Origin of the sequence: Pseudomonas sp. HY13-MNA-CIBAN-0226 (assembly GCF_040310305.1) — a bacterium.
Lineage (GTDB): Bacteria > Pseudomonadota > Gammaproteobacteria > Pseudomonadales > Pseudomonadaceae > Aquipseudomonas > Aquipseudomonas gregormendelii.
In genome coordinates, this window is record NZ_JBEOPS010000015.1 from 1 (window position 1) to 56,981 (window position 56,981).

Below are 56,981 nucleotides of genomic sequence, written 5' to 3' on the forward strand. Positions count from 1 at the left end.
CGGCCTTCCTGGCGGGCTGCCACAGGGGATTTGTGTGCGTCACAGATCCAGTGTGGGAGCCAGCCTGCTGGCGATGACGGCCTTCCTGGCGAGCTGCCACAGGGGATTTGTGTGCGCCACAGATCCAGTGTGGGAGCCAGCCTGCTGGCGATGACGGCCTTCCTGGCGGGCTGCCACAGGGGATTTGTGTGCGTCACAGATCCAGTGTGGGAGCCAGCCTGCTGGCGATGAAGGCCTTCCTGGCGACACAACTTTCGGATTTTGCTAAACCCATGAAACAGAGAAAAGCCCAATGGCCCTGGCACGTTTTAACCGTGCTGGTGCTGATCGGCCTGGCCGGCGCCTTGTACTACGCCACCTCGCTGATGTCCTACGAATGGCGCTGGAACCGTGTGCCGCAGTACTTCGCCTACCACGCCGAAGAGTCCCAGCGTGCTGCTGACATTTCCACCGTCAGCGAGCTGGTACGCAAGGGTGACAAGGCTGAAGTCACCCTGCGCAACGACGCTGGCGACGAGCAGCACCTGATCGTCGATGACAACAGCCTGCAAGTCGCCCAGGGCGATGACGTGGCAGAAGGCGATGTCGTGGGCGTGACTCGCCATTGGGCGGCAGGACCGCTGTTGTGGGGCTTGTGGACGACGTTGTGGCTGTCGGTGGTCTCGGGTGTGCTCGGCCTGCTGATTGGCCTGGCAACCGGCCTGTGCCGGCTGTCCAGCAACCCGACCTTGCGCGATCTCTCGACCATTTATGTCGAGTTGGTGCGCGGCACGCCGCTGCTGGTGCAGATCTTCATCTTCTACTTCTTCATCGGCACCGTGATGAACCTGTCCCGGGAATTTGCCGGGATCGCCGCGCTGTCACTGTTCACCGGCGCCTATGTCGCGGAAATCATCCGCTCTGGCGTGCAGTCGATCGCCCGCGGCCAGAACGAAGCCGCGCGATCTCTGGGGCTGAGCGCTGGCCAGTCGATGCGTCATGTGGTCCTGCCGCAGGCATTCAAGCGCGTGCTGCCGCCACTGGCCGGGCAGTTCATCAGCCTGGTCAAGGACACTTCGCTGGTCTCGGTCATCGCGATTACCGAACTGCTCAAAAGCGGCCGGGAAGTCATCACTACCTCGTTCTCGCCGTTCGAAATCCTGTTCTGCGTCGCCGGCCTGTACCTGTTGATCAACCTGCCGCTGTCGAAAATCGCCAGCCGCCTAGAGCGGAGGCTCGCGCAAAGTGATTGAAGTCCGCGATCTGGTAAAAGTCTTCGATACCCGTGGCCAGGTGGTGCGCGCGGTGGATAACGTCACCACGCAAGTGGCCAGGGGTGAAGTGCTGGTGGTGATCGGTCCGTCCGGCTCCGGCAAGTCGACGTTCCTGCGCTGTCTCAACGGCCTGGAAGAATTCGATTCCGGCTCAGTGAGCATCGACGGCCTGGAGCTGGCCGACCCGAAAACCGACGTGAATGCCTACCGCCGTGAAGTCGGCATGGTGTTCCAGCATTTCAACCTGTTCCCGCACATGACCGTACTGGAAAACCTCTGCCTGGCGCAAAAAGTCGTGCGCAAGCGCGGCAAAAAGGAGCGCGAGGCCAAGGCCCTGGCGTTGCTGGAGAAGGTCGGTATCGCGCAGAAAGCCAACGAGTTTCCATCACGCCTGTCCGGCGGTCAGCAACAGCGTGTGGCCATTGCCCGGGCGCTGGCGATGGAGCCGAAGGTGATGCTGTTCGATGAACCGACCTCGGCGCTTGATCCGGAAATGGTCGGTGAAGTGCTGGATGTGATGAAGACCCTGGCCGTGGAAGGCATGACGATGGTCTGCGTTACCCATGAAATGGGCTTTGCGCGGGAAGTGGCGGATCGGGTGTTGTTCTTCGATCACGGCAAGCTGTTGGAAGATGCTTCGCCGGCCGAGTTTTTCGCTGCGCCGAAGGATCCTCGGGCACAGGCGTTCCTGCGCCAGGTTCTCTGATCGCGGCGGCCATCCGGCCGCCATCGCGGGCAAGCCCGCTCCCACAGTATGTTCAGTGTTCATGCAATTTGCGTAACACCGTTGAACCCTGTGGGAGCTTGCCCGCGATAGCATCACCTTGGTCCTGTGTGAACCGAGGCGTTCGCATCAACTCAGACCTTGAACCGTCCCACCAGCGTCTGCAAATGAGTACCAAGCCGTGCCAGTTCGACACTCGACGCCGCCGTCTCTTCACTGGCGGCCGAGGTCTGCTCGGACACATCGCGCACATTCAACACGCTGCGATTGATTTCTTCGGCCACCGCGCTTTGTTGCTCGGCCGCTGCGGCAATCTGCTGGTTCATCGACTGGATCGCTGACACTGTGCGGGTAATGCTTTCCAGCGAACCACCGGCGCGGCGGGTCAGTTCGACGTGCTTTCGGTGAGGCTGCGGCTGTTGTCCATTATTGTCGCCACCTGCTGGGTGCCGGCTTGCAGGCCAACGATCAGCTCTTCGATTTCTTCGGTCGACTTCTGGGTGCGCTGGGCGAGGCTGCGGACTTCGTCGGCAACCACGGCAAAACCGCGGCCTGCTTCACCGGCACGGGCGGCTTCGATGGCGGCGTTTAGCGCCAGCAGGTTGGTTTGCTGGGCTACCGACTTGATCACGTCGAGCACGCTGCCGATCTTGTCGCTCTCGCGCTTGAGATGGCCCATGGCCTCGGTCGAGTGGCCCACTTCGAGCGCCAGGCGCTCGATCTGGGCGATGGCTTCACCCACCACCTTGTCCCCTTCACGGGCCTGCTGGTCGGCGGCCACAGCGGCCTCCGAGGCTTCTTCCGCATTGCGTGCGACTTCTTGCACGGTAGCGGTCATCTCGTTCATGGCGGTTGCCACCTGATCGGTCTCGACCTTCTGGCTGTTGACCCCGGCGCTGGTCTGCTCAGTGACTGCCGATAACTCCTCGGCGGCGCTGGCGATTTGCGTGACGCCATCACTGATGCCGCCAATCAACTCGCGCAAGCCCTGGGTCATGCTCTGGATAGCACGCTGCAACTGGCCCAGTTCGTCCTGGCGGCGAGACACCAGATTGTGGGTCAGGTCGCCGGCTGCAATGCGTTCGGCAACTTTGAGGGTCTGGCTCAGGGGAATGACAATCTGGCGGGTGATGGCCCAAGCCGCCAGCAGACCGAAAGCCAGGGCGAGCAGGGTGGCCAGCAACAGCATGTTCTTGGCGTGCGCGGCATCGGTGTCGCGAACAATGGTCTGCGAGGCCGTCAGCTTCTTGCTGAGGTCGATCAGGATGTCGCCCTGAGCGGTCATGCGCGTGAGCGCCGTAGCGTTTGCGACCTGGGAGTCGCGGAACTGGCTGACAGCCGCGCGGTAAGCCTTCAGCGACCCGGTAGCCTGTTGCAGGTTGGCAAGGTGCTGCTCAGGCAGTTTTGCCGCGAGGCTGTCGAGGCTTTTCAGGGCGGTGTCGATGGCGTCCAGTGCCGGTTGCTGGGCTTCGGCCTTGCCGCTGTAGGTGTAGCCGCGAACCTGGTAGCGCGCTTGCTGGAGCAGCTTGCTCAGTTCGATCACCTGGCTGTAGTCGGCAACGCTTTCGCCTTGCAGCATGGATTTTTCGACCGTGCTGACTTGCGCTACGGCGTTGTCAGCGTTTACCCCCAGTTTGCTCCGGGCGTCTTCACGAGCAGCGGTTGCCTGGGTCATGTCGGCAAAGGCGCGCTTGTATTCAGCGACGGCGACCAGTTGCTGGTCGACCATGGCTGCATCGGCAGGCTGTTCGATCAGGGTGCGTGCGGTTTTCAGGCCGGTATCCAGTTGGCCGAGCAAATCGTTGACTGTCCCGGGACCCTGTTCGCCGCGATGCATGTCGTAGTCTTGGCGGGCGATGCGCAGGTCTTTGCTCAGCTCGATCAGGCCGGAGATGAAACCGAGCTTGTCGCCCCGGCTCATGACGCCGCTGAGGCCCGTCCAGCCAGTGAAGGTGATCAGGCAGGTCAGCAGCAGCACCAATCCGAAACCGACTCCCAGTTTGCGATTGACGCTGACGTTCCCCAGTTTATCAGCTAGCGATTGGTACATGCTGCAACTCCCTCGAACCACACGTAGGTTTTATGGGAGTTGTATCGGCAGCTTCTCCGGAACCTGTAGGAGCTGCCGAAGGCTGCGATCTTTTGATTTTGATCTTGATCTTGAGTTCTGGCGTCCTTACAAACGCCAGGATCAAAAGATCGCAGCCTGCGGCAGCTCCTACCGGGGGGCGTGGTGTTTAGAAGAGTCGGGCCAGCAGGGCGGTGACCGCGGTTTCGACCCGCAGGATGCGCTCGCCCAGTTGTACCGGTTGCAGCCCGGCTTTGGCCAGCAGGTCGATCTCGTAGGGGATCCAGCCGCCTTCCGGACCAATGGCCAGAGTCACCGGCTCGTTCAGGCCGCGAGGGCAGGGTGGGTAGTTGCCGGGATGGCCGACCAGGCCCAGAGTCCCTTCGGTGATCGCGGGAAGCCGGTCTTCGACGAACGGCTTGAAGCGCTTCTCGATAATAATTTCCGGCAACACGCTGTCCCTGGCCTGTTCAAGGCCGAGGATCAATTGTTCGCGAATGGCGTCTGGTTCCAGGAACGGCGTTTGCCAGAAGCTCTTCTCGACGCGATAGCTGTTCACCAGGATGATTCGCGGCACTCCCATGGCCGCAACGGTCTGAAACACCCGGCGCAGCATTTTCGGGCGTGGCAGGGCCAACACCATGGTCAGCGGCAGCTTGCTCGGAGGGGGCTGATCAAGGGTGACGCGCAATTCGGCTTCGGTGGTGTCCAGGTGCAGCAACTCGGCAGACCCCATCAGACCGCCAATCCTGCCGACCCGCAGGCTGTCACCGACTTGCGAACGGTGGACTTCCTGCATGTGGGTCAGGCGGCGATCACGCAGGATCACCCGATCGGCCGCAATGAAATCGGCCTCTTCGAGAAGCAGCAGGTTCACGGCTGGGTCGCTGGCGGCTGGTCGTTGGAGTCGTCAGCCGGCTGGTCGTCCGGGTGCTCGCCACGCTTGCTGATCAGGCTGCCGAACAGGATGCCGATTTCAAACAGCAGCCACATTGGTACGGCCAGCAGGGTCTGCGAGAAAATGTCCGGCGGCGTCAGGATCATGCCGACCACGAAGCAGCCAATGATCACGTACGGGCGGATTTTCCTCAGGTACTTGACGTCGACTACACCGATCCACACCAGCAATACCACGGCTACCGGGATTTCGAACGCCACGCCGAAGGCGAAGAACAGCGTCATGACGAAGTCGAGGTAGCTGGTGATGTCGGTCATCATTTCCACACCGGCCGGCGTAGCGGCAGCGAAGAATTTGAAGATCAACGGGAACACCAGGTAGTAGGCGAACGCCATGCCGGTATAGAACAGCAGGATGCTGGACATCAGCAGTGGCACGGCGATGCGCTTCTCGTGCTTGTACAGGCCTGGTGCGATGAAACCCCAAATCTGATGCAGGATCACCGGAATCGCCAGGAACAGCGAAACCATCATCGTCAGCTTCAGTGGCGTCAGGAAGGGCGACGACACATCGGTAGCGATCATTGTCGCGCCTTCCGGCAAATACTGGCGCAGCGGCGTGGAGACGAAGGTATAGATTTGCTGGGTGAAGGCGAACAACCCGGCGAAGACGATGAAGATCGCCGCTACGCAGCGCAGCAGGCGGGTGCGCAACTCGGTGAGGTGCGAAACCAGCGGCATGTGCTGGTCATTTTCAGGAAGATCGCTCATGGGGCTCGCGGCGGCAGTGTTGGGTCATGAGGGGCAGGCGCAACAGGCGCAGCCGCAGGTGTTGCAGATTCGGCCAGAGGCTGCGCCGCAGGAGCAGCGACAGGCGCAGGTTCAGCGCCGATTGTCGGCTCGATGTTCGGCACCGGGGCATGAATGGTCGGCTCCGCGACAGGCTGCACCGGAGTCGGCTCCTGCTGGGTGGGCGTGAAGATCTTCCGCGCCTCCTGCTCCAGGGACAGGATATGCTCGTTGTGCAGCTGCCGGCGAATTTCGTCGGCGCCGATCTCACGTTCAACTTCCTGTTTGATCGCGTTGAAGCTGCGCTTCAGACGACCGACCCACAGGCCGGCAGTGCGCGCAGCACCCGGCAGGCGTTCGGGGCCCAGCACCAGCAGGGCGACGAGGCCGACGAGCAGCAGTTCAGAGAAGCTGATACCAAACATTAGTCAGTGCTCACACGTCTTTGCGAATCGGCTCTTCGACTTTTTGTGCCTGCACGTCGATGGTGTGCGGCGGGTTGACCGGGGTGGCCTGTGGCTGCACAGGTGGTACCGGTTGCGCCGGGGTCACGCTTGGATCAGCGGGCTTTTCGTCATCGTTCATGGCTTTGCGGAAGCCCTTGATCGATTCGCCGACGTCGGTGCCGAGGTTCTTCAGTTTCTTGGTGCCGAATACCAGCACGACAACGACCAGGATGACGACCCAGTGTTTCCAGTCAAAAATGCCCATGTTGCTGCTCCTCTCTAATAGTTGTTCAGGCGGACGGGCGCGAGGCTTTCTCGGCGTGTCCGGACAGACCGAAGCGACGGTCGAGTTCATCGAGTACAGCCTGTGGATGCTGCCCCAGTTGGGCGAGCATGACCATGCTGTGGAACCACAAGTCGGCAGTCTCGTAGATCACATCGCTGCAGTCGCCGCTGATGGCAGCGTCCTTGGCGGCAATGATGGTTTCGACGGATTCTTCGCCAACTTTTTCCAGAATCTTGTTCAGGCCCTTGTGGTACAGGCTGGCAACATACGAGCTGTCGGCAGCGGCGCCTTTGCGCTCTTCCAGCACTTCGGCCAGGCGGGTCAGGGTGTCACTCATGGGTGTGTCCTGCGGAGTAAATGGCGTGCGGGTCTTTAAGTACCGGGTCGACGGTTTTCCAGTCGCCGTTCTCGAAGACTCGATAGAAGCAGCTCTGGCGGCCGGTATGGCAGGCGATGTCGCCGATCTGCTCGACCATCAGAATGATCACGTCGGCGTCACAGTCAAGGCGCATCTCATGCAGGGTCTGCACATGCCCGGACTCCTCACCCTTGCGCCACAGTTTGCCTCGGGAACGTGACCAGTAGATGGCACGATTCTCCGTGGCAGTCAGTTGCAGCGCTTCACGGTTCATCCAGGCCATCATCAGGACGCGCCCGGTCTTGTGATCCTGGGCAATCGCGGGCACCAGGCCATCGGCGTCCCACTTGATTTCGTCCAGCCAGTTTTTCATCTTCGACTCCGACAGCGGGCTCCGCACTTCATTAGCGGAGTCCAACGTTGAAACAGTGTGCCAGCGGATCACACAACTGGCTATCGGCGAACGACCAGATACAAACCGACCGCCATCATGATTCCGGCTGGCCAATAGGCCAGGTCGTTCAGCGGGCCGCCGATCGCGAGTACTGCGCCGCCCGCCAGGTGAGCGGTGCCGAGCAGGCGCAGGAACCAGTCGTCACGTCGGCGGTGCCAGGGTGGCGGCGGGTCGTAGGCGTGAGGCTGGGACATGCGTTCGAGCAGGTCGCGGGCCATGTTGGCCAGGTGCGGTAGCTGTTCAAACTGGCTCTGCACGTTGCCCAGCAACGCTTTGGGGCTGACGCGCTCGCGCATCCAGCGTTCGAGGAACGGTTGCGCGGTGTTCCACAGATCGAGGTCCGGGTACAGCTGGCGGCCCAGGCCTTCGATGTTCAGCAGGGTTTTTTGCAACAGGACAAGCTGCGGCTGTACTTCCATGTTGAAGCGTCGAGCGGTCTGGAACAGGCGCATCAGCACCTGGCCGAATGAAATATCTTTTAACGGTTTTTCGAAGATCGGTTCGCATACAGTGCGGATCGCCGCTTCGAATTCGTTGAGTTTGGTTTCCGCCGGCACCCAGCCCGAATCGATATGCAGCTGGGCCACTCGCCGATAGTCGCGTTTGAAGAAAGCGAACAGGTTGCGGGCCAGATAGTCCTGGTCTTCCGGGGTCAGGCTGCCAACGATGCCGCAGTCGATCGCAATGTACTGCGGGCTCCACGGGTTGACGGTGCTGACGAAGATGTTGCCCGGGTGCATGTCGGCATGGAAAAAGCTGTCACGGAACACCTGGGTAAAGAAGATTTCGACGCCGCGTTCGGCGAGCATCTTCATGTCGGTGCGCTGGTCGGCCAGGGTCGCGAGGTCGGTCACCTGAACCCCGTAGATGCGCTCCATCACCAGCACTTTGGGCCGGCACCAATCCCAATAGACTTGCGGCACGTAGAGCAGTGGCGAGCCTTCGAAGTTGCGCTTGAGCTGGCTGGCGTTGGCGGCTTCGCGCAGCAGGTCGAGTTCGTCGTAGATGGTTTTCTCGTAGTCCTGGACCACGTCCACCGGATGCAGCAGGCGCGCATCGGCCGAGAGTTTTTCTGCCGCGCGAGCCAGGATGAACAGCCATGCCAGGTCCTGGGCGATGATCGGCTTGAGGCCGGGGCGGATCACCTTGACCACGACTTCTTCACCGGTCTTGAGCTGCGCGGCATGCACCTGCGCTACCGAAGCCGAAGCGAGCGGTTGGACGTCGAATCGGCTGAACACTTCGCTGATCTTCTTGCCCAGCTGCTCTTCGATGAGTTTGATCGACACTTGCGAATCGAACGGCGGGACACGGTCCTGCAGCAGCATCAATTCATCGGCGATGTCTTCCGGCAGCAGGTCGCGGCGGGTGGACAGGATCTGCCCGAACTTGATGAAGATTGGTCCCAGGTCCTGCAGGGCCAGGCGCAGTCGGGCGCCGCGGCTCAGCTCAAGCGTTTTGCGCGGGAACCAGCGCCACGGCAATGCATACCGCAGCGCCAGCAGGAACCAGGGCAGCGGCAGGGCGAACAGCAGGTCATCGAGACGGTAGCGAATCACAACGCGCTGGATGCGCAACAAACGGCGGACGGCAAGCAGCTTCATGCGTTATCGCTTGGGTCGAGAGATCGGGAAAGGCGCTCGAAACGCGCCTCAAGACGTTCCAGATCAAGTTTGATCTGGTCCAGTTCACTGAAACGGGCTTCGGCTTCGCGCTGACCGACGAGGGTGCGCGATTCTTCGGCCAGGTATTCGCCCAGGTTTTGGCCGAGGCTGACAAATCCTTGCTGGTACCAGCGCGCGCGACTGCGCAAATGACCGCCGACCAGTTGTGTTGCCACAGGGCCCAGCCAGCGCGAGAGTTCGTACTCCCAGTCCAGCTCGAGGTCCTGGAGGATCGCCGCCAGTTCCAGCAGCACGCCGCTGTCGCCGTCGAGCTCGACTTCCGGGCCGTGCAGCACGGCAGTCTTGTCCTTGCTCATGGCCAGTTTCAGCAGGCTTGAGGCCGGGGCACGCAAGGTGCAGTCGGCGCCGGCCTCCCACTGGGAGGCGAGCATCAGGCCTTCGTCGCTGGGCAGAATGAACAGCTGGAATGCCGGGTTGCGGCAATCGACGGCGATCACCCTGCCACTCAAATGCGCCAGGCGCGGCAAGGCCGTGCTGTCGAGGCGCAGCACCCGGTTAAGACCGAGCTCAACGCTGGCGAGCAGGCCGGCCAGCAACATCAGGGTTTGATGCCGCGGTGCAGGGCAACGATACCTGCGGTCATGTTGTGATAGGTCACGCGGTCGAAACCGGCCTCGACCATCATCGACTTCAGGGTTTCCTGGTTCGGGTGCATGCGGATCGATTCGGCCAGGTAGCGATAGCTTTCCGAGTCGTTGGTGATCAGCTTGCCCATCAACGGCATGAAGGCGAACGAGTAGGCGTCGTAGGCTTTGGACATCAGTGCGTTGGTCGGTTTGGAGAATTCCAGCACCAGCAGGCGACCACCCGGCTTGAGTACGCGCAGCATCGAACGCAGGGCGTCTTCCTTGTGCGTCACGTTGCGCAGGCCGAAGGCGATGGTCACGCAATCAAAATGGTTGTCCGGGAAGGGCAGCTTTTCCGCATCGGCCTGGACGAATTCGACGTTGCCGGCAACACCGAGGTCCAGCAGGCGGTCACGACCGACCTTGAGCATGGATTCGTTGATGTCGGCCAACACGACCTGGCCAGTAGGGCCTACCAGGTGCGAGAATTTTTTCGTCAGGTCGCCGGTGCCGCCAGCGATGTCCAGCACCCGGTTACCGGTGCGAACACCCGACAGTTCGATCGCAAAACGCTTCCACAAACGGTGCATGCCGCCCGACAGGAGGTCGTTCATCAGGTCGTACTTGGCGGCTACCGAGTGGAAGACCTCAGCGACTTTCTCCGCTTTTTGGCTTTCCGGAACGTTTTTGAAACCGAAGTGAGTGGTGGGTTCGGCATCGCTGCCTTTGCGCTGATCAGTCATATCGCTGTCACCAGAAGAGAATGCGGGACATTCTAATCCCGGTGGCCTGCTTTGTCTTGGAGTGGCTAAAGGTAAGATAGGCAATCACCGGGACGTTTTGCCGCAGCGGCGGTCAAGATGCTTCAGGAAGCATTCATAAAGCAGGAGTCATTTGATGGCCCGTATTAGTTTTGAACGTGCCCACGCGCTGGGCAAGGAAGCGGCTCGCGAGAAGGCCGACCAGCTGGCGCAGAAACTGTCCGATCAGTACGGCCTGGAGCCGCAGTGGGCGGGCGATACCCTGAATCTCAAGCGCTCGGGGGTGAAGGGCGCGGTGCATGTGGCCGAGGATTCTATCAAGGTCGACGTGGAGTTGGGCCTGATGATGTCGGCCATGAGCGGTATGATCAAAGCCGAGATTGAAAAGGCGCTGGACAAGGCCCTGGCCTGAAGATCAAAAGATCGCAGCCTTCGGCAGCTCCTACAGAGTCCACATTCCTCTGTAGGAACTGCCGAAGGCTGCGATCTTTTCATTCAGGCACCACCGTTTCATGTCAGTTGTTAGGGTGCCGTTTCTAATTATTCTCACTACTTTGTGCCTGAGCCCGACTCTTTCGCGGGCAGTTCCTCAAACCTTCTGCGCGTGAGGTGCACCATGGCCAAAGTTATTTTGAAGAAAAAAATCGACGCTTCGACATCTGCTCTGGGCGACGTCAAATCTTATGCCCGCAAGATCTGGCTGGCAGGCCTGGGGGCCTACACCAAGGTCGGCCAAGAAGGCAGCGAATACTTTCAGGAGTTGATCAAGGAAGGTCAAACTGTTGAAAAAAAAGGCAAAAAGGTAGTTGCGGAAAAACTTGAAGCCGCCAACTCCGAGATCGATGAAGCAAAGAGTGAAGTCAGTAGTTTTAAAGGCAAAGTCGAACTGCAACTCGACAAGGTCGAGAAGGCTTTTGACTCGCGCGTTGCAAGTGCCTTGAATCGTATCGGCATTCCGTCTAAACATGACGTTGAGACACTCTCTGCTAAGCTCGATGAGCTGACGGCATTGCTCGAACGCGTCGCGCGTAAATCTTAAGGAGAACGGGATGGCTGGTAAAAAGAACACCGAAAAAGAAGGCAGCTCGTGGATCGGGAAAGTTGAAGACTACTCCCGCAAAATCTGGCTGGCCGGTTTAGGCGTGTACTCGAAGATCGACACTGACGGCAGCAAGCTCTTCGATACCTTGGTAAAAGACGGCGAGAAAGCCGAGAAGCTCGCCAAGAATGCAGTCGGCGATAAAGTCGATGCGGCAAAAGACTCCGCCACTTCGGCCAAGTCGCGCATCAGCGGCGTGAAAGATCGTGCACTGGGCAAGTGGGATGAGCTCGAAGGTGCTTTTGACAAGCGCCTGAACAGCGCTATTTCGCGTCTGGGCGTGCCGAGCCGTAATGAAGTCAAGGCACTGCATAGCAAGGTCGATACCCTGACCAAGCAGATCGAAAAACTCACCGGCGCCAAGGTTGCGCCAGTGGCGACTAAAACCGCAGCGGCCAAACCGGCTGCCAAGCCACTGGCCAAAGCTGTCGCCAAGCCGGTAGCCAAGACTGCAGCGAAAGCCGCGTCTGCCGCCAAGTCGGTGGCCAAGACTGCCGCAGCGAAACCTGCTGCAGCGAAGTCAGCCGTCAAATCTGCTGCTGCAAAAGCCACCGCCAAGCCGGCAGCCAAACCTGCTGCAAAAAGCACAGCGGCCAAACCCGCTGCCAAGCCAGCGGCAAAACCTGCCGCAGCGAAGAAGCCTGCAGTGAAGAAGCCGGCGGCGCCGAAAGCCGCTGCAGCAAAACCAGCCGCAACGGCTGCCGCCAAGCCGACCCCGGCCAGCACGTCGAACTCGGCCGCCGCGCCGACCCCGGCTGCAACCCCGACTGCCGCGCCAGCACCATCGACGCCAACCAGTCAGTCCTGATTCCAGGACTCAATAAAAACGCCCGGCCTGCAAAGGTCGGGCGTTTTTTATGCACAACATGACCTCCTGAATCTACGTAGGAGCTGCCGAAGGCTGCGATCTTTTGATCTTTAAAAATCAAAAGATCGCAGCCTCGTTTCACTCGGCAGCTCCTACGGCAGCTCCTACGGCGTTGTACGGCGTTGTGCGGTGATTTTTTACTGATGTTCTTCCAGGTACTGCATCGCCAGGTGCTCGGTCGCCACCTTGATCGGCGGCAACAAGTGCGGCGCCACCAGCATCATGACCTGGTAAACCACCAACCGGACCTCGCCCTCGCGATCGAGGATCCGCTGGTAGTCCAGTGAAAACAGCAAGGTCATGGTGATCTGCTCTACCAATTGCCCAAGTGCCTGGGTATCGCTGACCAGCTGTCCCTGAGCCTTCAAGCGCGCCAACAGCGAGGCCAGCGTGCGCTTCAACGCGTTGAGCAGGTTGCGGATCCCCTTGGCCAGTTTGGGCAGGCGGCCTGCCAGATTGGACAGGTCCTGAAACAGGAAGCGGTAATGCGCCAGTCGCTCGACAATCAGGTGCAGGAACAGCCAGTAATCTTCCGGTGCCAATTGCGCGTCCGGCGGCGGGTCGAGCAGCGGCGACAGTTCGCTTTGAAAGCGCTCGAACAAACCCAGTATCAGCGGCTCCTTGCCGTGAAAGTGGTAGTAGAGGTTGCCCGGGCTGATGCCCATTTCGTTGGCCACTTCCATGGTCGAAACGTTCGGTTCGCCCTTCTGGTTGAACAACTGCAAGGCACATTCGAGAATCCGGTCGCGGGTCTTCATCCAGTCTTCTTAATGGTTCGTTGAACGTCAGCGCACTCGCACATAGGTGCCGGGTGCAGCCTCCATCGGTGGATAGTTCTGATTGCCGAGGGCCATGTGGGTTTCTTTCTGCGCCCCTGAGCGTGCCTGGACCCAACTCAGCCATTGGGTCCACCAGCTGCCGTCGACCTGCTTGGCGTCATAAAACCAGGCCCGTGGGTCGAGGCTCAGTTTGGCGCCTTCGATGAAATTGGCTTTTGGGTTGCTCGGCGGGTTGAGGATGCTCTGCACGTGGCCGCTGTTGGACAGCACGAAACGCCTGTCGCCGCCAAGCAGCAAGGTGGAGCGGTACACCGCATCCCACGGCGTGATGTGATCGTTTATGCCGGCCACGCTGAAGCTGTCGACCGTGACCTTCTGCAGGTCGATTGGCGTGCCGCACACCTCCAGCCCGCCGGGGTGAGTCAGCGGATTGTGTTTGAAGAAGTCCAGCAGATCGCCATGCAGCGCCGCTGGCAGACGGGTGTTGTCGTTGTTCCAATAGAGAATGTCGAAGGCCGGCGGTTCTTTGCCCAGCAGGTAATTGTTGACGAAGTAACTCCAGATCAGGTCGTTGGGACGCATCCAGGCGAACACCTTGGCCATGTCGCGGCCGTCCAGCACACCTTTCTGGTAAGAGCGACGCTTGGCAGCTTCCAGTGTCTGCTCATCGGCGAACAGGGTGGCGGGGGAGTCCATCTGACTGTCCAGCAGGCTGACCAGGTAGGTAGCGCTGGAGACCCGGCGCAGCTGGCGCTTGGCCTGCAGGTGACCTTGCAGCGCGGCAATGGTCAGGCCCCCGGCGCAGGCGCCCATGAGGTTGACCTCCCGCGCGCCGGTGATCGCCCGGCAAACGTTCATCGCTTCCTCGACAGCTTCAACGTAGGTCGAAAGACCCCATTCACGGTGACGTACATCGGGGTTGCGCCAGCTGATCATGAAGGTCTGCAGGCCGTTTTTCAGGGCGAACTGGACGAAGCTGTTGGCGGGGCTCAGGTCAAAGATGTAGTACTTGTTAATCTGCGGCGGCACCACCAGCAAGGGTTTCGAATACTGTTTCTCGCTCATCGGCCGGTACTGGATCAACTCCAGCAATTCATTGCGAAACACCACGGAGCCTGTGGTTGTCGCGACGGTTTTCCCGACTTCGAAGGCCTGTTTGGTGACTTGCCGGGGCAGGCCGTCGTTGTGCAGCAAGTCATCGACCAGATGGCTGATTCCGCGCACCAGGCTGTTGCCACCCGAGTTGAAGATTTCCTTGATTGCCAGCGGGTTGAGCAAAGAGTTGGAAGGTGCCACGGCGTCGTTGAGCAAGGCGAACGCGAAGTGCGCGCGGGCTCGATCGTCGGGGCTCAAATTGCTCTCGTCGATCCAGCTTTTGACTTGCTTCTGCCAGCTGAGATAGGCCTGCAGGCTGCGGCGGTAAAATGGATTGAGACTCCAAGCGGGGTCGGCAAACCGATTGTCCTGCGGGTTGGTCGGGTGCAGGGTTTCGCCCAACAGCACGCGACCCAACTGGCCGCCGAACTTCAACGCGTGCCGGGCACTGTGCAGCGGATTGCGCAAGCCGTGAGCGGCCACACTGCGCAAGGTCGACAGCATATCGCGGCCACGCAAGCCGGTAATCGCACTTTGTGCGTTGATGAACGCGGCGGGAGTGGGCAGGGAATCCCGCACTGGTTTTTCGCGCATGACTCAACACTCCTTCGTCTTCAGGCCAAAAACAAACTCACTGGACCAGAACACCATAGCCGCACTAACGGGTTGTTGCGCGGTACGGCGTCCTGCCGATTCCTTTTTGTGACCAAACGTCGGTGCCGGTTAACCGCCCAATGGCGCCGGATGCGGGTGCATCACTGCGCGCTGGCGTTCCTCTTCGAGGAATTTCATGATGATCGGCGCCACCGCTTCGGCCCTGGTGATCAGGAACAAATGACCGTCATCGATGATGTGCAGCTGAGCGTTGGGAATCCGCCAGGCCAGCAGGCGCATGTTGACCAGGGGGATCAATGGGTCGTCATCACCTGCCAGAACCAGGGTCGGCTGGTGAATTTTGTGCAGCCAGTGAATGCTGGTCCAGCCAAGGCCGGCGAACAGCTGCCAGTAATAGCCAAGCTTGCCCGCTGAACGGACTTTCGCCGCGTGGCTGGCCGCCAGGGTCGAATCGCGGCGGAACGAGCCGCCGTAAATCATCGGTGCGATACGGATCACATGGGACGGCTGGATGTAGCGCCTGGGGCTGGCCATCATCCACAGCACTTTGGGTTTACCCGGGACCATCACCGCACCGGCCGCAGTCGCAGCCAGGACGAGTTTCTTGCAGCGTTCGGGGTAGTCGTAGGCAAACTGTTGGGCCAGGGCGCCGCCCCAGGACACGCCGATCACGTTGACCCGGCCGTAGTCGAGGTAGTCGAGCATGCGTGCCGTGAGTTTCGCCAGGCCCGGAAAGCGGTAGGGCCGACTTGGCGTCGACGAGCCACCCACTCCCGGAACATCGAAGGCGATGACTTCCAGGTCCGGGTCCAGCGCCGCGACAAACGGAAATACCAGCTCCAGGTTGGCGCCGATGCCGTTGAAAATAAGCAAGGGCGTCAAATGAGGCTTGCCGGGGCGTACGGCGGTCCGGAGGGTCTGGCCATCCAGGTCGACGGTACGAAAAATGAACGGTTGCGGCATGCGTCAGGCCCTGTGGGTGAATTCATCCCCGAACCCCGTAGGAGCTGCCGAAGGCTGCGATCTTTGATCTTGATTTTGAAAACCAGGATCAAAAGATCGCAGCCTGCGGCAGCTCCTGCAGACCGAGGTGTATCGGTTACCGCTCGTGTACGTAAGTCCCCGGTGCAGCTTCGCCGGCGGTGAAGGTCTTGTTGCCCAGGCTGGTCGGCGATTTCTTCAGCTTGCCTGAACGCTCCGCCTGCCAGGCCTGCCAGTGCAGCCACCAGGAGTCAGTGTGCTTGGTGGAATTCTCCTGCCACTGCTCGGCGTTCACCGCCATTTCGCTGCTGGTCATGTAACGTGACTTTGGATTGCCAGGCGGGTTCAGAATGCTTTGGATGTGGCCGCTGCTCGACAGCACGAACTCGACGTTACCGCCGAACAGTTGCGCCGACTTGTAGCAGGACTTCCACGGCGTGATGTGGTCGTTGGTGCCGGCCAGGGAAAAGATGTCGGCCGTGACCTGCTTCAGATCGATGGCGGTGCCGCACACTTCCAGTGCATTCGGGCGGATCAGTGGGTTGTTTTTGAACATCTCGATCAGGTCGCCGTGGAAGGCGGCGGGCAATCTCGTGGTGTCGTTGTTCCAGAACAGGATGTCGAACACCGGCGGCTCGTTGCCCAGCAGGTAGTTATTGACCCAGTAGTTCCAGATCAGGTCGTTGGGGCGCATCCAGGCGAAGACTTTCGCCATGTCGCGGCCTTCCAGTACACCGGCCTGATAGGAGTGGCGCTTGGCGGCTTCGAGGGTTTGCTCGTCGACGAACAGCGCCACGTCGCTGTCCAGCGTCGTGTCCAGGACGCTGACCAGGAGCGTCAGGGCATTGACCTTCTTCTCGCCGATCGCGGCATAGTGGCCCAGCAGCGCAGTGCAGGTGATCCCGCCGGAGCAGGCGCCGAGCATGTTCACGTCCTTGCTGCCGGTGATAGCGGTGACGACGTCGACTGCTTCCTTGAGCGCTTCGATATAGGTCGACAGGCCCCACTCGCGCTGCTCCTTGGTCGGGTTGCGCCAGCTGACAATGAAGGTCTGCACGTTGTTGCGCAGGCAGAACCGCGCCAGGCTCTTGTCCGGACTGAGGTCGAATACATAGAACTTGTTGATTTGCGGTGGCACTACCAGCAGCGGGCGCTCGTGCACCTGCTCGGTGATAGGCCGGTACTGGATCAGCTCCAGTACGTCGTTGCGAAACACTACCGCGCCTTCGGTCACGCCCAGGCTCTTGCCCACTTCGAACGCACCCATGTTGACCTGGCTGGGCATGCCGCCGTTGTGTACCAGGTCCTTGGCCAGATGCGAGAGGCCGTCGAGCAGGCTTTTGCCCCCGGTTTCGAAAAAGCGTTTGACCGCCGCCGGGTTGGCTGCACTGTTGGTCGGGGCCATTGCCTCGGTCATGAGGTTGATGACGAAGTGCCCGCGGGCGACATCCTTGGGCGAAAGGCTGCTGTCGTCGATCCAGTCGTGGAGTTCCTTGCGCCACGCCAGGTAGGTTTGCAGATAACGTTTGTAGAGCGGGTTCTGGCTCCAGGCCGGGTCGGCGAAGCGGCGATCATCACCGGCAGGCTGGAGTTCGGATTTACCGAACAGGACATTCTTGAGTTCGAGGCCGAAATGGGCAACGTGCTTGACGCTGTGAATCGGTTGTTTGATGGCTTGGGTCAGCACCATTCGAGCTGAGCCCAGAAGATCCTTTCTACGCAGTCCAACGACAGGATTCAGCCCCAAGGTATTTTCCGAGGCCTGAGATTTCAGGTCATCGTTATTCTTGTTACTCATCTACGACGCTCCATTGTCCTGAGACGAGTACCTGAGTCCAGCTGTGTAGTCACACAGCAAATGCCAGGTACTACTACTCGGGTGACCGATAGTTCTGCACCACTGCTTTTATGCAGAGAGCACTGCAGGGAACTTGCCAGCTCCATTGGTTACCCGAGTTTAATTTTTTTCGCAAGCGGGCTAATCGTCGGCCCTGGAGCGGAGCATTCAAACAGATGAAATTAGAAAATGCCTTCTAATGAGCAAGAGGTGCGGACTAGAGCATCAGCCTGACGACGGATTGGTTCGGGTCGCGGGTTTTTCCGGCAGCCTTGAGCTCTGCAAGATAATCGTTCCAGAGGTCTTCCTGGCGCACGCCCAGCTGATACAGATATTCCCAGGTGAACAGGCCGCTGTCGTGGCCGTCATCGAAGGTCAATTTCAGTGCGTACTGACCGGCCGGTTCGACCTTGCTCAGGCCGACGCCGATCTTGCCAAATTGCAGGATGGGTTTGCCGTGGCCCTGGACCTCGGCGGAAGGGGAGTGCACGCGCAGGAATTCCGCGGGCAGGTGATGTTCCTCGCCGGACGCGTATTTCAGCGACAGGGTTTTCGAGGCTTTGTGCAGCTTGATGTCGGTGGGGAGTTGGGTCATGAAAGGTCGTCCGTCGGGTGACGCACCCTGTAGGAGCTGCCGCAGGCTGCGATCTTTTGATTTTTGACTCTACCAAAATCAAGATCAAAAGATCGCAGCCTGCGGCAGCTCCTACGGGGCGGCAGGTGACCTACAGGATATAACGGGACAGGTCTTCGTTCTGCGCCAATTCGCCCAGGTGGCTGTTGACGTATTCGGCGTCAATCATGATCACCTTGTCGTCGTGGGCGCTGGCGAGGTCGCCGGCACTGAACGACACTTCTTCAAGCAGGCGCTCCAGTAGCGTGTGCAAGCGACGGGCCCCGATGTTCTCGGTCTTTTCATTCACCTGCCAGGCGATCTCGGCGATGCGCTTGATCCCGTCCGGCTGGAACTCGATACCCAGGCCTTCGGTTTTCAACAGTGCGCAATATTGCTCGGTCAGGGACGCATGTGGCTCGCTGAGGATGCGCTCGAAGTCTTCTGGCGTCAGTGCCTTGAGCTCAACGCGGATCGGCAGGCGACCTTGCAGTTCCGGCACCAGGTCGCTCGGCTTGCTCAGGTGGAACGCACCCGAGGCGATGAACAGGATGTGATCGGTCTTGACCATGCCCAGCTTGGTATTGACGGTGCAGCCTTCGATCAGCGGCAGCAAGTCGCGCTGCACGCCTTCGCGAGAGACATCGACGCCGCCGGAGTTGCCGCGTTTGGCGACCTTGTCGATTTCGTCGATGAACACGATACCGTGCTGCTCAACCGCTTCCAGGGCCTTGGCCTTGAGCTCTTCGTCGTTGACCAGGCGCCCGGCCTCTTCGTCGCGCACCAGTTTCAGCGCTTCCTTGACCTTGAGCTTGCGCGCTTTTTTCTTGCCCTTGCCCATGTTGGCAAACAGGCTCTGCAGCTGGTTGGTCATCTCTTCCATGCCCGGCGGCGCGGAGATATCGACGCCGGCCGTTTCGGCGACTTCGATTTCAATCTCCTTGTCATCCAGCTGGCCTTCACGCAGGCGCTTGCGGAACAGCTGGCGGGTATTGGAGTCGGCAGGCGGAGCCGCTTCGTCACTGTTGAAGCCCGCGCGTGCCGGTGGCAGCAGGGCGTCAAGAATGCGCTCTTCGGCGGCGTCTTCGGCGCGGTGGCGAACCTTGGTCATTTCCTGTTCGCGCAGCAGTTTCATCGCGGCGTCAGCCAGGTCACGAATGATCGATTCGACATCGCGACCGACATAACCGACTTCGGTGAACTTGGTCGCTTCAACCTTGATGAACGGCGCGTTGGCGAGCTTGGCCAGGCGACGGGCGATTTCGGTCTTGCCGACACCGGTCGGGCCGATCATCAAAATGTTCTTGGGGGTTACTTCAACGCGCAGCTCTTCGGGCAGCTGCATCCGGCGCCAGCGATTACGCAGGGCGATGGCGACGGCGCGTTTGGCATCGTCCTGGCCGATGATATGGCGATTGAGTTCGTGGACGATTTCACGGGGAGTCATGGACATAATAATTGGCGGACCTCAAGCAAGAATGAGCCGTGGCACAAAGGCCGAAACAGGCTTATTCGGCGCAGTCCTGCTCCTCAATGGTCTGGGTGTGGTTGGTGAATACGCAGATGTCGCCAGCGATGCCGAGTGCGGTTTCGACGATTTCCCGGGCAGACAGGTCGGTCTTCTTCAGCAGCGCGCTTGCGGCGGCCTGGGCGTAACCGCCACCGGAACCCATGGCGATCAGGCCTTCTTCAGGCTCGACCACGTCGCCGTTGCCGGTGATGATCAGCGAAGCATCTTTGTTGGCCACTGCCAGCATGGCTTCGAGACGACTCAGAGTACGGTCGGTACGCCATTCTTTGGCGAGTTCGACAGCAGCGCGAACCAGGTGACCCTGATGTTTCTCAAGCTGACCTTCAAATCGCTCGAAAAGGGTGAAGGCGTCAGCCGTAGCCCCGGCAAAACCGGCGATAACCTGGCCGTGGTACAGGCGACGAACTTTCTTCGCGTTGCCTTTCATCACGGTATTGCCGAGAGAAACCTGGCCGTCGCCGCCCATGACGACTTTGCCGTGGCGGCGAACTGAAACGATGGTGGTCAAGGGAGAGTCTCCACGCAGCGGGGCGAAAATGCCTTATGGAAACTCATATGGGGGTGGTGACGGGTTTTTCAACTGCGGGGAGGGAGAGAGGACGAGCGGTGGACGATTCGCGTGTGGTGATGACGGTACAAATGTCACTGCGGGCAAGCCTTGCTCCCACAGGTTTGTGCGTTCCTGCGCGAGCTCGGCAGTGTGGGTAACCTTGCCACCACAGGTTGGGAGCAAGGCTTGCCCGCGATAAACGATAACGCAGTGTGGCTGACGAACTCAGCGGCTTTGGCGTTGTTGTAACAACAGGTTGCTGAAGCCGCTGCCCGCCAGTTGTTTCTGCGCGGTGGTCAGTTGTTCGCGATTGCTGAACGGCCCGACCAGCACCCGGTACCAGGTCTCGTCCTTCACGGTGCCGGACTCAACCGCCACGGCCTGGCCCAGCAGGATGATCTGCGCCCGAACCTTGTCTGCGTCAGCCTCCTTGCGGAACGAACCGGCCTGCAGGAAGAACTTGGTCACCGGTGCGGCCTTGCTTACCGGCGGCGCTGGTGGCGGGGTAATCCCGGCCAGTGCTGCCTGCGCCCGCGCAGTGTCGATCTTGGCGGCTTGCTCCGGCGTCACCGGAGTGGTCGGAGTCGCGGGCACCTGGGGTGTCGGCAAGGTTTTTTCCGGCACGGCATCAGCAGGCACTATGACTTCCGATTCCGGCAGCAACGTGTAGAAGTCGTACTTTGGCTTCACCGGTTGCGTCGGGCTCGGGGGGGTCTTGTTGGCCTCGGCGATCCGGGTGGCTTTCTGTTGCTCAATCTTCTCGCGCTTGACGCTCTCGCTGCCTTTGCCAGGCTCCAGTTTCATCAGGAATACAATGAACGCACCGACCGTCAGGCCGATGGCCATCCACAGCCATCCCGGGATCGGTTGCTTGGCAGGTGCCTGGTAACGGCTGGCGCCACGCTTGGGTGCAGGTTTTTTCTTGGCAGCCAACTTACATACGCTCCAGAGTTTCCAGACCCAAGAGTTCCAGGCCTTGCTTGAGAGTGCGACCGGTCAGCGCGGCGAGGCGCAGGCGGCTCTGCATTTGCGCCGGGGTTTCGGCGCTGAGAATCGGGCAGTTCTCGTAGAAGCTGGAGAACAGGCCCGCGACATCGTACAGGTAGGTGCACAGAATGTGCGGCGTGCCTTTGTCGCAAACGTTATTGAGGACTTCACCGAACTGCGCCAGCTTGGCCGCCAGTTCGTGCTCATGGACGGCTTCCAGGGTGATCTGGCCTTCGACTTCGCTGAAATCCTTGCCCAGCTTGCGGAACACGCCAGCCACGCGGGTGTACGCGTACAGCAGGTACGGCGCGGTGTTGCCTTCGAAATTCAGCATCAGGTCGAAGTTGAAGCTGTAGTCGCTGGTGCGGTGCTTGGACAGGTCGGCGTATTTTACCGCGCCGATGCCCACCACCTTGGCGATGTTGCGCAGCTCGGTTTCGGCCAGCTCCGGGTTCTTGTCCTTGACCAGGGTGTAGGCGCGTTCCTGGGCCTCGGTCAGCAGGTCGATCAGTTTCACGGTGCCGCCATCGCGGGTCTTGAATGGACGGCCGTCAGCGCCGTTCATGGTGCCGAAGCCCATGTGTTCCATTTCCATCGGATGGGTCACGAAGCCGGCCTTGCGGGCCACGGCGAACACTTGCTGGAAGTGCAGGGCCTGGCGCTGGTCGACGAAGTACAGGGCGCGATCAGCCTTGAGCTTGCCGCTGCGATAGCGCACGGCCGCCAGGTCGGTGGTGGCGTACAGGTAGCCGCCATCGGCCTTGACGATGATCACCGGCAGCGGGTCGCCGTCGGCGTTTTTGAATTCGTCGAGGAACACGCACTGGGCGCCGTTGCTCTCCACCAGCATGCCGGCAGCCTTGAGGTCGTTGACCACGTTGATCAGGTCGTCGTTGTAGGCGCTTTCGCCCATCACGTCGGCCATGGTCAGCTTGACGTTCAGCAACTCGTAGATTTTCTGGCAGTGGGACAAGGAGATGTCTTTGAACTTGGTCCACAACGCCAGGCATTCCGGGTCGCCGGCTTGCAGCTTGACCACCAGGCCGCGGGCACGGTCGGCGAACTCTTCGGATTCGTCGAAACGGCCCTTGGCGGCGCGGTAGAAGTTTTCCAGGTCCGACAGTTCGTCGCTGGTAATCGGGTTTTCCTGCAGATAAGCCATCAACATGCCGAACTGGGTGCCCCAGTCGCCAACGTGGTTCTGACGGATCACGTCGTCGCCGAGGAACTCCAGGACGCGAGCCACGCCGTCGCCAATGATGGTCGAGCGCAAATGGCCGACGTGCATTTCCTTGGCGAGGTTGGGCGCGGACAGGTCGACCACGGTGCGTTGGGTCGGGCCTGCCTTGCGCACACCGATGTTTGCGTCTGCCAAGGCCGCGTCAAGCCGCGAGGCCAGGGCCTGGGTGTTCTGGAAGAAGTTCAGGAAGCCCGGGCCGGCGATTTCGGTCTTGGTGATGTTTTCATCGGATGGCAGCGCGGCGATGATTTTTTCCGCCAGGTCGCGGGGCTTCATGCCTGCCGGTTTGGCCAGCATCATGGCGATGTTGCTGGCGAAGTCGCCGTTCTTCTTGTCGCGGGAGTTTTCCACCTGGATCGCCGGCGACAGGCCTTCAGGCAACACACCTTCGTTGACGAGTTGGGTGATGGCTTGTTGGATCAGCTGGCGAATGGTGTCTTTCATGATGCTCTCTTTCGACCGCAAGCGCGGCAGCGCCTGGATGCGCGGGTGGAAAAACTGGGCATTATCCGTGGCGGAGACGGGCTTGCCAACTATAGCGGGCAGGTTATGGATATGCGGTGACAAAAGCGGCAAAGATCGCAGCCTTCGGCAGCTCCTACAGAGAAGCGCGACCGGGGTAGGAGCTGCCGAAGGCTCGGGCCGCGTTCGGACGATCTTTTGACCTTCAATACAAATCGACGGGATCGACATCCAGCGACCAGCGCACCGCTCGCCCACTCGGCATCTGCTCCAGCGCCAACAACCAGCTGCTCAGCAGCCGATGCAGCGGCGCGCGGGCTGTCGCCTGCAACAATAGCTGAGCGCGATACCGGCCCGCGCGCCGCTCCATGGGTGCGGGCACCGGCCCGAGCAGCTCAATGCCGGTCAAATTCTGCTCAGCCAGCAAACGCTCGGCCTCGCTGCATGCTTCGTCAAGAAAGCCTTCGGCCTGCCCCGGTTTGTGTGCCTCTGCGCGCAACAGCGCCAGGTGGGCAAAGGGTGGCAAGCCCGCCGAACGCCGCTCGCTCAATGCTTGCTCGGCAAAAGCGAAATAACCCTGCTCGGTCAGTTGCACCAGCAGCGGATGATCGGCCAGGTGAGTCTGGATGATCACTCTGCCAGGTTCCTCGGCACGCCCGGCGCGCCCGGCGACCTGCACTATCAGCTGGGCCATGCGTTCGCTGGCGCGGAAGTCGCCGGAAAACAGGCCGCCGTCGGCATCCAGGATCGACACCAGGGTCACCCTGGGAAAGTGATGACCTTTGGCAAGCATCTGCGTGCCCACCAGAATGCACGGCTGGCCTTTCTGGATGGTCGCGAACAACTGGTTCATGGCGTCCTTGCGCGAGGTGCTGTCGCGGTCTACACGCAGCACCGGCACCTCTGGAAACAGAATCGCCAGTCGCTCTTCGGCGCGCTCGGTGCCAGCCCCTACCGGGCGCAAATCCACTTTGGCGCATTTCGGGCAATGCCGAGGCACGCGTTCGACATAGCCGCAATGGTGGCAGCGCAGTTCGCCGGAGCGTTGGTGCACGGTCATTCGCGCATCACAGCGTTGGCATTCAGACATCCAGCCGCAGTCGTGGCACAGCAGAGTCGGGGCAAAACCCCGACGGTTGAGAAATACCAATACCTGTTGCCCGGCAGCCAGGGTCTGGCCGATTGCCTGCTGCATGGGGCCGGAAATACCACTGTCCAGCGGACGGCTCTTTACGTCCAGGCGCAGGAAGCGCGGTTGCTTGGCGCCACCGGCGCGCTCGTTCAGGCGCAGCAGCCCGTAACGGCCGGTGTAGGCATTGTGCAGGCTCTCCAGCGAAGGCGTGGCCGAACCGAGGACGATCGGGATGTTTTCCTGGCGGGCGCGCACCAGCGCCAGGTCGCGAGCGTGATAACGCAGACCTTCCTGCTGTTTATAGGAGCCGTCGTGCTCTTCGTCGATGATGATCAGCCCGGGGTTTTTCATCGGAGTGAACAGTGCCGAGCGGGTGCCGATAATAATGTCGGCATCGCCATCCCGGGCGGCGAGCCAGGCTTCGAGGCGTTCGCGGTCGTTGATCCCCGAGTGAATCAGCGCGATGCGTGCATTGAAACGTTGCTCGAAGCGCGCGAGGGTTTGCGGTCCCAGGTTGATTTCCGGGATCAGCACCAATGCCTGCTTGCCGGCTTCAAGGGTTTCGCGGATGAGTTGCAGATAGACTTCGGTTTTGCCGCTGCCTGTAACGCCCGCCAGCAGGAACGCGTGATAACTGTCGAAGCCGGCGCGAATGGCTTCATAGGCCGCACGTTGCTCGGGGTTGAGCGGCAGCTCCGGCTGGGCCAGCCAGTGTTCGTGACGGGCGCCCGGGGCATGCTTGCGGATTTCCACCTGCACCAGGTCCTTGGCCAGCAGCAGATCCAGGCTGTCCTTGCTCAGCATCAACTTGCTCAGCAGCTGGTGGGCCACGCCGTGGGGATGCTGGGCCAGGGTAGCCAGGGCCTCGCGCTGTCGCGGGGCGCGAGCGATACGCGGGTCATCGAGGCTGGCCCCGGGTGCGGCCGACCAGAAGCGCTCCTGGCGCGCTTCGGCCAGCTCACCCTGGCGCAGCAGCACGGGCAGCGCCCAGCTCAAGGTGTCGCCGAGGCTATGCTGGTAGTACTGGGAGGTCCACAGGCACAGCTTGAACAGTGCCGGCGGCAAAGGCGCGGTGACGTCGAGCAGGGCCAGGGCCGGCTTGAGCTTGTCGATAGGCACTTCGCTGGTGTCGGTGACTTCTACCAGGATCCCGATCATCTCCCGGCGGCCAAACGGCACCCGCAGGCGCATGCCCGGTTGCAACTGGGCACGCAAGACCCCGGCGGGAGCACGGTAATCGAACAGGCGGCGCAGGGGCGAAGGCAGGGCTAGGCGCAAAATGGCGTCGGGCACGCGGGGGAGTCTCTGTGGGCGAGCAATAAATGCAGGCTGGGCATGAAACCTGTGTGGGCGGGCTTGCTCGCGAAAGCGTTGACTCGGACGCCATGGTGCTAACGGATACAGCGCTTTCGCGAGCAAGCCCGCTCCTGCAGGGAGGGTGCTTTAAGTCGCGAGCCTAGCAGACGGTCGGTAGAAGGGACAGCTTGCGTGATCGGGATTGTCTGGTAGAATCCGCGGCCTAATTACGTGCGGTATTCAACAATAGTGTTGAGTGGCGGCACGCTAGCCTGAGGAATACACCATGAAAGCCGATATCCATCCAGCATACGAAACCATCCTGGTAACTTGCAGCTGCGGTAACAAGTTCGAAACTCGTTCGAACCTGTGCAAGCCACTGGGCACTGACGTATGCAACGAGTGCCACCCGTTCTACACCGGTAAGCAGAAGACTCTGGATACTGGCGGCCGTGTACAGCGCTTCGCAGACCGTTTCGGCGCTTTCGGCAAGAAAGCTCCTGCTGCTGCAGAGTAAGGTTGAAACGCCCTTTGGGCCTTTCCTTGCTGTTGAAAAAGGCGTCCCTCGCGGGCGCCTTTTTTGTGTCCGCGATTTGGCTTTCCGGCGCCCAGGCCTTCTGCCCTGCACCCGGCAGCCTGGCACCGGCCCAGGTGCAGCGAGTAGTCGACGGCGACACGTTGCGGCTGACCGATGGCCGCAATGTGCGGATGATCGGCTTGAACACTCCAGAGCTTGGCAAGAAAGGCCGCGCTGACGAGCCCTTCGCTGTCGCGGCGCGCAAGCGTCTGGAGGCCCTGGTAGCGGCGAGCGCCGGGCGGGTCGGTCTGCTTCCCGGAAAAGAGCGTAAAGACCGCTACGGCCGAACCCTGGCCCATGTCTACGGTGCCGAGGGTGCCAATCTTGAAGCGCAAATGCTTGCCGAGGGCCTGGGTTTTCAGGTGGCGGTGGCGCCTAATGTCGAGCTGGCGGCCTGCCAGCAAGCCGCCGAGCAAAGTGCTCGCCAGGCCAGACTCGGGTTATGGCGCCAGTCCCCTGTGATTGAAGCAGGGCAAATCAGAGGTTCCGGGTTTGCCGTTGTGGGTGGCGTTGTGAGCAAGGTTCAGCGCAACGGCGGCGGAATCTGGATCGAGTTGCAGGATTCAGTTGTGCTGCGGGTTGCGCCCAATCTGCTGAAGCGCTTCGACATGTCGACGCTGGAGCAACTGCAGGGCAGGCAGGTCGAGGCTCGAGGTTGGGTGGTTGACAGGTCGCGACGTGGCGGATTGAAAAACGGACAGGCGCGCTGGTTATTGCCATTGACCGATCCGGTGATGCTTAAGACGTCGCCCTGAAAAAAATTGTAGACATTTTTTCAGTCGATTGTGAACAGTCTATCCCTTGTGTTCCGTGGCTCTTGGCCCAAAGTCGTAAGCCGCAGCGCTTGACAGGGGTGACTGGTCAGTCTTGTGGGGACTTTACGAGGCGCGTATCCTCGCTGACCAGTCTGTCCAACAGTAAAAAGCGGAATGCCCCCATGTCTGATCTGAAAACTGCCGCTCTCGAATATCACGCCCATCCTCGTCCAGGTAAGCTGAGTGTCGAGCTCACCAAGGCCACCGCTACCGCCCGCGACCTGTCGCTGGCCTACAGCCCCGGCGTAGCCGAACCAGTGCGCGAAATCGCCCGCGATCCTGAACTGGCCTACAAATACACCGGCAAGGGCAACCTGGTTGCAGTGATTTCCGATGGCACCGCGATTCTGGGCCTGGGTAACCTCGGCCCATTGGCTTCCAAGCCAGTGATGGAAGGCAAGGGTGTACTGTTCAAGCGCTTCGCCGGCATCGACGTTTTCGACATCGAAGTCGACTCCGAAAGCCCGCAAGCCTTCATCGACACCGTCAAGCGCATCTCCATCACTTTCGGTGGCATTAACCTGGAAGACATCAAGGCACCTGAATGCTTTGAGATCGAGCGCGCGCTGATCGAACAGTGCGACATTCCAGTATTCCACGATGACCAGCACGGCACCGCGATCGTTACCGCGGCCGGCATGATCAACGCACTGGAAATCGCCGGCAAGACCCTGGCAGAAGCCAAGATCGTCTGCCTGGGCGCCGGTGCGGCCGCCATCTCCTGCATGAAATTGCTTGTGAGCATGGGCGCCAACATCGAAAACATCTATATGGTTGACCGTACCGGTGTAATCCACTCCGGCCGTGACGACCTGAACCAGTACAAGGCCGTGTTTGCCCACGCTACCGAAAAACGCACCTTGGCTGACGCCCTGGCCGGTGCTGATGTGTTCGTGGGTCTGTCTGGTCCGAACCTGTTGAGCGCTGAAGGCCTGAAGTCCATGGCGGCCAACCCGATCGTGTTCGCGTGCTCGAACCCTGATCCGGAAATCTCCCCGGAACTGGCGCACGCTACCCGTGACGACGTGATCATGGCCACCGGCCGTTCGGACTACCCGAACCAGGTCAACAACGTACTGGGCTTCCCGTTCATCTTCCGCGGTGCCCTGGACGTTCGCGCCAAGCGCATCAACGAAGAAATGAAAGTGGCGGCGGCCAATGCCCTGCGTGAACTGGCCAAATTGCCGGTGCCTCAGGAAGTGTGTGACGCCTATGGCGGCATCAAGCTGGAATTCGGTCGTGAGTACATCATCCCGAAACCAATGGATGCTCGCCTGATCACCGTCATCTCCGATGCCGTGGCCAAGGCCGCGATCGAGACCGGCGTAGCGACCCTGCCGTATCCGAAGAACTACCCGCTGAAAAGCGTGGATGATGTGTTCAACGGCTAAGCCGTAGCGCTCAGGAAAACCCGGTCAGTGGCCGGGTTTTTTATTGCCCGGACATTCTAAAGATCGCAGCCTTCGGCAGTGCCTGCAGGAGATCACGTTCCCCTGTAGGCGCTGCCGAAGGCTGCGATCTCTTGATCCTGGCTGTAAAAAAGCCCCGCGCTTCTCTCGAAGGCGGGGCTTTTGGTTTGCGCTACCTGATCAGAACAAATCGATCGGCGCACCTTCATCCGCAGGCAGCGGGCTGCCTGGCGCAGAGCCGCTTCCCAGCTCGCTGCCAGTCGGTGGCGTGTCTTCGGCCTTGAAGAGCTCGAAGTAGGCGCCAGGCGTGCCGGGGGAGGCTGCGCGGCCGCTGACCGGATCAACCCGCAGGCTCAGGATGCCTTCCGGTTCAGGTTGAGTGTGCGGCGGCTTGTCCTTCAACGCGGCGGCCATGTAGTTCATCCAGATCGGCAGTGCTACGGTGCCGCCGAATTCCTTGCGACCCAGGCTCTCAGGCTGGTCGAAGCCGGTCCAGACGGTGGTCACGTAGTCGGCGTTGTAGCCGGAGAACCAGGCGTCCTTGGATTCGTTGGTGGTACCGGTTTTGCCTGCAATGTCACTGCGGCCCAAAGCCAGTGCGCGGCGACCGGTGCCGCGCTTGATCACGTCTTCGAGCATGCTGTTGAGGATATAGGTGGTGCGGCCATCGACGATGCGTTCAGCCACTGCAGGCGACTGCGCAGGTTGGGTACTTGAGGCGTCCGCAGGCGTTGCATTGACCGTGAAAGCGCTGGCCGCTGGTGCCGCGATGCCATCGCTGACGACTTCGCCCTTGGGCACGCTTGGCGGGTTGGCAGCGAACAGCAGGTCGCCGTTACGGCTCTCGACCTTTTCGATCAGGTACGGGCTCACTTTGTAGCCGCCGTTGGCAAAGGTGCTCCAGCCGGTGGCAATTTCCATTGGCGTCAGGGTCGCGGTGCCCAGGGCCAGGGACAGGTTGCGCGGCAAGTCTTCTTTCTTGAAGCCGAACTTGCTGATGTAGTCGATGGTGCGGTCGATACCCAATGCCTGCACCAGGCGGATCGACACCAGGTTGCGCGACTTGTACAGGCCTTCACGCAGGCGAATCGGGCCGAGGAACGTGTTGGTGTCGTTCTTCGGGCGCCAGACCTTGTCCAGGTATTCGTCAACGAACACGATCGGTGCATCGTTCACCAGGCTGGCGGCGGTGTAGCCATTATCCAGCGCGGCGCTGTAGACGAACGGCTTGAAGCTCGAGCCCGGCTGACGCTTGGCCTGCATGGCGCGGTTGTAATTGCTCTGTTCGAAAGCAAAACCACCTACCAGCGAGCGAATGGCGCCGTTTTGCGGGTCGAGGGACACCAGTGCGCCCTGGGCCTGGGGAATCTGGCTGAACTTCAGCGAGTTGTCAGGCTGGCGCTGCACGCGCACCAGGTCGCCGACCTGGGCTACATCAGCTGGCTGCTTCGGATTGGCGCCCATGCTGTTGGTGTTGAGGAACGGTCGTGCCCATTTCATCGTGTCCCAGCTGACGTGCTCCTCGCCGGTGCGGGTCAGCACCTGCAGGCCGTTCTTGTCGACCTGTATGACGATGGCCGGTTCAAGGCTGCTGATGGTGCGTTGCTTGGTCAGTTCGGTTGCCCAGGCTTCGCGGGTTTTGCCCGGCAGGCGCGATTCAGGGCCGCGATAACCGTGGCGCTGATCGTAGGTGATCAGGCCTTCGTGAAGCGCCGTGTTGGCCATTTCCTGCAGGTTGCTTGGCACCGTGGTGGTCACGCGGAACCCTTCGGTATAAGCGTCGCTGCCATAGCGGCCGACCATTTCGGCGCGGGCCATCTCGGCAATATAGGGGGCGTTCACTTCCGGTGTCGGGACGTGATAACTGGCGTTGAGCGGCTCGTTGATCGCGGCGGTGTAGTCGGCTTCGGTGATCTTGCCCAGCTTGTACATGCGCCCCAGGATCCAGTCACGCCGCTCTTTGCTGCGCGCCGGGTTGGCCAGCGGATTGAAGCGCGAAGGGGCCTTGGGCAGGCCCGCAATCATCGCCATCTGCGCCAGGCTGACGTCACGGATCGACTTGCCGTAGTACACCTGCGCAGCGGCTTCAATGCCGTAGGCGCGGTTACCCAGGTAGATTTTGTTAACGTACAGCTCGAGGATCTCGTCCTTGGTCAGCTGGCGTTCAATTTGCAGGGCCAGGAGAATTTCGGTGGTCTTGCGTGAGAAGCTGCGCTCGCTGGTCAGGAAGAAGTTCTTTGCCACCTGCATGGTGATGGTGCTGCCGCCGGACTGGATATGGCCGCTTTTCACCAGTTGGGTGGCGGCACGCATCAGGCTGCTCGGATCGACGCCATAGTGGTTGGCGAAATTATCGTCTTCAGCACTCAGTAATGCGTTAATGAAATTCGGCGGAATGTCTGCAAAACGGATCGGAGTCCGGCGCATTTCGCCAAATTCTGCAATCAACTTGTCGTCACTGCTGTATACCCGTAGCGGAATCTGCAACTGAATGCTTCTCAGTGCCTCCACAGACGGCAATCCGGGGCTAAGGTAAAGATAGGCGCCACTCAGACTCAGGAGCAGTCCGCAGAAAACGGCGACGACGGACCAACCGAAAAATTTCAGCAGACGAATCAAGGCGTTTGGATATCCAGGAAAAGAATGAATTTGGCACCAGGGACTGGTGAAAAGAGTAATGTCCCGAGCTTGAAGTAAAAACTGGTAAAAAATCGCTGGGCATTATAAGCATTTTTCCGTCGCAGGGCGTCATTTGCGCTGCTGTCAAGACGGGCGGGTTGAACGCAATGGACATTATAGAGTCCGTAACTCACGGATAGTCATAGGGAATGGGTAGTGCTAGGACTCTTCAATAAAAAGGCCAATACGCTTCTGGGGATCGACATCAGCTCCACGTCGGTGAAGCTTCTGGAGTTAAGTCGTCAAGGCGAGCGCTACCGGGTTGAGGCCTATGCAGTCGAGCCGCTGCCCGCCAATGCAGTCATCGAAAAAAATATCGCTGAACTCGAAGGTGTCGGGCAGGCGTTGTCGCGCGTGCTGATCAAGGCCAGGACCAATCTCAGGAATGTGGCGGTGGCGGTGGCCGGCTCGGCGGTCATCACCAAGACAATCGAGATGGATGCCGGCCTCTCCGACGACGAGCTGGAAAACCAGCTGAAGATCGAGGCCGATCAATACATTCCCTATCCCCTGGACGAAGTCGCCATCGACTTCGAAGTCCAGGGGCCTTCGGTGCGAAACCCGGCACGAGTCAATGTGCTGCTGGCCGCCTGCCGCAAGGAAAATGTCGAAGTCCGTGAGGCTGCCCTGGCACTGGCCGGCCTTACCGCGCGGGTGGTCGATGTCGAGGCCTATGCACTGGAGCGCTCGTTCGGCCTGCTGACTGGCCATCTGGCCAGCCCCCAGGGGCAGTTGACCGTGGCCGTGGTCGACATCGGTGCAACCATGACCACCCTCAGTGTTTTGCACAAAGGGCGAATTATCTACACCCGCGAGCAGTTGTTCGGGGGGCGTCAGTTGACTGAAGAAATCCAGCGTCGCTACGGCCTTACCCTTGAGCAGGCAGGACTGGCGAAAAAACAGGGTGGCCTGCCGGACGATTACGTCAGTGAGGTGTTGCAACCGTTTCGCGAGGCGCTGGTGCAACAGGTCTCCCGTTCGTTGCAGTTTTTCTTCGCGTCGGGCCAATACAATGCGGTTGACCACATCCTGCTGGCCGGCGGCACGGCGTCAGTTCCGGGGCTGGACCGCTTGATCGAGCAGCGCCTGAATACGCCGACCCAGGTGGCCAATCCATTTTCCGACATGACCCTGAGCAGCAAGGTCAACGCCGGTGCCCTGGCCAGTGATGCGCCGGCACTGATGATCGCTTGCGGGCTGGCACTCAGGAGTTTTGACTGATGGCGCGGATCAATCTTCTACCCTGGCGCGAGGAACTGCGCGAGGAACGCCGCAAACGCTTCCTGGTGACCCTCGTTGGGGTCCTGGTGGGCTCCGTGGGGGCGGTGCTGATTGCGGACCAGGTCATCACAGCTGCCGTTGACCGCCAGCTCGCGCGCAACGATTACATCGGCAAACAGATTGCCGTTGTCGATGAGCGGATAAAGCAGATCAGCGACTTGAAGGCACGCCGCCAGCAGCTCATCGAGCGCATGCGCATCATCCAGGACCTGCAGGGCAATCGGCCAATCAGCGGGCGGATATTCGACCAGCTGGCGCGCACGTTGCCGGACGGTGTGTATTTCACCGAAGTCAAAATGGTCGGCACTACCTTGTCCATTACCGGTGCTGCCGAGTCCAATAATCGCGTGTCTGACCTGATGCGCAATCTTGACGGCTCCGACTGGTTCGATGCCCCCAGCCTGACCGAGGTCAAGGCCACTACGGCGGGTCAGCTCGACCAGGCGAACGTCTTCCAGTTGACGGTTCGACAGACCCAGCCCGCCGCTGTGGAGGACGGTCAATGAGTCCATCGCAATGGTTTGCCGGACTGCGCAACGTTGATATCAATGACCTGGACACCAACAACATCGGCTCATGGCCGCCGGCGATCAAGGCGATCGCGGGTGGGCTGCTGATGGTGCTGGTGCTGGCCCTGGGGTATCACTTTTACCTCAGCGACCTGGAAACCCAGCTGGACAGCAAGCGTGAGGAGGAGCTGACACTCAAGGAGCAATTCACCTCCAAGGCCCGTATGGCCGCGAATCTCGAGCTGTACACCCAGCAGATGAAAGAGATGGAAAACTCCTTTGGCGTGCTGCTGCGCCAACTGCCCAGCGACACCGAGGTGCCGGGCCTGCTGGAGGACATTACTCGCACCGGGCTCGGAAGTGGGCTGGAGTTTGAAGAGATCAAGTTGCTGCCGGAAGTTACCCAGCAGTTCTACATTGAACTACCGATCCAGATAACCGTGACCGGGGCCTATCACGACTTGGCCACCTTCGTCAGCGGAGTGGCCGGCTTGCCCCGGATCGTCACGCTGCATGACTTCGACATTGCTGGGGCCGACCCGGATGGCGGGACGAAGTTACGCATGAGTATCCTTGCCAAGACCTACCGCTATAACGACAAGGGGGCGCCGAAATGAGCCCGATCCGTTGTTTGGCCATGGTGCTCGTAGTGCTCGGGTTGGCTGGCTGTGGCAAGGGCGACGACGTCAGCGATCTCGATGCCTACATGAACGAAGTTCGCCTGCGCCCACCGGGGAAGATAGAGCCAACGCCGACGTTCCGCTCCTACCCGACGTTCACCTATAGCGCCGCCAACCTGCGAAGCCCGTTTTCCCGGCAGGTCAGGGTGGACCTGGCTGGCCAGAAGCACGGCTCGCGTAACGTCAAGCCTGATCCTGCCCGGGCCAAGCAGTACCTGGAAGGTTTCAACATAGAGCAGTTTGAGATGGTCGGCACGATTTCCAATGCAACCGGTTCCTTTGCGCTGCTGCGCGGGGCTGGCGGCGTGCATCGGCTGAAGGTCGGTGACTATCTTGGGCGCAACGATGGGCGCATTGTCGCCATCAGCGGCTCGCAGGTCGACGTGATCGAAATCGTCCCCGACGGCCAGGGAGCCTGGCTGGAACGGCCGCGAACCATACCTTTGAAAGAGCATTCATAGTGGGACTCGAATCATGAACAGGATTTTCTCAGCCCTCGGTATTTCGCTATGGATAGCGCTGCTTTCGCCGATGGCACAAGCGGCCAATCTGAAGACGCTGGACGTTGCCGCACTGCCTGGGGACCGCATCGAGTTGAAGCTGTCATTCGATGGCACGCCTCCCACGCCCAAGGGCTATACCACCGAGTCACCGGCGCGGATCGCACTCGACCTGCCCGGGGTGGTCAGCCAGCTGGCCAGCAAGACCCGCGACCTGGGTGGCGGCAATGCCCGCAGTGCCACGGTGGTGGAAGCCAAGGACCGGACGCGGCTGATTATCAACCTTACGCAGTTGTCCCCCTATACCTCGCGGGTCGAAGGCAACACCCTGTTTGTGGTTGTCGGCCAGGGCGCCAGCAAGGCTGCATCGCGACCGGTCGCCAGCGCGCCGCGTGCCGTTACTTCGCCGGCCCCGGCGAAAGCCTACGCGCCGGTAGCCAAGGCTATCCGCAGCGTTGACTTCCAGCGTGGCACCCAGGGCGAGGGCAATGTGGTCATCGACCTGTCCGATCCATCCATCGCCCCGGACATTCAAGAGCGCGAGGGCAAGATCATCCTTGGCTTCGCCCGAACCCAGCTGCCAGAGTCCCTGCGAGTCCGCCTGGACGTGAAGGATTTCGCCACGCCGGTGCAATTCGTCAATGCCAGTGCCACCGGGGACCGTGCGACCATCAGCATCGAACCCAGTGGCGCGTTCGACTACTCGACCTATCAGACGGACAACAAGCTCACCGTCAGCATTCGGGCGATGACGGTCGACGACCTGCAAAAACGCAATGCGGAGCGCTTCGCCTATAGCGGCGAGAAGCTTTCGCTGAATTTCCAGGACATCGATGTGCGCTCGGTGCTGCAGTTGATTGCCGACTTCACCAACCTCAATCTGGTGGCCAGTGACACGGTCCAGGGCGGCATTACCCTGCGCCTGCAAAATGTGCCGTGGGACCAGGCGCTGGACCTGGTGCTGAAGACCAAGGGCCTGGACAAGCGCATGGTCGGCAACGTCTTGCTGGTTGCGCCGGCGGAGGAAATTGCCGCTCGCGAGCGCCAGGAGCTGGAGTCACAAAAGCAGATCGCCGAACTGGCCCCCCTGCGTCGCGAGCTGCTGCAGGTCAACTACGCCAAGGCTGCCGACATCGCCAAGCTGTTCCAGTCGGTCACCAGTGCCGAAGCGAAAGTCGACGAGCGTGGTTCGATCACCGTCGATGAGCGCACCAACAACATCATTGCCTACCAGACCCAGAATCGTCTCGACGAACTGCGTCGCATCGTGGCGCAGCTGGATATTCCGGTGCGTCAGGTGATGATCGAGGCGCGAATTGTCGAGGCCAACGTCGATTACGACAAGAGTCTCGGCGTGCGCTGGGGTGGTTCGGTGCAGAAGGGCAACTGGAACTCCTCGGGGGTCAACGGCTCGTCCACCACCATCGGTACACCGGGCAGCACGGGCACCAATTCGCCTTTCGTCGACCTGGGGACCTCGGCTAACACCTCGGGAATCGGCATCGCGTTCATTACCGATAACGTGTTGCTCGACCTGGAACTGACGGCGATGGAAAAAACCGGCAACGGCGAAATCGTCTCGCAACCCAAGGTCGTCACCTCCGACAAGGAAACCGCGAAGATCCTCAAGGGCACCGAGATTCCGTATCAGGAAGCCAGTTCCAGCGGTGCCACATCCGTGTCCTTCAAGGAGGCATCGCTGTCGCTGGAAGTGACCCCGCAGATCACCCCGGACAACCGGATCATCATGGAGGTCAAGGTCACCAAGGATGAGCCGGATTACCTGAACAAGGTGCAGGACGTACCGCCGATCAAGAAAAACGAGGTCAATGCCAAGGTGTTGGTCAACGATGGCGAGACCATCGTCATTGGTGGCGTTTTCTCAAATACTCAAAGCAAGGTTGTAGATAAGGTGCCATTTCTCGGCGATGTGCCGTATCTTGGCCGCCTTTTCCGGCGTGACGTGGTTTCGGAGAAAAAATCCGAGCTGTTGGTGTTTCTCACACCGCGTATCATGAATAACCAGGCGATTGCTGTGAGTCGTTGATTCTGTGCGAAATTTGATTCTTGTAGGACCGATGGGGGCTGGAAAAAGCACCATCGGCCGGTTACTGGCCAAAGAGCTGCGCCTGCCGTTCAAAGATTCCGACAAGGAAATTGAATTGCGCACGGGCGCCAATATCCCATGGATTTTCGATAAGGAAGGCGAGCCAGGCTTCCGTGATCGCGAGCAGGCGATGATTGCCGAGCTGTGCGCGTGCGATGGCGTGGTGTTGGCGACCGGCGGCGGTGCAGTCATGCGCGAAGCCAATCGTCGGGCGCTCCATGCCGGTGGTCGGGTCGTGTACCTGCATGCTTCCGTCGAGCAGCAGGTGGGGCGAACGTCCCGCGACCGCAATCGGCCGCTATTGCGCACGGCAGATCCGGCCAAGACCCTTCGGGATCTGCTGGCGATTCGCGATCCGCTCTATCGGGAAATCGCCGATCTGGTGGTGGAAACCGATGAGCGGCCGCCGCGGATGGTGGTGCTGGATATTCTCGAACGCTTGCAGCAACTGCCTCCCCGTTAAAGCGCGGCGTGAAATGCGCTATCCTCGGCCTCCAGTCGCCGCCGCTCTGGACTGTGGCGAATGGCTACCGAACGGCGTCACACCAACAGAGGCCGCGGACATCGATAATTCAAGGCACGATGCCTGATTCCATCTTCACTGTGGGGACACATGCAGACACTCAAGGTCGATCTAGGCGAGCGCAGCTACCCGATTCATATTGGCGAAGGTTTGTTGGATCAGCCTGAGCTGCTGGCCCCGCATATTCGCGGACGGCAAGTGGCGATCATTTCCAACGAGACCGTCGCGCCTCTCTATCTCGAACGTCTGACCCGCAGCCTGGGGCAATTCTCGGTCATTTCCGTGGTGCTGCCCGACGGCGAAGCCTTCAAGACCTGGGAAACCCTGCAACTGATCTTCGACGGGCTGCTGACCGCGCGTCACGACCGCCGCACCACCGTGATTGCCTTGGGCGGCGGTGTGATTGGTGACATGGCCGGTTTTGCCGCCGCCTGTTATCAGCGTGGTGTCGATTTCATTCAGGTCCCGACCACGCTGCTGTCGCAAGTCGACTCCTCGGTGGGCGGCAAGACCGGTATCAACCATCCGTTGGGCAAGAACATGGTCGGCGCCTTCTATCAGCCGAACGTGGTGCTGATAGACACGACGTCCCTGAACACTTTGCCGGCCCGCGAACTCTCTGCCGGGTTGGCCGAAGTGATCAAATACGGACTGATCTGCGACGAGCCATTCCTCACCTGGCTCGAAGAGAACGTCGATCGCCTGCGCGCCCTGGACCAGACTGCCCTGACTTATGCCATCCAGCGCTCCTGCGCAGCCAAGGCTGCCGTGGTGGGGGCCGACGAGAAGGAAACAGGTGTACGCGCTACGTTGAACCTGGGGCATACCTTCGGCCACGCCATCGAAACGCATATGGGCTATGGTGTGTGGCTACATGGTGAGGCGGTCGCTGCTGGCACTGTAATGGCGCTGGAAATGTCCACACGCCTGGGCTGGATCAGCGAGCAGGAGCGTGATCGTGGCATCCGTCTGTTCCTGCGCGCCGGCCTGCCGGTTGTCCCGCCTGAAGAGATGACTGAAGCCGATTTTCTCGAACACATGGCAATTGACAAGAAAGTGATCGACGGTCGTTTGCGCCTGGTGCTGCTGCGCCACATGGGCGAAGCGGTGGTGACCGACGATTATCCGAAAGAGGTTCTACAGGCCACGCTGGGAGCGGATTACCGCGCCCTGGCTCAGCTTAAAGGTTAATAAGATCCCGATGACTAGTTTGCACGCCGACGAGGCTTTCCTCGGCCATTACCAGTTGAGTCACGACCCTTTCGCTCCGCGGGTACCTGGCTTCAAATTTTTCCCTGCCCAGCGCAAGCCGGTGCTGGGACAACTGCATCACCTGGCGCGCTATAGCCAGTTGCTGCTGGTGGTCACCGGCCCGCAAGGCAGCGGCAAGACCCTGTTGCGCCAGGCCCTGGTGGCCAGTACCAACAAGCAATCGGTGCAGAGTGTGGTGGTTTCCGCCCGCGGTGCCGGTGATGCCGCCGGCGTGCTGCGCCAGGTGGCCCAGGCGCTGAATGTCGCCCAGCCGGAAATCGGCTCGATCCTGTCACAGGTCGTACAGCTGGCCTTGACCGGGCAGGAAGTCTATCTGCTGGTGGATGACGCCGAGCAGCTTGACGAGTCCGCGCTCGAAGCCTTGTTGGCACTGGCCGCGGGTGCTCCCGAAGGCCGTCCGCATGTGTTCCTGTTCGGCGAGTCGTCGTTGATTGCCCAACTCGATGCGTTGAGCCTTGAAGAAGAGCGCTTTCACGTCATCGAATTGCATCCTTACACCGAAGAGGAAACCCGCGAGTATCTGGATCAGCGGCTCGAAGGCGCTGGCCGGGGTATCGAACTTTTCACCGCTAATCAGATCTCTGATATTCATGAAAGCTCCGACGGTTGGCCTGGCAATATCAACCAGGTCGCCCGCGATGCGATGATCGAAGCCATGATTGCCAGCCGCTCAGCGGTCAAGCGTCCAAGTATGGGGTTCAACATGCCGAAGAAACACGTATTGGCGATTTCCGCCGTAGTCGTGGTCGCGGTAGCCGCCGCCTGGTTGATGCCAGGTCGCAGCAAAGCACCGACCACTGGCGCTCCTGCCAACGAGCAGGCGCAATTGCCGCTCGGCGAGGGTGCTCCGCAACCTAACAGCAACGGTGCTCCAGCCGTGGAGTTCGCCGGTAATTCGCAGCCAATGCCGTTGCCGCTTGTCGGCAACTCGCAACCGGTCATGCGTGGCCCGCTGGCCGAAGCAGCGGGTGGCATCACTGAAGGTGACGATGGCGTGCCGGTTGAAGGCTCCAGCGCCACACCGCCGACCGTGACCACTTCTGCGCCACCGGCCGGAATCCAGCCTGGCCCAGCGCCGACGCCGGCCGCCAAGCCTGCGCCAGCACCGACCCAGGTGGCCACTGCCAAGCCGGCTCCCGCACCTGTCGCCAAACCCGCGCCTGTGCCGGCCAAACCTGCCGCCGTGGCGACCGCCAAGCCTGCCGAGAAACCGGCCGCTGCCGCTGCCAAAGGCGCTGGTGGTACCTGGTACGCCGGGCAACCGACCAGCAACTACGTGGTGCAGATCCTTGGCACCAGCTCCGAAGCGTCTGCGCAAAACTTCGTGAAAGAGCAGGGCGGCGAGTACCGTTATTTCAAGAAAGTGCTCAACGGCAAGCCTCTTTACGTCATCACCTACGGTAACTTCGCCAACCGTGATGCAGCCCTTAGCGCCATCAAGGCCTTGCCAGCGAAGGTTCAGGCTGGTAAACCTTGGCCTCGCACTGTCGCCAGCGTCCAACAGGAACTGGCAACAACTCGCTGAAGATTCGGCGGCCTTACCCAGGCCGCCTCTCCCGGCACCTCAATATTTCCGCATGTGCGCGCCTTCTCTACAGATCGCGTGCCTTGTGGTGTCTGCGTCACAGTAGTCTTTGAGTGGTTGCGGTCAAAAATCAAAAAAGTTTTGACTAGCACAGCATATCGCTTTAAACCTTTCACAAATGCGACATAGATTTGCGACAGTTCGTCGTCAAATTTGTGAGCCTCTGTGTCGGTGTGTACAATGACCTCCCTTTTGCTCCCGCAAAGCTGGCGTACGTTCGGCGCGGGTTGCAAGTGGTTGAATTGAAAAGAAATTTGCCTCGATAAGGGGCAGCCTGGTGAGAAAGTGTCTATGAAAGCAGGTCTGTACCAACCAGATGAATTCAAGGATAACTGCGGTTTCGGCCTGATAGCCCATATGCAGGGCGAGCCCAGTCATACCCTTTTGCAAACGGCCATTGAGGCCCTGACCTGCATGACCCACCGCGGTGGGATCAACGCCGACGGCAAGACCGGTGACGGTTGCGGTCTGCTGATTCAAAAGCCGGACGTGTTCCTGCGAGCGATCGCCCAGGAAGCATTCGGCGTCGAACTGCCCAAGCAATATGCGGTGGGCATGGTCTTCTTCAATCAGGACCCGGTCAAAGCCGAAGCCGCTCGCGAGAACATGAACCGCGAGATCCTGGCGGCCGGCCTGCAGCTCGTCGGCTGGCGCAAAGTGCCGATCGACACCAGCGTCCTCGGCCGCCTGGCCCTTGAGCGCCTGCCGCAGATCGAGCAAGTGTTCATCGGCGGTGAAGGCCTGAGCGATCAGGACATGGCGATCAAGCTGTTCAGTTCCCGTCGTCGTTCGTCCGTGGCCAACGCCGCCGACACCGATCACTACATCTGCAGCTTTTCCCACAAGACCATTATCTACAAAGGCTTGATGATGCCGGCGGACCTCACCGCCTTCTATCCAGACCTGAGCGACCAGCGCCTGAAAACCGCGATTTGCGTGTTTCACCAGCGCTTCTCCACCAACACCCTGCCGAAATGGCCGCTGGCGCAACCGTTCCGCTTCCTGGCGCACAACGGCGAAATCAACACCATCACCGGCAACCGCAACTGGGCCGTGGCACGTCGTACAAAGTTTGCCAACGACCTGATGCCCGATCTGGAAGAACTCGGCCCGCTGGTCAACCGCGTCGGTTCCGACTCTTCCAGCATGGACAACATGCTTGAACTGATGGTGACCGGTGGCATCGACCTGTTCCGTGGCGTGCGGATGATCATTCCGCCTGCGTGGCAGAACGTCGAGACCATGGATCCGGATCTGCGTGCGTTCTACGAATACAACTCGATGCACATGGAACCGTGGGACGGCCCGGCCGGCGTGGTAATGACCGACGGTCGTTACGCGGTGTGCCTGCTCGACCGTAACGGTCTGCGTCCGGCGCGTTGGGTGACCACCAAGAACGGTTTCATCACCCTGGCCTCGGAAATCGGCGTCTGGAACTACCAGCCTGAAGACGTAATTGCCAAGGGCCGCGTTGGTCCGGGCCAGATCTTCGCCGTGGACACCGAAACCGGGCAGATCCTCGACACCGACGCCATCGACAACCGCTTGAAGTCGCGTCATCCTTACAAGCAATGGCTGCGCAAGAATGCCCTGCGCATCCAGGCAACCATGGAAGATAACGACCACGGCTCGGCGTTCTACGACGTTGACCAGCTCAAGCAGTACATGAAGATGTATCAGGTCACGTTCGAAGAGCGCGACCAGGTGCTGCGACCGCTTGGCGAGCAAGGTTATGAAGCCGTCGGCTCGATGGGCGACGACACGCCGATGGCCGTGCTGTCCCAGCGCGTGCGCACACCGTACGACTATTTCCGCCAGCAATTTGCACAGGTCACCAACCCGCCGATCGATCCGCTGCGTGAAGCCATCGTCATGTCGCTGGAAATCTGCCTCGGTGCCGAGCGCAACATTTTCCAGGAGTCGCCGGAACACGCTTCGCGCGTGATCCTCAGCTCGCCGGTCATTTCCCCGGCCAAGTGGCGTTCGCTGATGAACCTCGATCGTCCGGGCTTCGAACGCCAGATCATCGACCTTAACTACGACGAAAGCGTCGGCCTCGAAGCGGCGATCCGCAACGTTGCCGACCAGGCTGAAGAAGCTGTGCGCGCCGGTCGTACCCAGGTTGTGCTGAGTGACCGGCACATTGCTCCGGGCAAGTTGCCGATCCACGCTTCGCTCGCCACCGGCGCGGTACACCACCGCCTGACCGAGAAAGGCCTGCGTTGCGACTCCAACATCCTGGTGGAGACCGCGACTGCGCGCGATCCGCACCACTTCGCGGTGTTGATCGGTTTCGGCGCCTCGGCGGTCTATCCGTTCCTGGCCTACGAAGTGCTGGGCGACCTGATCCGTACCGGTGAAGTCCTGGGCGACCTCTATGAGGTGTTCAAGAACTACCGCAAAGGCATCACCAAAGGTCTGTTGAAGATCCTGTCGAAGATGGGTATCTCCACCATTACCTCGTACCGTGGTGCGCAGCTGTTCGAGGCCATCGGCCTGTCCGAAGAAGTGTGCGAGCTGAGCTTCCGTGGCGTGCCAAGTCGCATCAAGGGTGCGCGTTTCGTTGACATCGAAGCCGAGCAGAAAGCCCTGGCTGCCGAAGCCTGGAGCCCGCGCAAGCCAATCCAGCAGGGCGGTTTGCTGAAGTTCGTCCACGGTGGCGAATATCACGCGTACAACCCGGACGTGGTCAACACCCTGCAAGCCGCTGTGCAGCAGGGCGACTACAGCAAGTTCAAGGAATACACGGCGCTGGTGGACAACCGTCCGGTGTCGATGATCCGCGACATGTTCAAGGTCAAGACCCTGGACACGCCGCTGGACATCAGCGAGATCGAACCGCTGGAATCGGTGCTCAAGCGCTTCGATTCCGCGGGCATCTCCCTCGGCGCATTGTCGCCGGAAGCTCACGAAGCCCTGGCTGAGGCGATGAACCGCCTTGGTGCGCGTTCCAACTCCGGCGAAGGCGGCGAAGACCCGGCGCGCTACGGCACCATCAAGAGCTCGAAAATCAAGCAGGTGGCGACTGGCCGTTTTGGTGTGACCCCGGAATACCTGGTCAACGCTGAAGTGCTGCAGATCAAGGTCGCCCAAGGCGCCAAGCCCGGTGAAGGCGGTCAACTGCCAGGTGGCAAGGTCAACGGCCTGATCGCCAAGCTGCGTTACGCAGTGCCGGGCGTGACCCTGATCTCGCCGCCGCCGCACCACGACATCTATTCGATCGAAGATTTGTCGCAGCTGATTTTCGACCTCAAGCAAGTCAATCCGAAGGCGCTGGTCTCGGTGAAGCTGGTAGCAGAAGCCGGCGTCGGCACCATTGCTGCCGGTGTGGCCAAGGCCTATGCGGACTTGATCACTATCTCCGGCTACGACGGCGGCACCGGCGCATCGCCGCTGACTTCGATCAAATACGCGGGCGCACCGTGGGAACTCGGCCTGGCCGAAACCCACCAGACCCTGCGTGGCAACGACCTGCGCGGAAAAGTGCGGGTACAAACCGACGGCGGCCTGAAAACCGGGCTCGACGTGATCAAGGCCGCAATCCTCGGCGCTGAAAGCTTTGGCTTCGGTACCGCGCCAATGATCGCCCTGGGCTGCAAATACCTGCGCATCTGCCACCTGAACAACTGCGCCACCGGCGTCGCGACCCAAAACGAGAAGCTGCGCAAGGATCACTACATCGGCACCGTCGACATGGTGGTGAACTTCTTCACCTACGTCGCTGAAGAAACCCGTGAGTGGCTGGCCAAGCTGGGCGTGCGCTCCCTCGAAGAGCTGATCGGTCGTACCGATCTGCTGGACATCCTCGAAGGCCAGACCGCCAAGCAGCAACACCTTGACCTGACCCCGTTGCTCGGCAGCGATCACATCCCGGCAGACAAGCCTCAGTTCTGCCAGGTTGAGCGCAACCCGCCGTTCGACAAAGGTTTGCTGGCCGAGAAAATGGTCGACATGGCCACCTCTGCCATCAACGACAAGAGCGGCGCCGATTTTGCCCTGGACATCTGCAACTGCGACCGTTCGATCGGTGCGCGGATCTCCGGCGAAATCGCGCGCAAGCACGGCAACCAAGGCATGGCGAACGCGCCGATCACCTTCCGCTTCAAAGGAACGGCCGGTCAGAGCTTCGGCGTTTGGAACGCGGGCGGCTTGAACATGTACCTGGAAGGCGATGCCAACGACTACGTCGGCAAGGGCATGACCGGCGGCAAACTGGTCATCGTGCCGCCCAAGGGCAGCATCTACAAGACTCAGGACAGTGCCATCATCGGCAACACCTGCCTGTATGGCGCCACCGGAGGCAAACTGTTCGCCGCCGGTACTGCCGGCGAGCGTTTTGCCGTGCGTAACTCCGGTGCTCATACCGTAGTCGAAGGCACGGGCGATCACTGCTGCGAGTACATGACCGGCGGTTTCGTCTGCGTCCTGGGCAAGACCGGCTACAACTTCGGTTCAGGCATGACCGGCGGTTTCGCCTACGTGCTCGACCAGGACAACAGCTTCGTTGACCGGGTCAACCACGAACTGGTGGAAATCCAGCGCATCAGCGGCGAAGCGATGGAAGCCTATCGCAGCCACCTGCAGCGCGTGCTCGACGAATACGTCGCGGAAACCGACAGCGAATGGGGTCGTAACCTCGCTGAAAACCTCGATGACTATCTGCGTCGTTTCTGGCTGGTCAAGCCCAAGGCTGCCAACTTGAAATCGTTGCTTTCCAGCACCCGTGCCAACCCGCAGTGATATGCGCCTGAAGAGTTTGATGAGGTTTTAACAATGGCTGAACGTCTGAATAATGACTTCCAGTTCATCGAGGTCGGGCGCAAGGATCCGAAGAAGAAACTGTTGCGTCAACGCAAGAAAGAGTTCGTGGAGATCTACGAACCTTTCAAACCCCAGCATTCGGCCGATCAGGCCCACCGCTGCCTGGGTTGCGGTAACCCGTATTGCGAATGGAAGTGCCCGGTGCACAACTTCATTCCGAACTGGCTGAAGCTGGTGGCCGAGGGCAACATCCTCCAGGCCGCCGAACTGTCGCACCAGACCAACACACTGCCGGAAGTGTGCGGGCGAGTGTGCCCGCAGGATCGTCTGTGCGAGGGGGCGTGCACCCTCAACGACGGCTTCGGCGCAGTGACCATCGGTTCGGTCGAGAAATACATCACCGATACCGCGTTCGCCATGGGCTGGCGCCCGGACATGTCCAAGGTCAAGCCGACCGGCAAGCGTGTTGCGATTATCGGCGCGGGCCCGGCCGGTCTGGGCTGTGCCGACGTACTGGTGCGTGGCGGCGTGACCCCGGTAGTGTTCGACAAGAACCCGGAAATCGGCGGCCTGCTGACCTTCGGCATTCCCGAGTTCAAGCTGGAAAAGACCGTGTTGAGTAATCGTCGCGAAGTCTTCACCGGCATGGGCATCGAGTTCCGCCTGAACACCGAAGTGGGCAAGGACGTGACCGTCGAGCAACTGCTCGAAGAATACGATGCCGTGTTCATGGGCATGGGCACCTACACCTACATGAAGGGCGGCTTTGCCGGTGAGGACCTGCCGGGCGTGCATGACGCGCTCGACTTCCTGATCGCCAACGTTAATCGCAACCTGGGCTTTGAAAAGTCGCCGGAAGATTTCGTCGACATGAAAGGCAAGAAGGTTGTGGTCCTGGGTGGCGGCGACACGGCCATGGACTGCAACCGTACGTCGATTCGCCAGGGTGCCAAATCGGTGACCTGTGCCTATCGTCGCGACGAAGCCAACATGCCGGGCTCGCGCAAAGAGGTGAAGAACGCCAAGGAAGAGGGGGTGAAATTCCTCTACAACCGCCAGCCGATCGCCATTGTCGGTGAAGACCGCGTCGAAGGCGTGAAAGTGGTCGAGACCCGTCTCGGCGAACCGGACGCCCGTGGCCGTCGCAGCCCCGAGCCGATCCCGGGCTCCGAAGAAATCATCCCGGCCGACGCCGTGGTTATCGCCTTCGGTTTCCGCCCTAGCCCGGCGTCGTGGTTTGAACAGCACAGCATCCAGACGGATAGCCAGGGCCGCGTTGTGGCCCCGGAGCAGGGTCAGTACAAACACCAGACCAGCAACCCGAAAATCTTCGCCGGTGGCGATATGGTTCGCGGCTCTGACCTGGTGGTGACGGCGATCTTCGAAGGCCGCAACGCCGCCGAAGGGATCCTGGATTACCTGGGGGTCTAGCCCTCCGGTCCAGACCTGACATGCAATAACCCTGTGGGAGCTGGCCTGCCAGCGATAGCATCACCTCGGACCGACTGACACACCGAGGTGTCCGCATCGCTGGCAGGCCAGCTCCCACATTGGTTTTGTGGTGTTGCGAAAGCCGTGTTCCAGCGCGACAAATTGACCCGATAGACAAAAGGCTGACCTGCAACCGTGCCTTTTGCCTCGCGCTCTGAGAAAATGCCCGCACTTTTTTTCCGGATGCCGACATGACTGCCCTGAAGAACGACCGTTTCCTTCGCGCCCTGCTCAAGCAACCCGTAGACGTCACGCCTGTGTGGATGATGCGTCAGGCCGGTCGCTACTTGCCGGAATACCGCGCCAGCCGTGCCAAGGCCGGTGATTTCATGAGCCTGTGCATGAACCCGGAGTTCGCTTGCGAAGTCACCATGCAGCCGCTCGACCGCTATCCGCAACTGGACGCGGCGATCCTGTTCTCCGACATCCTGACCATTCCTGACGCCATGGGCCAGGGCCTGTACTTCGAGACGGGCGAAGGTCCGCGCTTCAAGAAAGTCGTCAGCACCCTGGCCGACATCGAAGCCCTGCCGATTCCTGATCCGCATAAAGACCTCGGCTACGTCATGGATGCGGTCAGCACCATCCGCCGCGAACTGAACGGTCGTGTGCCGCTGATCGGTTTCTCTGGCAGCCCATGGACCCTGGCCACCTACATGGTCGAAGGCGGCTCGTCGAAAGACTACCGCAAGACCAAAACCATGCTCTACGACAATCCGCAAGCCTTGCACCTGTTACTGGACAAGCTGGCTCAGTCGGTCACCAGCTACCTCAACGGCCAGATCATGGCCGGTGCCCAGGCGGTGCAGATCTTCGATAGCTGGGGCGGGAACCTCTCGGCGGCGGCTTACCAGGAGTTCTCCCTGGCCTACATGCGCAAGATCGTCAGCGGCCTGATCCGCGAACACGAAGGTCGCAAGGTGCCAGTCATCCTGTTCACCAAGGGCGGGGGGCTGTGGCTTGAAAGCATCGCCGATGCCGGCGCTGATGCGTTGGGTCTGGACTGGACCTGTGACATCGGCAGTGCCCGTGATCGTGTCGGCGGCAAAGTTGCGCTGCAGGGCAACATGGACCCTACCGTGCTCTACGCCAATCCTGAAGCCATTCGTACCGAAGTCGGGCGGATTCTCGCCAGCTACGGCAAGGGCAGCGGGCACGTATTCAATCTCGGCCATGGCATTACACCGGAGGTCAATCCGGAACACGCCGGCGCGTTCCTGCGCGCGGTGCATGAGTTGTCGGCGCAGTATCACGAGTAGTCGTCGCCCAATAGAAAACGCCCGGCTCGTGCCGGGCGTTTTTGTTTGGAACACGATCAAAAGATCGCAGCCTGCGGCAGCTCCCATACTGTAGGAGCTGCCGAAGGCTGCGATCTTCTGCTTTTAAGCTTTAACACCACCCAGCGGCGGCAATTTCGCCAACTTCAATGCCACCAGCAGCGCAATCACCAGCAAGGTACCCACGAACAACCCGATCCCGTTCCAGCCACCCAGGTGCCAGAACACACCGCCCGCCGTCCCGGCAATGCTCGACCCGGCGTAATAGCTGAACAGGTACAGCGACGACGCCTGGCCCTTGGCCCTGGTTGCGCGTCGGCCAATCCAGCTGCTCGCTACCGAATGCGCGCCGAAGAAGCCGAAGGTGAAAATCAGCATGCCGATGATCACCACCGGCAGTGACGTGAACATCGTCAGGGCGAGGCCGCCGATCATCAATACGATGGTCGACCAGAGCACTTTGCGGCGCCCCAGTTTGTCGGCCAGCGAACCTATTTTTGCCGAACTGTAGATCCCCGACAGGTACACCACCGACAGCAGCCCGACGAAGGCTTGTTCCATGTGGTACGGCTCGGCCAGCAGCCGATAGCCGATGTAGTTGAACAAGGTGACAAAGGCCCCCATCAGCACAAAGGCTTCAAGAAACAGCAGCGGCAAACCGGCGTCACGAAAATGCATGGTGAAACCGTCGACCAGGCTGCGTGGGTGCAGCGAGCGTGGACGGAAGTTGCGTGATTCCGGAAGTATTTTCCAGAACACTGCCGCTGCAATCAGCGCCAGGCCCCCGATGACCAGCATTGCGGTATGCCAGCTGACGAAGTCGATCAACACCCCGGTGATCAGGCGTCCGCTCATCCCGCCAATCGCATTGCCGCCGATGTACAGCCCCATGGCGAGTCCGATGTGCTGCGGGTGGATCTCTTCGCTCAGATAAGTCATGGCCACCGCGGCCAGGCCACTCAATGACAAGCCGATCAGCGCGCGCATCAGCAACACGCCGTGCCAGCTTGGCATCATCGAGCTGGCGATGGTGCACAGCGCCGCTGCCAATAGCGCGGCGACCATCACCGGCTTGCGTCCGACCCGATCGGAAATGGGCCCGGTGATCAGCAGGCCGATGGCGAGCATGCCAGTGGCCACCGAGAGAATCAGGCTGCTCTGGGCTGCATTGATCGAATATTCATGGGACAGCAGCGGCATCATCGGTTGCACGCAATACAGCAGGGCGAACGTCGCAAAGCCACCGCAGAACAACGCCAGCACTGTGCGAATGAACATCGGCGTGCCTTTCTCGATGTAAATCTCCTTGAGCTCGGCAGCGACATCATCCACTGCGCAAGGTGGGACTTCATGGGCGAGTGGCGCAACAACAGTTTTCACTTCGGACCTCGGGAGCGGGCAGCCGGTCAGGCAATGAAAAAAGCATATAGCTGCCTAATGATTCAATCCAATATATTATTCGACCTGTTTAAGAGCTTTTGCGACCTAATGAGGTTTTCATGGAATTGCGTCACCTTCGTTACTTCATTGCCGTCGCTGAAGAACTGCACTTCGGCCGCGCCGCACAGGTGCTGGGCATCTCGCAACCGCCCTTGAGCCAGCAGATTCAGGCACTGGAGCAAGAGGTAGGGGCGCGGTTGTTTGAGCGTACCAATCGTCGGGTCGAGCTTAGCGAGGCGGGCCGGCTGTTTCTGCAGGAAGCGCGGCTGGTGCTGGCGCAGGTCGACAAAGCCGCCGACGTTGCCCGTCGGGCGCAACTGGGCGAACTGGGGGAGCTGAAAATCGGCTTTACCTCATCGGCGCCATTCAACTCGACCATCCCCCAGGCGATTTTCGCGTTCCGCCAGCGCTTCCCGGCGGTGCATTTGAACCTTCGGGAAATGAGCAGTACCCAGGTGGCCGATGCGCTGGTTGATGAGTCGATTGAAGTCGGCATCATGCGCCCGCTGGGGCTGCCGGATTCCCTCAGCGTGGTCGAGCTGATGAGTGAACCGCTGGTGGCGGTACTCAGCTCCAAACATCCGCTGGTGAACGGCAGCGAGGAGGGGTTGTTCCTGTCAGCCTTGGCCCTCGAACCTTTCGTGTTTTTCCCGCGCAGCTATGGCAGCGGCCTTTACGCGCAACTGCTGAACTTGGCCCGCGACTCCGGTTTCAGTCCGCACTTCGCCCAGGAGGCCGGCGAGGCGATGACCATTATCGGGTTGGTGGCCGCGGGGTTGGGCGTTTCGGTGCTGCCGGCGTCTTATCAGCGGATGCGGATTGACGGAGTCGTGTACCGGCCCTTGCTCGATCCGGCGGCGGTGTCGGCGGTGTGGCTGGTGCAGCGCAAGGACCAGAAATCGCCGATGGCGCGGGCGTTTGTGGAGTTGTTGACGAGGAAGGTCGAGCCGCTGCAAGCGTGACTGCTTTGGCTCGTGTTCACCCCGTAGGAGCTGCCGAAGGCTGCGATTTTTTGATCTTTATGTGTTTCAAGACCAGCGCCGAAAAATCAGCGAAGTATTCACCCCGCCAAACGCAAAATTATTGTTCATTACATACTGATTACTCATCTGCCGAAATTCGCCGCGCAGGTAATCGAGCTTGCCGCAGTGCGGGTCGATGTCGTCCAGATTGAAGGTGTGGGCATACAGGTCGCTGTTCATCATTTCGATGCTGAACCACGACTCCAGTGCGCCACAGGCGCCGAGGGTGTGGCCAAGGAAACTCTTCTGCGAACTGATAGGCATGTGCTCGCCAAACAGCGCGCTGGTCGCCAGGGTCTCGGCGATGTCGCCTTGTTCCGTGGCAGTGCCGTGGCCGTTCACGTAGCCGATGTTGGAAGGCTGCAGGCCCGCGTCTTCCAACGCCAGTTCCATGGCCCGGCGCATGGTGACCTGCTCCGGACGGGTGGTGTGCTGACCGTCTGCGTTGCTGCCAAAGCCGACCAGTTCGGCGTGAATGCGCGCGCCGCGGGCCAGTGCGTGTTCCAGTTCTTCGAGCACCAGCATGCCGCCGCCTTCACCAATCACCAGGCCGTCGCGGCCCTTGTCGTAAGGGCGCGGCGTGGTCTGCGGGGCGTCGTTTTTCAGGCTGGTGGCGTAGAGCGCGTCGAAGACCATGGCTTCGGTGGGGCACAGCTCTTCGGCACCGCCGGCAAGCATCAGCGGCAGGCGGCCGAACTTGATCGATTCGTAGGCGTAGCCAATGCCCTGGCTGCCGCTGGTGCAGGCGCTGGACGTGGGGATCAGGCGTCCTGTGAGGCCGAAGAAGATGCTGATGTTCGCCGCCGTGGTGTGCGGCATCATGCGCACGTAGGAATTGGCGTTGAGCCCCTCGGCCACCGAGTTGAGCAGCATATTGCCGAACGCTTTGATTTCGTCGGTGCTGCCAGTGGACGAGCCGCACGCCACGCCCATGCGTCCGTCCTTGATCGATGCATCGCCCAGCAACCCGGCATCGGCCAGAGCCTGCTCCGCGGCACCTACCGCCAGGCGCGATACCCGGCCCATGCTGCGCAGTTGCTTGCGGGTCCAGTGGGGGGGCACCTTGAAGTCATCGATGGGCCCGGCCAGACGGGTGTTGAGCTCGGTAAACCGGTCCCACTCGTCCATCCGGCGGATGCCGCTGCGGTTGGCCGCGAAGTTGCCGGCTATGGTTTCCCAGTCGCTGCCCAATGAGGTGATACCGGCCATGCCGGTGACGACGACGCGCTTCATCAGCACAGGCCTCCATTGACGGCCAGAACCTGGCGGGTGATGTACGACGCTTCCGCCGACATCAGGAAATTCACCGCGCCGGCCACCTCTTCTGGGGTGCCCATGCGCTGTGCGGGGATCATCTTCATCAGTTCTTCCACCGGCACGTTTTCATCGAGCATCGCCGTGTCGATCAGACCGGGTGCGACACAGTTGACGGTGATCTTGCGTTTGCCCAGCTCGATCGCCAGGGCTTTCGCCGCGCCGATCAAACCCGCCTTGGAAGCGCTGTAGTTGACCTGGCCACGGTTGCCGATCAGTCCCGATACCGAGGTAATGCAGACAATGCGCCCGGCCGCACGGCGGCGGATCATTGGCATCATCACCGGGTGCAGCACATTGTAGAAACCGTCCAGGTTGGTACGCATCACCACATCCCAATCATCCTCGCTCAGCGCCGGAAAAGCACCGTCGCGGGTCAGTCCGGCGTTGAGCACCACGCCGTAATAGGCACCGTGGGTTTCTACGTCCGCTTCAAGGATGACCCTGCAGCTGGCTCGGTCGGACACATCGAATTGCAGTATGCGGGCTTTTCGCCCCAAGGCTTCGACCTCTTTCTTGACCGCGCCAGCTTCCGCCAGGCCACTGCGGCAATGCAGCACGATGTCATGGCCGGCCTGGGCCAGGCGCAGGGCAATGGCGCGCCCGATACCACGGCTGGAACCGGTGACCAGTATGGATTCAGTCATGACTGGACTCCTTTGATTCATCAAGATATTGCGCGGCCTGAGGTGGGCGGAACACGTTCAGACGAGCGGTGGCGTGGATGCCGGGGGCATTGATATGACATTCGAATACACCCATGCCGTTCTCATCTTCCAGTGAGCGCAGCCCGTGTATGGTCAGCTCGGTGCCGACCGGGAAGTGTTCCACATTGCATTCGAACTTGCGGGTGCCGAGCAGGAAACCCAGTGCGACCGCATCGCCGCGCTGGCGGGCGTGACAGCCGGCATAGGCGGCGACGCTCTGGGCCATCAGCTCGATGCCGACCCAGGCCGGCAAGCTGCCGTCGGGGCGGCTGAACAGGCCTTCAGGCCTGACCACCAGGCGGGTGTGGATCTGCTCATCATCGAACGACAGGATCTGTTCGATCAGGATCATGTCGCCAGCGTGCGGCAGCAGTTCGGCGAGCGGCCAGTCGATCATGGTGCGTCTCCGATTATCAGGCTGACGTTATTGCCACCGAAAGCGAAGGAATTGCTCATCAGGTAGCGCGGTGCAATGGACGACAGGCGATCCGTCCTGGTCACCCAGTTCAGAGGTGGCAGGTCAGGGTCGGGTTGACCATCCCAGACATGCGGCGCCATGGCGTGCTGCAGATTGTCCTTGCACAGGCTCAGCCAGCAGAACGCAGCTTCCAGAGCGCCCGCTGCGCCGAGGGTGTGGCCGGTCAGCGGTTTGGTCGACGAGCAGGGCACCCCATCCGGGAACAGGGTTGTCACCGCCAGGCTTTCCATCGAATCATTATGTTGTGTGGCCGTGCCGTGCAGGTTCAGGTAGGCAATCTGGGACGGTTGCAGATTCGCACGATCCAGGGCCTTGCGCATGGCCTGCAGGGCGCCGCGGCCAGCCGGTTCCGGCGCGGAAATATGGTGTGCATCGGAACTCGCACCGCTGCCCAGCAGCGCAATCGACGGGCTGCCGCCGGGCTGTCTGGTCATCAGGAACAGTACGGCCGCTTCGCCGATGTTGATGCCGTTGCGATTGACTGAAAACGGGTTGCAGCGCTGACCGGACACGGCCTCCAGCGCAGAGAAACCGTTGAGGGTCAGCTTGCACAGGCTGTCGACTCCGCCGCACAGCACCGCATCGCACAACCCCATGTTCAACAGGCGCTGGGCGCTCATCAGCGCCCGGGCACTTGAGGTGCACGCGGTAGAGATGACATAGGCCGGACCGCTGGTTTGCAGCCAGTCGGCGAGGAAATTCGCCGGCGCCCCGAGTTCCTGTTGCTGGTAGTTGTAGTCAGCGGGAAACACCTCCTCGCGAATGTAATGGGCCAGGCCGCGGCTGGCTTCGTCTATGCCTGAAGTGCTGGTGCCCAGGACCACGCCAATGCGATGGCGGCCGTAGGTCGCAATCGCCTGGTCAATGTCCTCGCGAATCTGCAGGGCGGCTTCCAGCAGCAGCTGATTGTTGCGGCTGGCTTGCTCCGACAGTTCGACAGGGATGGCCACGAGGTCGCCGCGCACAGCCGCCACCGGCACCGTACGATCGACAATCCAGCCGGCTTCGTCGCGCATTCCGGAGCAGTCGCCGGCAAACAGGTTGCGGCTGACCTCCTCCTTGCCCCGGCCCAGGGCGCAAATCACCCCCAGGGCGTTTAAATAGGCAGTCATGGCGTGTCCCCGCTCAGGGGCGTGACCTGGTATTTCGGACCTTTGGGCAGGGTCAGATCGAAGTTTTGCGATTGCCTGTAGCGCACGTCCCAACGCTCGGGCAATGACCGTTGCGTACCGTGTTGCCAGGCGGTCGGATAGTTGCCTTGCAATTGATCCCTGGGGGTCAGCGCAAACAGCAACGCGGCGAACAGTTCCCGCGCTTCGGCATTGGGTGGCAGCAGGCCGTCGGCGTGCCATGCGCCGTCGACCAGTTTCTGCCGGGCTTGGGGAATGCCCAGCAGGTCCATCAGCGACCAGCGAATGCCCGGCCCTTCGCGCTGGATCACCAGCACCCAGTCCAGGCGCTGGTCGGCTTGCAGGCGCTGTATATGCAGTTGCATGGGCAGCGGCAGGTCAGGCGTTTGCTCGGGCAGCGGCGCGCGGCTGGTGCAGGCGCTCAGCAGCACTGTACCGAGCAGCAAAAATGCGGGAACGAGCCTGCTCGCGATGGCGGCGAAGTAATCAACAATCCAGTTGCCTGACCCCTCGCTATCGCGAGCAGGCTCACTCCTGCAGGATTGCGCGGCGTTGAAAATACTCATCAAACGGCACCTTCAAGCGGTTTGCGCGCCACCACATTGACCAGGGTTTCTTCCCGCTCACCAGCGGCTTTTGGCCGTTGCAGGCCCAGGCGCTCCAGTAGGCCAAAATCCCTGGCGCGACTCCACCACAGGTATGGGTAGGACACGTTCTGCGGGCCGAACTCGAAACCCTGTTGGCGAATCATCTGCAGATAACCGGCGGCACTTTTTTGCACATGCATGGGATGGCGAAACAACCAGCGAATCACCCAGGTATCAATGTAAGCCTCGGTGGATTCGGCGAACAGCAGATACCCACCAGGTTTCAATACTCGATAGAACTCGGCCAGGGCCAGGTCCTGCTCCACCAGGTGATGGAACGTCTGGTGACAGAACAACAGGTCGACACTGGCGTCCGGCAGTTGAATGCTCGCGCAGTCACTGCCGATCAGTTCCACTTCGATGCACTGGCGAGCGGCTTCTTCACGGCTGAGTTCGAGACTGTGAGGGTCGGCATCCAGTCCTGTAAGGCGTTGCGGTGCAAAGGTCTGGTGCAACAGCTGGAACGACTTGCCCTGGCCACAACCCGCATCGAGCAGCACGGGATGAGCGGGTGGTGGTTCGCTGAACAGGCTGCGCAGGTCATTGATCGCCACCCGCAACACGTGGTGCTGCCAGGTGTGGCTGCGCAGGAACCAGAAACCGAAGCGGGTTTCCTCGACGTAATTGTCGCTCAGGAAACTCATGTGGCGTCCCTTGCGCACAGTTCCGAGAGCATCCGCAGCCGGCGTTTGGGTTCGGCCACGAACGGGTTGCGTTCGTCCCAGGCATAACCGGCGAGGATCGCGCTGATCATGCGGCGAATGTCCGGTGAACTGCCCGGATGGTAGATCACGTCCTGGAAGGTTCCGGCGTACCAGCCTTCCACGTAGCAGCGAAACGTATCGACGCCACGCTTGAGCGGGACGGCAAAGTCGCTTTCCCAGTCGACATTTTCACCCTGCAGTTGGCGATGCAGTACCGCAGCGGCCATGCTCGCCGAGCGCATGGCAATGGTCACGCCGGAGGAAAACACCGGGTCCAGGAATTCGGCGGCGTTACCCAGCAGCGCGAAGCCGGGCCCGTGCAGGGATTTGACGTTGGCCGAATAACCACCGATGGTGCGCGCGGGGGTGTCCCAGACTGCGTTGTCGAGCACGGCCGACAGGCTTGGGGTTTCGGCGATAAAACCACGCAGGCAGTCGTCCAGATTGTCTGCGCGCCCCGCGAAATGTTCCGCCGCCGCGACCACGCCCACAGAGCACCGGCCATTGCTGAACGGGATGGTCCAGAACCAGATATCGCGCTGGGTTGGATGGGTGGTGACGAGGATTTTGCTGCGATCGAAGGCCGGATTGTCGATATGGTCTTCGACATGGGTGAACACGGCCTGGCGCACCGGAAAGTTCGACGGCGCTTCGAGGTCGAGCAGGCGCGGCAGGACCCGCCCGTAGCCGCTGGCATCGAGTATGAATTGGGCTTCTATGCGGTACTCGCTGCCATCTTCGCGCAGCACGCCGAGCTGAGGTTTTGCCGGGTCGGCCACCACGCTGACGATGGTTTCACCGTAGCGGATTTCGACGCCTTGCAGCGCTGCCTGGTCCGCCAGCAGCTTGTCGAAATCGGCGCGCAGCACCTGGAAGGTGGTCGGTTTGCCGTTGCTGAAGGTGTCGCCAAAGTCGAACGCGCTGTACTGCTCGCCCCAGGCGAAGGCCGCCCCGGTTTTCAGTTGGAAACCGGCGGCGTTTACTGCATCGAGCATGCCCGCTTCCTCGACGAAGTCCAGACAGTGGGACAGCAGGCTTTCGCCAATGGAAAACCTCGGGAAATGCTGACGCTCGATCATCAGCACATCATGCCCTTTGCGTTTAAGCAAAGCGGCGGCGATGGCACCCGAAGGGCCTGCGCCGATGACAACCACCTGGCGACGTTCCGTTTCAACTGTTGGCATGGGGGTTCCTTGCCGGGGCGGCGATGTTCATGGGGATTCGGTGCATGCCGACCAGTGCCGGCAGCAATGTCGCGATCAGTCCCATCAGCATCAGCGCAAAATACAGCGCCGGGCTGATGAGATGTTGTTGCAGCAGCAGGTTGAGAAAGACGATCTCGCTCAAACCGCGAATATTCAGCAGAACACTTTCCCGCCAGCGACTGGCGCCTTCAAACGAAGCACCGGCCCAGCCCAGGCCCAGCCAGTTGCCCAGCAATTTGCTGGCTATCGGCAACACCAGCAACGCTGCCAGCTGCCCCCAGCCAAGGCTGGCCATGGCGCTATGGACGTCGATTTGCACGATGCCGAACGTGAGAATGAGCGGGATCGCGATGTTCGTCTGCAACCGACTCATCCAGGCCGCCGGCAGCGGCAGGACTAATGGCACTTTCAAGGCCGCCATGCACAGCAGGTAGCCGATGCCGAGAATCAGTGCATTGAGCTTGAAGTTTTCGGCAACCACCAGCAGCGCGAAGAAACAGCCGCTGTGCAACAACGGTTGGCGCATGCCGAGCAGGCTCAGCAGTAACGGCAGGCAGGCTCCTGCCAATGGCAGCAGCAGACTGCTCAAGTGCAGGCTGCCCTGGGCGATGGCGAACAGGGTCCAGCACGTGAGGTCGATCAGGATGGCGGTCTGCACCAGGCGTCGCGTAGCAGCGCTCGGGTAGTTGATGTGTCGCAAGTACAGGTACAACACGGGAATTGCGGTGATGGCGAACAGCAGGCCGACTGCCAGCGAGCTGATCCAGGGCTGCGCGGGCAACAGCCATACCGCAGTAGCCAGTCCGCAAGCGAAGGGAATGCAGAAACTCGGCAGGGCAATTTTCAGGCTCTGGCGGTCCAGACGCAGGTCGATGACGTCACTGAGGATATGCCCCAGTAACAGGGCAAAACTCAGGCTGTAGAGATTTTTCAGCCAGGCCGGGGAGACAAGCTGGGCGCCGCTCAATTGCCAGCCGGGCTCGATCCAGAAGTACATCAACAGCGGCAAACCGATGGTGGCCAGCAGCAACTGGCTGACAATAGGGATCAGGCCAAAGCGGCGCCCGACGTAGGTCGCCAGGGCAAACAGACTCAGGGCCAGGATCCAGAACAGGGCGATCATCATGCCACCGACTCCGCCGTTTCAACCGCATGACTCTGGCGGCAAGCCCACGGCGCCAGCATGAAACTGAACACCAGCCCCAGGCTCACCGACAGGCCGAAGTTGCTCACCGCTGGCGTGCTCGACACGGCCAGCAGCCCGAATGACAGCCAGGTGGTCAGCGCCGCCAGCAAGGTGCCCAGCAGGCTCACTGCCGCCCCACCGACCTGCTCGCGCATGAGGATCGCGTAGTCGACGCTGATGGCGGTGACCAACAGCAGGCCAAACAGGCTGAACAAGGTCAGCGGCTGCCCCAGCCAGCCCAGACTGGCCAGGCTGCAAACCGCGGCCAGCAGCGGCAGAGTGACAATGCGCAAGGCGCCGCCAAGGCCGA

General features: G+C 60.7%; 52 protein-coding genes (1 of these 52 running past the window's edge). 20 read left to right on the plus strand and 32 right to left on the minus strand.

The genetic code is table 11. The annotated features are described in order from the left end of the window. Window positions 1–272 precede the first annotated feature (272 nt). Both AAEZ05_RS17250 and AAEZ05_RS17255 read left to right on the plus strand, forming a co-directional pair. On the plus strand, window positions 273–1,232 hold the full coding sequence (locus AAEZ05_RS17250; RefSeq protein WP_045062030.1) for an amino acid ABC transporter permease: 960 nt from the start codon (window positions 273–275) through the stop codon (window positions 1,230–1,232). Then, the gene (locus AAEZ05_RS17255) at window positions 1,225–1,959 is read left to right on the plus strand and encodes an amino acid ABC transporter ATP-binding protein (protein WP_045061966.1); all 735 of its coding nucleotides are present in this window, start codon (window positions 1,225–1,227) and stop codon (window positions 1,957–1,959) included. The genes AAEZ05_RS17250 and AAEZ05_RS17255 overlap by 8 nt, the downstream gene beginning before the upstream one ends. Window positions 1,960–2,111: 152 nt before the next feature. On the opposite strand, the gene AAEZ05_RS30775 is transcribed toward AAEZ05_RS17255, so the two are convergent. The 11 genes from AAEZ05_RS30775 to ubiE form a co-directional block, all read right to left on the minus strand. Next, entirely contained in the window at window positions 2,112–2,303 is a 192-nt protein-coding gene (locus AAEZ05_RS30775; RefSeq protein WP_502947776.1) for a hypothetical protein, read from the minus strand. A gap of 59 nt (window positions 2,304–2,362) precedes the next feature. Further along, window positions 2,363–4,027, minus strand: coding sequence for a methyl-accepting chemotaxis protein (locus AAEZ05_RS17260; RefSeq protein ID WP_502947777.1), 1,665 nt, complete (start codon window positions 4,025–4,027; stop codon window positions 2,363–2,365). A gap of 187 nt (window positions 4,028–4,214) precedes the next feature. After that, a complete protein-coding gene (locus AAEZ05_RS17265) occupies window positions 4,215–4,922 on the minus strand; it encodes a 16S rRNA (uracil(1498)-N(3))-methyltransferase (RefSeq protein ID WP_350648238.1) in 708 nt (235 codons plus the stop codon). Continuing rightward, window positions 4,919–5,713, minus strand: coding sequence for a twin-arginine translocase subunit TatC (gene tatC / locus AAEZ05_RS17270; RefSeq protein WP_045061963.1), 795 nt, complete (start codon window positions 5,711–5,713; stop codon window positions 4,919–4,921). The genes AAEZ05_RS17265 and tatC overlap by 4 nt, the downstream gene beginning before the upstream one ends. Then, complete coding sequence (gene tatB, locus AAEZ05_RS17275; protein WP_205893444.1) at window positions 5,710–6,156, minus strand: Sec-independent protein translocase protein TatB; 447 nt, start codon at window positions 6,154–6,156, stop codon at window positions 5,710–5,712. Before tatB ends, tatC begins: the two co-directional genes overlap by 4 nt. Window positions 6,157–6,166: 10 nt before the next feature. After that, window positions 6,167–6,442 (minus strand): twin-arginine translocase TatA/TatE family subunit, encoded by a 276-nt coding sequence (locus AAEZ05_RS17280; protein WP_045061961.1) that lies wholly within the window; start codon window positions 6,440–6,442, stop codon window positions 6,167–6,169. 25 nt (window positions 6,443–6,467) lie between these two features. After that, complete coding sequence (locus tag AAEZ05_RS17285; protein ID WP_008047820.1) at window positions 6,468–6,800, minus strand: phosphoribosyl-ATP diphosphatase; 333 nt, start codon at window positions 6,798–6,800, stop codon at window positions 6,468–6,470. Beyond that, a complete protein-coding gene (gene hisI, locus AAEZ05_RS17290; protein ID WP_045061960.1) occupies window positions 6,793–7,194 on the minus strand; it encodes a phosphoribosyl-AMP cyclohydrolase in 402 nt (133 codons plus the stop codon). The genes AAEZ05_RS17285 and hisI overlap by 8 nt, the downstream gene beginning before the upstream one ends. A gap of 80 nt (window positions 7,195–7,274) precedes the next feature. After that, window positions 7,275–8,879 carry a ubiquinone biosynthesis regulatory protein kinase UbiB gene (gene ubiB / locus AAEZ05_RS17295; protein ID WP_045061959.1) on the minus strand — a complete coding sequence of 535 codons (1,605 nt, stop codon included), beginning with the start codon at window positions 8,877–8,879 and terminating at the stop codon, window positions 7,275–7,277. Beyond that, window positions 8,876–9,499 (minus strand): ubiquinone biosynthesis accessory factor UbiJ, encoded by a 624-nt coding sequence (locus AAEZ05_RS17300; RefSeq protein ID WP_205893443.1) that lies wholly within the window; start codon window positions 9,497–9,499, stop codon window positions 8,876–8,878. Before AAEZ05_RS17300 ends, ubiB begins: the two co-directional genes overlap by 4 nt. Next, window positions 9,499–10,269, minus strand: a complete 771-nt coding sequence (ubiE, locus tag AAEZ05_RS17305) for a bifunctional demethylmenaquinone methyltransferase/2-methoxy-6-polyprenyl-1,4-benzoquinol methylase UbiE (protein WP_007948968.1) — start codon at window positions 10,267–10,269, stop codon at window positions 9,499–9,501. Before ubiE ends, AAEZ05_RS17300 begins: the two co-directional genes overlap by 1 nt. 154 nt (window positions 10,270–10,423) lie before the next feature. Here ubiE and AAEZ05_RS17310 point away from each other — a divergent pair, with 154 nt between their 5' ends. The 3 genes from AAEZ05_RS17310 (at window position 10,424) to AAEZ05_RS17320 (ending at window position 12,194) form a co-directional block, all read left to right on the plus strand. Further along, the gene (locus AAEZ05_RS17310; protein WP_350648241.1) at window positions 10,424–10,699 is read left to right on the plus strand and encodes a polyhydroxyalkanoic acid system family protein; all 276 of its coding nucleotides are present in this window, start codon (window positions 10,424–10,426) and stop codon (window positions 10,697–10,699) included. A gap of 204 nt (window positions 10,700–10,903) precedes the next feature. After that, window positions 10,904–11,326: a phasin family protein gene (locus AAEZ05_RS17315; protein WP_045061956.1), complete on the plus strand. Its 423-nt coding sequence runs from the start codon at window positions 10,904–10,906 to the stop codon at window positions 11,324–11,326. A gap of 10 nt (window positions 11,327–11,336) precedes the next feature. Next, a complete protein-coding gene (locus AAEZ05_RS17320; RefSeq protein ID WP_350648243.1) occupies window positions 11,337–12,194 on the plus strand; it encodes a phasin family protein in 858 nt (285 codons plus the stop codon). 197 nt (window positions 12,195–12,391) lie between these two features. On the opposite strand, the gene AAEZ05_RS17325 is transcribed toward AAEZ05_RS17320, so the two are convergent. The 10 genes from AAEZ05_RS17325 to AAEZ05_RS17370 all read right to left on the minus strand — a co-directional run bounded on the left by AAEZ05_RS17325 (window position 12,392) and on the right by AAEZ05_RS17370 (window position 25,369). Next, window positions 12,392–13,012 (minus strand): TetR/AcrR family transcriptional regulator, encoded by a 621-nt coding sequence (locus AAEZ05_RS17325; protein ID WP_045061954.1) that lies wholly within the window; start codon window positions 13,010–13,012, stop codon window positions 12,392–12,394. A 27-nt stretch (window positions 13,013–13,039) separates the two neighbouring features. Next, window positions 13,040–14,722, minus strand: coding sequence for a class II poly(R)-hydroxyalkanoic acid synthase (gene phaC / locus AAEZ05_RS17330; protein WP_350598034.1), 1,683 nt, complete (start codon window positions 14,720–14,722; stop codon window positions 13,040–13,042). Between the two features lie 129 nt (window positions 14,723–14,851). After that, a complete protein-coding gene (phaZ, locus tag AAEZ05_RS17335; protein ID WP_045061952.1) occupies window positions 14,852–15,706 on the minus strand; it encodes a poly(3-hydroxyalkanoate) depolymerase in 855 nt (284 codons plus the stop codon). A 136-nt stretch (window positions 15,707–15,842) separates the two neighbouring features. After that, entirely contained in the window at window positions 15,843–17,522 is a 1,680-nt protein-coding gene (phaC, locus tag AAEZ05_RS17340) for a class II poly(R)-hydroxyalkanoic acid synthase (RefSeq protein ID WP_045061951.1), read from the minus strand. A 256-nt stretch (window positions 17,523–17,778) separates the two neighbouring features. Next, entirely contained in the window at window positions 17,779–18,156 is a 378-nt protein-coding gene (locus tag AAEZ05_RS17345) for a gamma-butyrobetaine hydroxylase family protein (protein ID WP_045061950.1), read from the minus strand. Between the two features lie 130 nt (window positions 18,157–18,286). Continuing rightward, the gene (gene hslU, locus AAEZ05_RS17350) at window positions 18,287–19,627 is read right to left on the minus strand and encodes an ATP-dependent protease ATPase subunit HslU (RefSeq protein ID WP_205893441.1); all 1,341 of its coding nucleotides are present in this window, start codon (window positions 19,625–19,627) and stop codon (window positions 18,287–18,289) included. A gap of 55 nt (window positions 19,628–19,682) precedes the next feature. After that, the gene (gene hslV, locus AAEZ05_RS17355; RefSeq protein WP_007948954.1) at window positions 19,683–20,213 is read right to left on the minus strand and encodes an ATP-dependent protease subunit HslV; all 531 of its coding nucleotides are present in this window, start codon (window positions 20,211–20,213) and stop codon (window positions 19,683–19,685) included. A gap of 267 nt (window positions 20,214–20,480) precedes the next feature. Next, entirely contained in the window at window positions 20,481–21,188 is a 708-nt protein-coding gene (locus tag AAEZ05_RS17360) for an SPOR domain-containing protein (protein ID WP_350648245.1), read from the minus strand. A 1-nt stretch (window position 21,189) separates the two neighbouring features. Further along, a complete protein-coding gene (gene argS / locus AAEZ05_RS17365; RefSeq protein WP_045061947.1) occupies window positions 21,190–22,926 on the minus strand; it encodes an arginine--tRNA ligase in 1,737 nt (578 codons plus the stop codon). Between the two features lie 223 nt (window positions 22,927–23,149). Beyond that, entirely contained in the window at window positions 23,150–25,369 is a 2,220-nt protein-coding gene (locus AAEZ05_RS17370) for a primosomal protein N' (protein WP_205893440.1), read from the minus strand. A gap of 289 nt (window positions 25,370–25,658) precedes the next feature. Between AAEZ05_RS17370 and rpmE the strand changes: the two genes are divergently transcribed. From rpmE to AAEZ05_RS17385, 3 genes are all read left to right on the plus strand, one after another. After that, window positions 25,659–25,889: a 50S ribosomal protein L31 gene (gene rpmE, locus AAEZ05_RS17375; RefSeq protein ID WP_045061944.1), complete on the plus strand. Its 231-nt coding sequence runs from the start codon at window positions 25,659–25,661 to the stop codon at window positions 25,887–25,889. A 26-nt stretch (window positions 25,890–25,915) separates the two neighbouring features. Beyond that, on the plus strand, window positions 25,916–26,704 hold the full coding sequence (locus tag AAEZ05_RS17380) for a thermonuclease family protein (RefSeq protein ID WP_350648310.1): 789 nt from the start codon (window positions 25,916–25,918) through the stop codon (window positions 26,702–26,704). A gap of 182 nt (window positions 26,705–26,886) precedes the next feature. Further along, window positions 26,887–28,155: a malic enzyme-like NAD(P)-binding protein gene (locus AAEZ05_RS17385; protein WP_045061943.1), complete on the plus strand. Its 1,269-nt coding sequence runs from the start codon at window positions 26,887–26,889 to the stop codon at window positions 28,153–28,155. 198 nt (window positions 28,156–28,353) lie between these two features. Here AAEZ05_RS17385 and AAEZ05_RS17390 read toward each other — a convergent pair whose 3' ends face one another. Continuing rightward, window positions 28,354–30,789 (minus strand): penicillin-binding protein 1A, encoded by a 2,436-nt coding sequence (locus tag AAEZ05_RS17390; RefSeq protein ID WP_414704659.1) that lies wholly within the window; start codon window positions 30,787–30,789, stop codon window positions 28,354–28,356. A gap of 219 nt (window positions 30,790–31,008) precedes the next feature. Here AAEZ05_RS17390 and AAEZ05_RS17395 point away from each other — a divergent pair, with 219 nt between their 5' ends. From AAEZ05_RS17395 to hemE, 11 genes are all read left to right on the plus strand, one after another. After that, window positions 31,009–32,073 (plus strand): pilus assembly protein PilM, encoded by a 1,065-nt coding sequence (locus AAEZ05_RS17395; protein ID WP_045061941.1) that lies wholly within the window; start codon window positions 31,009–31,011, stop codon window positions 32,071–32,073. Then, window positions 32,073–32,639, plus strand: a complete 567-nt coding sequence (locus AAEZ05_RS17400; protein ID WP_045061940.1) for a PilN domain-containing protein — start codon at window positions 32,073–32,075, stop codon at window positions 32,637–32,639. The genes AAEZ05_RS17395 and AAEZ05_RS17400 overlap by 1 nt, the downstream gene beginning before the upstream one ends. Then, a complete protein-coding gene (gene pilO, locus AAEZ05_RS17405; RefSeq protein ID WP_045061939.1) occupies window positions 32,636–33,259 on the plus strand; it encodes a type 4a pilus biogenesis protein PilO in 624 nt (207 codons plus the stop codon). Before AAEZ05_RS17400 ends, pilO begins: the two co-directional genes overlap by 4 nt. Continuing rightward, window positions 33,256–33,783 carry a pilus assembly protein PilP gene (locus tag AAEZ05_RS17410; RefSeq protein ID WP_045061938.1) on the plus strand — a complete coding sequence of 176 codons (528 nt, stop codon included), beginning with the start codon at window positions 33,256–33,258 and terminating at the stop codon, window positions 33,781–33,783. The genes pilO and AAEZ05_RS17410 overlap by 4 nt, the downstream gene beginning before the upstream one ends. Before the next feature lie 13 nt (window positions 33,784–33,796). Continuing rightward, a complete protein-coding gene (locus AAEZ05_RS17415) occupies window positions 33,797–35,869 on the plus strand; it encodes a type IV pilus secretin PilQ (RefSeq protein ID WP_205893439.1) in 2,073 nt (690 codons plus the stop codon). Window positions 35,870–35,873: 4 nt separating this feature from the next. Further along, window positions 35,874–36,392 (plus strand): shikimate kinase AroK, encoded by a 519-nt coding sequence (gene aroK / locus AAEZ05_RS17420; protein ID WP_045061936.1) that lies wholly within the window; start codon window positions 35,874–35,876, stop codon window positions 36,390–36,392. A gap of 150 nt (window positions 36,393–36,542) precedes the next feature. Continuing rightward, window positions 36,543–37,643: a 3-dehydroquinate synthase gene (gene aroB, locus AAEZ05_RS17425; protein ID WP_350598042.1), complete on the plus strand. Its 1,101-nt coding sequence runs from the start codon at window positions 36,543–36,545 to the stop codon at window positions 37,641–37,643. A 10-nt stretch (window positions 37,644–37,653) separates the two neighbouring features. Beyond that, on the plus strand, window positions 37,654–39,249 hold the full coding sequence (locus AAEZ05_RS17430; RefSeq protein WP_350648246.1) for an AAA family ATPase: 1,596 nt from the start codon (window positions 37,654–37,656) through the stop codon (window positions 39,247–39,249). Window positions 39,250–39,600: 351 nt separating this feature from the next. Further along, a complete protein-coding gene (gene gltB / locus AAEZ05_RS17435; protein ID WP_350648312.1) occupies window positions 39,601–44,049 on the plus strand; it encodes a glutamate synthase large subunit in 4,449 nt (1,482 codons plus the stop codon). Between the two features lie 33 nt (window positions 44,050–44,082). After that, on the plus strand, window positions 44,083–45,501 hold the full coding sequence (locus tag AAEZ05_RS17440) for a glutamate synthase small subunit GltD family protein (RefSeq protein WP_045061932.1): 1,419 nt from the start codon (window positions 44,083–44,085) through the stop codon (window positions 45,499–45,501). Window positions 45,502–45,752: 251 nt separating this feature from the next. After that, window positions 45,753–46,820: a uroporphyrinogen decarboxylase gene (gene hemE, locus AAEZ05_RS17445; protein ID WP_045061931.1), complete on the plus strand. Its 1,068-nt coding sequence runs from the start codon at window positions 45,753–45,755 to the stop codon at window positions 46,818–46,820. 123 nt (window positions 46,821–46,943) lie between these two features. Here the strand turns inward: hemE and AAEZ05_RS17450 are convergent, their stop codons facing one another. After that, a complete protein-coding gene (locus AAEZ05_RS17450; protein ID WP_045061930.1) occupies window positions 46,944–48,218 on the minus strand; it encodes an MFS transporter in 1,275 nt (424 codons plus the stop codon). A gap of 119 nt (window positions 48,219–48,337) precedes the next feature. On the opposite strand from AAEZ05_RS17450, the gene AAEZ05_RS17455 reads away from it, so the two are divergent. Continuing rightward, window positions 48,338–49,240: a LysR family transcriptional regulator gene (locus tag AAEZ05_RS17455; RefSeq protein WP_045061929.1), complete on the plus strand. Its 903-nt coding sequence runs from the start codon at window positions 48,338–48,340 to the stop codon at window positions 49,238–49,240. Between the two features lie 66 nt (window positions 49,241–49,306). On the opposite strand, the gene AAEZ05_RS17460 is transcribed toward AAEZ05_RS17455, so the two are convergent. The 9 genes in view from AAEZ05_RS17460 to AAEZ05_RS17500 are tightly spaced (each overlapping or abutting the next) and all read right to left on the minus strand, a layout consistent with a single transcriptional unit that may run on beyond the window. Next, window positions 49,307–50,533, minus strand: a complete 1,227-nt coding sequence (locus AAEZ05_RS17460) for a beta-ketoacyl-ACP synthase (RefSeq protein WP_350648247.1) — start codon at window positions 50,531–50,533, stop codon at window positions 49,307–49,309. After that, a complete protein-coding gene (fabG, locus tag AAEZ05_RS17465; protein WP_045061927.1) occupies window positions 50,533–51,261 on the minus strand; it encodes a 3-oxoacyl-ACP reductase FabG in 729 nt (242 codons plus the stop codon). Before fabG ends, AAEZ05_RS17460 begins: the two co-directional genes overlap by 1 nt. Next, complete coding sequence (locus AAEZ05_RS17470) at window positions 51,254–51,718, minus strand: hotdog family protein (RefSeq protein WP_350648248.1); 465 nt, start codon at window positions 51,716–51,718, stop codon at window positions 51,254–51,256. The genes fabG and AAEZ05_RS17470 overlap by 8 nt, the downstream gene beginning before the upstream one ends. After that, window positions 51,715–52,911 (minus strand): beta-ketoacyl-[acyl-carrier-protein] synthase family protein, encoded by a 1,197-nt coding sequence (locus AAEZ05_RS17475; RefSeq protein ID WP_045061925.1) that lies wholly within the window; start codon window positions 52,909–52,911, stop codon window positions 51,715–51,717. Before AAEZ05_RS17475 ends, AAEZ05_RS17470 begins: the two co-directional genes overlap by 4 nt. Further along, window positions 52,908–53,495, minus strand: a complete 588-nt coding sequence (locus tag AAEZ05_RS17480; protein ID WP_082069244.1) for a hypothetical protein — start codon at window positions 53,493–53,495, stop codon at window positions 52,908–52,910. The genes AAEZ05_RS17475 and AAEZ05_RS17480 overlap by 4 nt, the downstream gene beginning before the upstream one ends. Then, window positions 53,495–54,220: a class I SAM-dependent methyltransferase gene (locus tag AAEZ05_RS17485; protein ID WP_045061924.1), complete on the minus strand. Its 726-nt coding sequence runs from the start codon at window positions 54,218–54,220 to the stop codon at window positions 53,495–53,497. The genes AAEZ05_RS17480 and AAEZ05_RS17485 overlap by 1 nt, the downstream gene beginning before the upstream one ends. Next, a complete protein-coding gene (locus tag AAEZ05_RS17490; protein WP_205893436.1) occupies window positions 54,217–55,464 on the minus strand; it encodes an NAD(P)/FAD-dependent oxidoreductase in 1,248 nt (415 codons plus the stop codon). Before AAEZ05_RS17490 ends, AAEZ05_RS17485 begins: the two co-directional genes overlap by 4 nt. After that, the gene (locus AAEZ05_RS17495) at window positions 55,451–56,611 is read right to left on the minus strand and encodes a cation:proton antiporter (protein ID WP_350648250.1); all 1,161 of its coding nucleotides are present in this window, start codon (window positions 56,609–56,611) and stop codon (window positions 55,451–55,453) included. Before AAEZ05_RS17495 ends, AAEZ05_RS17490 begins: the two co-directional genes overlap by 14 nt. After that, a protein-coding gene (locus AAEZ05_RS17500; protein ID WP_350648252.1) for an MMPL family transporter crosses the window boundary here: on the minus strand, window positions 56,608–56,981 show its 3' end. Its footprint extends 1,969 nt past the window's final position; the window shows 374 of its 2,343 coding nt (coding positions 1,970–2,343); its start codon lies off the right edge, out of view; it ends in the stop codon at window positions 56,608–56,610. Before AAEZ05_RS17500 ends, AAEZ05_RS17495 begins: the two co-directional genes overlap by 4 nt.

What these genes read in the sequence shown, in the direction of transcription:
- pilO (WP_045061939.1), top strand. Translation starts at nt 32,636, where the DNA reads ATGAGTCCATCGCAATGGTTTGCCGGACTGCGCAACGTTGATATCAAT.
- AAEZ05_RS17480 (WP_082069244.1), bottom strand. Translation starts at nt 53,495, where the DNA reads ATGAGTATTTTCAACGCCGCGCAATCCTGCAGGAGTGAGCCTGCTCGC.
- AAEZ05_RS17460 (WP_350648247.1), bottom strand. Translation starts at nt 50,533, where the DNA reads ATGAAGCGCGTCGTCGTCACCGGCATGGCCGGTATCACCTCATTGGGC.
- hisI (WP_045061960.1), bottom strand. Translation starts at nt 7,194, where the DNA reads ATGAAAAACTGGCTGGACGAAATCAAGTGGGACGCCGATGGCCTGGTG.
- AAEZ05_RS17470 (WP_350648248.1), bottom strand. Translation starts at nt 51,718, where the DNA reads ATGATCGACTGGCCGCTCGCCGAACTGCTGCCGCACGCTGGCGACATG.
- aroB (WP_350598042.1), top strand. Translation starts at nt 36,543, where the DNA reads ATGCAGACACTCAAGGTCGATCTAGGCGAGCGCAGCTACCCGATTCAT.
- AAEZ05_RS17280 (WP_045061961.1), bottom strand. Translation starts at nt 6,442, where the DNA reads ATGGGCATTTTTGACTGGAAACACTGGGTCGTCATCCTGGTCGTTGTC.
- AAEZ05_RS17485 (WP_045061924.1), bottom strand. Translation starts at nt 54,220, where the DNA reads ATGAGTTTCCTGAGCGACAATTACGTCGAGGAAACCCGCTTCGGTTTC.
- phaC (WP_350598034.1), bottom strand. Translation starts at nt 14,722, where the DNA reads ATGCGCGAAAAACCAGTGCGGGATTCCCTGCCCACTCCCGCCGCGTTC.
- AAEZ05_RS17475 (WP_045061925.1), bottom strand. Translation starts at nt 52,911, where the DNA reads ATGACTGCCTATTTAAACGCCCTGGGGGTGATTTGCGCCCTGGGCCGG.
- AAEZ05_RS17495 (WP_350648250.1), bottom strand. Translation starts at nt 56,611, where the DNA reads ATGATGATCGCCCTGTTCTGGATCCTGGCCCTGAGTCTGTTTGCCCTG.
- ubiB (WP_045061959.1), bottom strand. Translation starts at nt 8,879, where the DNA reads ATGAAGCTGCTTGCCGTCCGCCGTTTGTTGCGCATCCAGCGCGTTGTG.
- tatC (WP_045061963.1), bottom strand. Translation starts at nt 5,713, where the DNA reads ATGAGCGATCTTCCTGAAAATGACCAGCACATGCCGCTGGTTTCGCAC.
- ubiE (WP_007948968.1), bottom strand. Translation starts at nt 10,269, where the DNA reads ATGACTGATCAGCGCAAAGGCAGCGATGCCGAACCCACCACTCACTTC.
- AAEZ05_RS17320 (WP_350648243.1), top strand. Translation starts at nt 11,337, where the DNA reads ATGGCTGGTAAAAAGAACACCGAAAAAGAAGGCAGCTCGTGGATCGGG.
- argS (WP_045061947.1), bottom strand. Translation starts at nt 22,926, where the DNA reads ATGAAAGACACCATTCGCCAGCTGATCCAACAAGCCATCACCCAACTC.
- phaC (WP_045061951.1), bottom strand. Translation starts at nt 17,522, where the DNA reads ATGAGTAACAAGAATAACGATGACCTGAAATCTCAGGCCTCGGAAAAT.
- AAEZ05_RS17410 (WP_045061938.1), top strand. Translation starts at nt 33,256, where the DNA reads ATGAGCCCGATCCGTTGTTTGGCCATGGTGCTCGTAGTGCTCGGGTTG.
- AAEZ05_RS17385 (WP_045061943.1), top strand. Translation starts at nt 26,887, where the DNA reads ATGTCTGATCTGAAAACTGCCGCTCTCGAATATCACGCCCATCCTCGT.
- hslU (WP_205893441.1), bottom strand. Translation starts at nt 19,627, where the DNA reads ATGTCCATGACTCCCCGTGAAATCGTCCACGAACTCAATCGCCATATC.
- AAEZ05_RS17400 (WP_045061940.1), top strand. Translation starts at nt 32,073, where the DNA reads ATGGCGCGGATCAATCTTCTACCCTGGCGCGAGGAACTGCGCGAGGAA.
- AAEZ05_RS17455 (WP_045061929.1), top strand. Translation starts at nt 48,338, where the DNA reads ATGGAATTGCGTCACCTTCGTTACTTCATTGCCGTCGCTGAAGAACTG.
- AAEZ05_RS17250 (WP_045062030.1), top strand. Translation starts at nt 273, where the DNA reads ATGAAACAGAGAAAAGCCCAATGGCCCTGGCACGTTTTAACCGTGCTG.
- hemE (WP_045061931.1), top strand. Translation starts at nt 45,753, where the DNA reads ATGACTGCCCTGAAGAACGACCGTTTCCTTCGCGCCCTGCTCAAGCAA.
- gltB (WP_350648312.1), top strand. Translation starts at nt 39,601, where the DNA reads ATGAAAGCAGGTCTGTACCAACCAGATGAATTCAAGGATAACTGCGGT.
- AAEZ05_RS17260 (WP_502947777.1), bottom strand. Translation starts at nt 4,027, where the DNA reads ATGTACCAATCGCTAGCTGATAAACTGGGGAACGTCAGCGTCAATCGC.
- AAEZ05_RS17490 (WP_205893436.1), bottom strand. Translation starts at nt 55,464, where the DNA reads ATGCCAACAGTTGAAACGGAACGTCGCCAGGTGGTTGTCATCGGCGCA.
- phaZ (WP_045061952.1), bottom strand. Translation starts at nt 15,706, where the DNA reads ATGCCGCAACCGTTCATTTTTCGTACCGTCGACCTGGATGGCCAGACC.
- AAEZ05_RS17310 (WP_350648241.1), top strand. Translation starts at nt 10,424, where the DNA reads ATGGCCCGTATTAGTTTTGAACGTGCCCACGCGCTGGGCAAGGAAGCG.
- fabG (WP_045061927.1), bottom strand. Translation starts at nt 51,261, where the DNA reads ATGACTGAATCCATACTGGTCACCGGTTCCAGCCGTGGTATCGGGCGC.
- AAEZ05_RS17315 (WP_045061956.1), top strand. Translation starts at nt 10,904, where the DNA reads ATGGCCAAAGTTATTTTGAAGAAAAAAATCGACGCTTCGACATCTGCT.
- AAEZ05_RS17440 (WP_045061932.1), top strand. Translation starts at nt 44,083, where the DNA reads ATGGCTGAACGTCTGAATAATGACTTCCAGTTCATCGAGGTCGGGCGC.
- AAEZ05_RS17430 (WP_350648246.1), top strand. Translation starts at nt 37,654, where the DNA reads ATGACTAGTTTGCACGCCGACGAGGCTTTCCTCGGCCATTACCAGTTG.
- tatB (WP_205893444.1), bottom strand. Translation starts at nt 6,156, where the DNA reads ATGTTTGGTATCAGCTTCTCTGAACTGCTGCTCGTCGGCCTCGTCGCC.
- AAEZ05_RS17415 (WP_205893439.1), top strand. Translation starts at nt 33,797, where the DNA reads ATGAACAGGATTTTCTCAGCCCTCGGTATTTCGCTATGGATAGCGCTG.
- AAEZ05_RS17300 (WP_205893443.1), bottom strand. Translation starts at nt 9,499, where the DNA reads ATGTTGCTGGCCGGCCTGCTCGCCAGCGTTGAGCTCGGTCTTAACCGG.
- AAEZ05_RS17325 (WP_045061954.1), bottom strand. Translation starts at nt 13,012, where the DNA reads ATGAAGACCCGCGACCGGATTCTCGAATGTGCCTTGCAGTTGTTCAAC.
- rpmE (WP_045061944.1), top strand. Translation starts at nt 25,659, where the DNA reads ATGAAAGCCGATATCCATCCAGCATACGAAACCATCCTGGTAACTTGC.
- AAEZ05_RS30775 (WP_502947776.1), bottom strand. Translation starts at nt 2,303, where the DNA reads ATGAACCAGCAGATTGCCGCAGCGGCCGAGCAACAAAGCGCGGTGGCC.
- AAEZ05_RS17285 (WP_008047820.1), bottom strand. Translation starts at nt 6,800, where the DNA reads ATGAGTGACACCCTGACCCGCCTGGCCGAAGTGCTGGAAGAGCGCAAA.
- AAEZ05_RS17345 (WP_045061950.1), bottom strand. Translation starts at nt 18,156, where the DNA reads ATGACCCAACTCCCCACCGACATCAAGCTGCACAAAGCCTCGAAAACC.